Annotated in this window: 51 protein-coding genes and 1 pseudogene (2 of these 52 cut by a window edge); 20 read left to right on the forward strand and 32 right to left on the reverse strand. The window is 45.2% G+C overall.

The genetic code is table 11. The annotated features are described in order from the left end of the window. On the reverse strand, window positions 1-859 hold the start of the coding sequence (locus tag AB6D93_RS07310) for a fructose-specific PTS transporter subunit EIIC (RefSeq protein WP_102332222.1). It extends 1,007 nt beyond the left edge of the window; only the first 859 of its 1,866 coding nucleotides appear in the window; its start codon is at window positions 857-859; its stop codon lies off the left edge, out of view. 328 nt (window positions 860-1,187) lie between these two features. Between AB6D93_RS07310 and AB6D93_RS07315 the strand changes: the two genes are divergently transcribed. Then, window positions 1,188-1,490, forward strand: a complete 303-nt coding sequence (locus AB6D93_RS07315) for a PTS fructose transporter subunit IIB (protein ID WP_017069788.1) — start codon at window positions 1,188-1,190, stop codon at window positions 1,488-1,490. Between the two features lie 7 nt (window positions 1,491-1,497). Continuing rightward, window positions 1,498-2,271, forward strand: a complete 774-nt coding sequence (locus tag AB6D93_RS07320) for a PTS sugar transporter subunit IIA (protein WP_102332223.1) — start codon at window positions 1,498-1,500, stop codon at window positions 2,269-2,271. A gap of 196 nt (window positions 2,272-2,467) precedes the next feature. Here the strand turns inward: AB6D93_RS07320 and AB6D93_RS07325 are convergent, their stop codons facing one another. Together AB6D93_RS07325 and AB6D93_RS07330 are read right to left on the reverse strand one after the other, a co-directional pair. Next, window positions 2,468-4,246, reverse strand: coding sequence for a sodium:solute symporter family transporter (locus AB6D93_RS07325; RefSeq protein ID WP_017090435.1), 1,779 nt, complete (start codon window positions 4,244-4,246; stop codon window positions 2,468-2,470). Between the two features lie 565 nt (window positions 4,247-4,811). Then, window positions 4,812-5,651 (reverse strand): helix-turn-helix transcriptional regulator, encoded by an 840-nt coding sequence (locus AB6D93_RS07330; protein ID WP_102332224.1) that lies wholly within the window; start codon window positions 5,649-5,651, stop codon window positions 4,812-4,814. 378 nt (window positions 5,652-6,029) lie between these two features. On the opposite strand from AB6D93_RS07330, the gene AB6D93_RS07335 reads away from it, so the two are divergent. The 4 genes from AB6D93_RS07335 to AB6D93_RS07350 all read left to right on the forward strand — a co-directional run bounded on the left by AB6D93_RS07335 (window position 6,030) and on the right by AB6D93_RS07350 (window position 11,374). Beyond that, window positions 6,030-7,934: a fructose-specific PTS transporter subunit EIIC gene (locus tag AB6D93_RS07335; protein WP_102332225.1), complete on the forward strand. Its 1,905-nt coding sequence runs from the start codon at window positions 6,030-6,032 to the stop codon at window positions 7,932-7,934. Between the two features lie 89 nt (window positions 7,935-8,023). Further along, a complete protein-coding gene (gene manA / locus AB6D93_RS07340; RefSeq protein ID WP_102332342.1) occupies window positions 8,024-9,241 on the forward strand; it encodes a mannose-6-phosphate isomerase, class I in 1,218 nt (405 codons plus the stop codon). Between the two features lie 266 nt (window positions 9,242-9,507). Next, window positions 9,508-9,948 carry a PTS sugar transporter subunit IIA gene (locus AB6D93_RS07345; RefSeq protein ID WP_102332226.1) on the forward strand — a complete coding sequence of 147 codons (441 nt, stop codon included), beginning with the start codon at window positions 9,508-9,510 and terminating at the stop codon, window positions 9,946-9,948. A 13-nt stretch (window positions 9,949-9,961) separates the two neighbouring features. After that, a complete protein-coding gene (locus tag AB6D93_RS07350; RefSeq protein ID WP_102320881.1) occupies window positions 9,962-11,374 on the forward strand; it encodes a fructose-specific PTS transporter subunit EIIC in 1,413 nt (470 codons plus the stop codon). A 159-nt stretch (window positions 11,375-11,533) separates the two neighbouring features. Here the strand turns inward: AB6D93_RS07350 and AB6D93_RS07355 are convergent, their stop codons facing one another. From AB6D93_RS07355 to AB6D93_RS07390, 8 genes are all read right to left on the reverse strand, one after another. After that, a complete protein-coding gene (locus AB6D93_RS07355) occupies window positions 11,534-12,670 on the reverse strand; it encodes an ABC transporter ATP-binding protein (RefSeq protein ID WP_017064948.1) in 1,137 nt (378 codons plus the stop codon). Between the two features lie 56 nt (window positions 12,671-12,726). Beyond that, on the reverse strand, window positions 12,727-13,461 hold the full coding sequence (locus AB6D93_RS07360) for an HAD family hydrolase (protein WP_102332227.1): 735 nt from the start codon (window positions 13,459-13,461) through the stop codon (window positions 12,727-12,729). Continuing rightward, a complete protein-coding gene (locus tag AB6D93_RS07365) occupies window positions 13,451-14,920 on the reverse strand; it encodes a CehA/McbA family metallohydrolase (protein ID WP_102332228.1) in 1,470 nt (489 codons plus the stop codon). The genes AB6D93_RS07360 and AB6D93_RS07365 overlap by 11 nt, the downstream gene beginning before the upstream one ends. Before the next feature lie 105 nt (window positions 14,921-15,025). Then, a complete protein-coding gene (locus tag AB6D93_RS07370) occupies window positions 15,026-16,306 on the reverse strand; it encodes an extracellular solute-binding protein (RefSeq protein ID WP_065584077.1) in 1,281 nt (426 codons plus the stop codon). Between the two features lie 6 nt (window positions 16,307-16,312). After that, the gene (locus AB6D93_RS07375) at window positions 16,313-17,260 is read right to left on the reverse strand and encodes a carbohydrate ABC transporter permease (RefSeq protein WP_102332229.1); all 948 of its coding nucleotides are present in this window, start codon (window positions 17,258-17,260) and stop codon (window positions 16,313-16,315) included. A 23-nt stretch (window positions 17,261-17,283) separates the two neighbouring features. After that, entirely contained in the window at window positions 17,284-18,168 is an 885-nt protein-coding gene (locus AB6D93_RS07380) for a carbohydrate ABC transporter permease (protein ID WP_102332230.1), read from the reverse strand. A gap of 84 nt (window positions 18,169-18,252) precedes the next feature. Continuing rightward, the gene (locus tag AB6D93_RS07385; RefSeq protein WP_102332231.1) at window positions 18,253-19,155 is read right to left on the reverse strand and encodes a LysR substrate-binding domain-containing protein; all 903 of its coding nucleotides are present in this window, start codon (window positions 19,153-19,155) and stop codon (window positions 18,253-18,255) included. Window positions 19,156-19,326: 171 nt separating this feature from the next. Beyond that, window positions 19,327-20,952 (reverse strand): ABC transporter substrate-binding protein, encoded by a 1,626-nt coding sequence (locus tag AB6D93_RS07390; RefSeq protein WP_102332232.1) that lies wholly within the window; start codon window positions 20,950-20,952, stop codon window positions 19,327-19,329. A gap of 173 nt (window positions 20,953-21,125) precedes the next feature. Here AB6D93_RS07390 and mpaA point away from each other — a divergent pair, with 173 nt between their 5' ends. Further along, a complete protein-coding gene (gene mpaA / locus AB6D93_RS07395) occupies window positions 21,126-21,893 on the forward strand; it encodes a murein tripeptide amidase MpaA (protein WP_240799473.1) in 768 nt (255 codons plus the stop codon). Window positions 21,894-22,050: 157 nt separating this feature from the next. On the opposite strand, the gene AB6D93_RS07400 is transcribed toward mpaA, so the two are convergent. The 7 genes from AB6D93_RS07400 to AB6D93_RS07430 form a co-directional block, all read right to left on the reverse strand. Next, complete coding sequence (locus AB6D93_RS07400; RefSeq protein WP_102332233.1) at window positions 22,051-22,587, reverse strand: hypothetical protein; 537 nt, start codon at window positions 22,585-22,587, stop codon at window positions 22,051-22,053. 34 nt (window positions 22,588-22,621) lie between these two features. Continuing rightward, window positions 22,622-22,975 (reverse strand): DUF2513 domain-containing protein, encoded by a 354-nt coding sequence (locus AB6D93_RS07405; protein WP_157938691.1) that lies wholly within the window; start codon window positions 22,973-22,975, stop codon window positions 22,622-22,624. Window positions 22,976-23,166: 191 nt separating this feature from the next. Next, on the reverse strand, window positions 23,167-23,490 hold the full coding sequence (locus AB6D93_RS07410) for a hypothetical protein (RefSeq protein WP_240799474.1): 324 nt from the start codon (window positions 23,488-23,490) through the stop codon (window positions 23,167-23,169). 143 nt (window positions 23,491-23,633) lie between these two features. Next, the gene (locus AB6D93_RS07415) at window positions 23,634-24,602 is read right to left on the reverse strand and encodes a glycosyltransferase (RefSeq protein WP_017065029.1); all 969 of its coding nucleotides are present in this window, start codon (window positions 24,600-24,602) and stop codon (window positions 23,634-23,636) included. After that, entirely contained in the window at window positions 24,595-24,849 is a 255-nt protein-coding gene (locus tag AB6D93_RS07420) for a hypothetical protein (protein ID WP_017065030.1), read from the reverse strand. Before AB6D93_RS07420 ends, AB6D93_RS07415 begins: the two co-directional genes overlap by 8 nt. Before the next feature lie 699 nt (window positions 24,850-25,548). Beyond that, window positions 25,549-25,893, reverse strand: a complete 345-nt coding sequence (locus AB6D93_RS07425) for a multidrug efflux SMR transporter (RefSeq protein WP_065584843.1) — start codon at window positions 25,891-25,893, stop codon at window positions 25,549-25,551. 209 nt (window positions 25,894-26,102) lie between these two features. After that, on the reverse strand, window positions 26,103-28,271 hold the full coding sequence (locus AB6D93_RS07430; protein ID WP_102332236.1) for a metallophosphoesterase: 2,169 nt from the start codon (window positions 28,269-28,271) through the stop codon (window positions 26,103-26,105). Window positions 28,272-28,779: 508 nt separating this feature from the next. Here AB6D93_RS07430 and AB6D93_RS07435 point away from each other — a divergent pair. Beyond that, the gene (locus AB6D93_RS07435) at window positions 28,780-29,928 is read left to right on the forward strand and encodes an S-(hydroxymethyl)glutathione dehydrogenase/class III alcohol dehydrogenase (protein WP_017076927.1); all 1,149 of its coding nucleotides are present in this window, start codon (window positions 28,780-28,782) and stop codon (window positions 29,926-29,928) included. Between the two features lie 154 nt (window positions 29,929-30,082). Continuing rightward, window positions 30,083-30,922, forward strand: coding sequence for an S-formylglutathione hydrolase (fghA, locus tag AB6D93_RS07440; RefSeq protein WP_017061633.1), 840 nt, complete (start codon window positions 30,083-30,085; stop codon window positions 30,920-30,922). Window positions 30,923-30,999: 77 nt separating this feature from the next. Here the strand turns inward: fghA and AB6D93_RS07445 are convergent, their stop codons facing one another. Then, window positions 31,000-32,082: a pyridoxal phosphate-dependent aminotransferase gene (locus tag AB6D93_RS07445; protein WP_017061632.1), complete on the reverse strand. Its 1,083-nt coding sequence runs from the start codon at window positions 32,080-32,082 to the stop codon at window positions 31,000-31,002. A 306-nt stretch (window positions 32,083-32,388) separates the two neighbouring features. On the opposite strand from AB6D93_RS07445, the gene AB6D93_RS07450 reads away from it, so the two are divergent. Together AB6D93_RS07450 and AB6D93_RS07455 are read left to right on the forward strand one after the other, a co-directional pair. After that, window positions 32,389-32,790, forward strand: coding sequence for a hypothetical protein (locus AB6D93_RS07450; protein ID WP_017061631.1), 402 nt, complete (start codon window positions 32,389-32,391; stop codon window positions 32,788-32,790). Window positions 32,791-33,014: 224 nt separating this feature from the next. Beyond that, window positions 33,015-33,752 (forward strand): NUDIX domain-containing protein, encoded by a 738-nt coding sequence (locus tag AB6D93_RS07455; protein WP_102332237.1) that lies wholly within the window; start codon window positions 33,015-33,017, stop codon window positions 33,750-33,752. Between the two features lie 127 nt (window positions 33,753-33,879). Here the strand turns inward: AB6D93_RS07455 and AB6D93_RS07460 are convergent, their stop codons facing one another. After that, window positions 33,880-35,400 (reverse strand): aldehyde dehydrogenase family protein, encoded by a 1,521-nt coding sequence (locus tag AB6D93_RS07460; RefSeq protein ID WP_017061629.1) that lies wholly within the window; start codon window positions 35,398-35,400, stop codon window positions 33,880-33,882. Between the two features lie 327 nt (window positions 35,401-35,727). On the opposite strand from AB6D93_RS07460, the gene AB6D93_RS07465 reads away from it, so the two are divergent. Then, window positions 35,728-37,518: a sigma-54-dependent Fis family transcriptional regulator gene (locus tag AB6D93_RS07465; protein ID WP_102332238.1), complete on the forward strand. Its 1,791-nt coding sequence runs from the start codon at window positions 35,728-35,730 to the stop codon at window positions 37,516-37,518. A 15-nt stretch (window positions 37,519-37,533) separates the two neighbouring features. Here the strand turns inward: AB6D93_RS07465 and AB6D93_RS07470 are convergent, their stop codons facing one another. Next, window positions 37,534-38,385, reverse strand: a complete 852-nt coding sequence (locus AB6D93_RS07470) for a LysR family transcriptional regulator (protein WP_102332239.1) — start codon at window positions 38,383-38,385, stop codon at window positions 37,534-37,536. 98 nt (window positions 38,386-38,483) lie between these two features. Between AB6D93_RS07470 and AB6D93_RS07475 the strand changes: the two genes are divergently transcribed. Continuing rightward, window positions 38,484-39,131 carry a glutathione S-transferase family protein gene (locus AB6D93_RS07475; protein WP_102332240.1) on the forward strand — a complete coding sequence of 216 codons (648 nt, stop codon included), beginning with the start codon at window positions 38,484-38,486 and terminating at the stop codon, window positions 39,129-39,131. 143 nt (window positions 39,132-39,274) lie between these two features. Continuing rightward, a complete protein-coding gene (locus AB6D93_RS07480; protein ID WP_102332241.1) occupies window positions 39,275-40,717 on the forward strand; it encodes an N-acylglucosamine 2-epimerase in 1,443 nt (480 codons plus the stop codon). 142 nt (window positions 40,718-40,859) lie between these two features. Here AB6D93_RS07480 and AB6D93_RS07485 read toward each other — a convergent pair whose 3' ends face one another. From AB6D93_RS07485 to AB6D93_RS07495, 3 genes are all read right to left on the reverse strand, one after another. After that, complete coding sequence (locus AB6D93_RS07485; protein WP_017064970.1) at window positions 40,860-42,305, reverse strand: sucrose-6-phosphate hydrolase; 1,446 nt, start codon at window positions 42,303-42,305, stop codon at window positions 40,860-40,862. Further along, complete coding sequence (locus tag AB6D93_RS07490) at window positions 42,302-43,261, reverse strand: aminoimidazole riboside kinase (RefSeq protein WP_017061624.1); 960 nt, start codon at window positions 43,259-43,261, stop codon at window positions 42,302-42,304. Before AB6D93_RS07490 ends, AB6D93_RS07485 begins: the two co-directional genes overlap by 4 nt. A 195-nt stretch (window positions 43,262-43,456) precedes the next feature. Continuing rightward, window positions 43,457-44,896, reverse strand: a complete 1,440-nt coding sequence (locus tag AB6D93_RS07495) for a sucrose-specific PTS transporter subunit IIBC (protein ID WP_017064972.1) — start codon at window positions 44,894-44,896, stop codon at window positions 43,457-43,459. Between the two features lie 234 nt (window positions 44,897-45,130). Here AB6D93_RS07495 and AB6D93_RS07500 point away from each other — a divergent pair, with 234 nt between their 5' ends. Further along, on the forward strand, window positions 45,131-46,117 hold the full coding sequence (locus AB6D93_RS07500; protein WP_102332242.1) for a LacI family DNA-binding transcriptional regulator: 987 nt from the start codon (window positions 45,131-45,133) through the stop codon (window positions 46,115-46,117). A 134-nt stretch (window positions 46,118-46,251) separates the two neighbouring features. On the opposite strand, the gene AB6D93_RS07505 is transcribed toward AB6D93_RS07500, so the two are convergent. From AB6D93_RS07505 to AB6D93_RS07530, 6 genes and pseudogenes are all read right to left on the reverse strand, one after another. Then, complete coding sequence (locus tag AB6D93_RS07505; protein WP_102320859.1) at window positions 46,252-47,625, reverse strand: carbohydrate porin; 1,374 nt, start codon at window positions 47,623-47,625, stop codon at window positions 46,252-46,254. A gap of 551 nt (window positions 47,626-48,176) precedes the next feature. Further along, window positions 48,177-49,085, reverse strand: a complete 909-nt coding sequence (locus AB6D93_RS07510) for an alpha/beta hydrolase (RefSeq protein WP_102332243.1) — start codon at window positions 49,083-49,085, stop codon at window positions 48,177-48,179. A gap of 14 nt (window positions 49,086-49,099) precedes the next feature. Further along, entirely contained in the window at window positions 49,100-50,437 is a 1,338-nt protein-coding gene (locus AB6D93_RS07515; RefSeq protein ID WP_346763704.1) for a TonB-dependent receptor domain-containing protein, read from the reverse strand. Between the two features lie 20 nt (window positions 50,438-50,457). Further along, a pseudogene (locus AB6D93_RS07520) lies at window positions 50,458-50,988 on the reverse strand (LysR family transcriptional regulator); the annotation flags it as partial. A 168-nt stretch (window positions 50,989-51,156) separates the two neighbouring features. After that, entirely contained in the window at window positions 51,157-51,564 is a 408-nt protein-coding gene (locus tag AB6D93_RS07525; RefSeq protein WP_017061620.1) for a hypothetical protein, read from the reverse strand. Window positions 51,565-51,703: 139 nt separating this feature from the next. Beyond that, window positions 51,704-53,035: a ferric reductase-like transmembrane domain-containing protein gene (locus AB6D93_RS07530; RefSeq protein ID WP_017064979.1), complete on the reverse strand. Its 1,332-nt coding sequence runs from the start codon at window positions 53,033-53,035 to the stop codon at window positions 51,704-51,706. A gap of 233 nt (window positions 53,036-53,268) precedes the next feature. Between AB6D93_RS07530 and AB6D93_RS07535 the strand changes: the two genes are divergently transcribed. The 5 genes from AB6D93_RS07535 to AB6D93_RS07555 all read left to right on the forward strand — a co-directional run bounded on the left by AB6D93_RS07535 (window position 53,269) and on the right by AB6D93_RS07555 (window position 55,925). Continuing rightward, window positions 53,269-53,958, forward strand: a complete 690-nt coding sequence (locus AB6D93_RS07535) for a flavin reductase family protein (RefSeq protein ID WP_017061618.1) — start codon at window positions 53,269-53,271, stop codon at window positions 53,956-53,958. 120 nt (window positions 53,959-54,078) lie between these two features. Next, the gene (locus AB6D93_RS07540) at window positions 54,079-54,870 is read left to right on the forward strand and encodes a CLCA_X family protein (protein WP_050653202.1); all 792 of its coding nucleotides are present in this window, start codon (window positions 54,079-54,081) and stop codon (window positions 54,868-54,870) included. A 186-nt stretch (window positions 54,871-55,056) separates the two neighbouring features. After that, a complete protein-coding gene (locus AB6D93_RS07545; protein ID WP_017061616.1) occupies window positions 55,057-55,314 on the forward strand; it encodes a type II toxin-antitoxin system Phd/YefM family antitoxin in 258 nt (85 codons plus the stop codon). Next, entirely contained in the window at window positions 55,304-55,570 is a 267-nt protein-coding gene (locus AB6D93_RS07550; protein ID WP_017061615.1) for a Txe/YoeB family addiction module toxin, read from the forward strand. Before AB6D93_RS07545 ends, AB6D93_RS07550 begins: the two co-directional genes overlap by 11 nt. A gap of 31 nt (window positions 55,571-55,601) precedes the next feature. Then, entirely contained in the window at window positions 55,602-55,925 is a 324-nt protein-coding gene (locus AB6D93_RS07555) for a DUF4144 domain-containing protein (protein WP_017067464.1), read from the forward strand. Window positions 55,926-56,025: 100 nt separating this feature from the next. On the opposite strand, the gene AB6D93_RS07560 is transcribed toward AB6D93_RS07555, so the two are convergent. Beyond that, complete coding sequence (locus tag AB6D93_RS07560; protein WP_017069083.1) at window positions 56,026-57,414, reverse strand: MFS transporter; 1,389 nt, start codon at window positions 57,412-57,414, stop codon at window positions 56,026-56,028. Window positions 57,415-57,484: 70 nt separating this feature from the next. Next, window positions 57,485-57,671 carry the final stretch of a cellulase family glycosylhydrolase gene (locus AB6D93_RS07565; protein ID WP_017064984.1) on the reverse strand. The gene runs 884 nt beyond the window's last position, so 187 of the gene's 1,071 nt are visible here — the last part of the coding sequence; its start codon lies beyond the right edge, outside the window; it ends in the stop codon at window positions 57,485-57,487.

Genomic DNA, 57,671 nt, shown 5'->3' on the forward strand with positions numbered 1-57,671 from the left:
TGAGTAGATTAACCACAAAGCCCGCGAAGAAGCCGACCACAATCGCGCCGAGGAAACCGGTGTTGTATTGATTGACCGCGACCCAAGAACCGATCATTCCGGGCGCTAAACCCGGTTTGTCAGCCATTGAATACGCGATGTAACCACCGAGCACCGCAGTAAACAAAGTCAAACCCGCGATACCCATCTGTGCGATGTCAGCCAGAACGCCGCTCTCAGGCACTGCACCATGACCCGACATCATTACCGACAAAGACAAAAGCACACCACCCGCGACCACGAATGGAATCATGTGTGAGGTGCCGTATAACAAGTGTTCTTTAAGGCGATTAAGAGATTGTGCCCAAGGGCTGAGTGGCTCGACATACACTTCATGATGGCTAGAGGCGTAACTATCGAACGATTCTAAATTGGCTTCGAGAAATAGCTCTTGAGCTTCCTCGACCGACTCCACCGCCTTTAATTTTGTAACAAAGCCATCTTCGATAAGTCTGGTCGAAATCTGAGCTAGTACCTCGATATGGTGGTCGTCGTGGCTATCGGGAGAAGCGAGCATAAAGAACACATCCGACAGCTCGCCGCCGTCTGCGCCATAATCGATGCCAGAACGGCTGATACCTACCGCCACAGCAGGTTTAGCTACGGCAGTACTTTTCGCGTGTGGAATCGCAATACCATCGTCAAAACCTGTATTACCGATGGCTTCACGCTTCCAGATATCATCAAGGAATTCACGTTTATTGGAGAGCTTACCGGCACGGTCGAGCAGTTCAACAAGCTCTTCAAATACCGCCTGTTTTGAGTCTGCTTGTAAATCTAAGCAGATGATCTCGGGCTCGATAATGTTGGTGATATCCATATGCTGCTCTGCCTCGCCTGATTTCAGACTGAAGTAATTACGTAAGTGATAAGGTTAATAAGATGAAAAGATTAACGGTGTGAAGGCACTCAATATATAGGACGAAAGGTGCATTAACTGGATTATTGTAACTAAGAACTCAGAGTGTGACTTTCACCTTGGAATAAAAAACGCCAATCCATAAAATCCACAGAACCCATAACAATATCGTCCCTCCGCCATGCGAGCTTTCCATACTGGAGTTCCCATGCAAGATAGCTTTTCCAAGGTAACTTCTGAAAGGTAGCTTATGTAACGTAACAGGGACGAGATTAAGCCGAGAATAATAATGAGAATTGTAGCGGTAACTGCGTGCCCTACAGGCATTGCGCACACCTACATGGCAGCTGATGCTCTAAATAAAACAGCCCCTAAGTTCAACGTTTCAATCAAGGTTGAGACGCAAGGCGCTATGGGTATTGAAAACTTACTGACCGCCCAAGATATTACTCTCGCAGACAAAGTATTAATCGTATCTGATATCGATATTGAACAACCAAGCCGGTTCGACCCAGCTAAAACCTTATTCATTCCCATGGAAGAGGTGTTGTTGAGTGTCGATAAAGTCTTTATTAAGCATTGTCGAACTTAAACTTTTCATGAACGAATATCAGATTACCTTCTTCGTTAACGATCCTGCCGCAAACTCACATGTCGCGCAGCCGCTGACTCGCTTAGCGAAGAAGTTCAAAAGCAACATCCGCATTATCAACATCACTCAAAATCGAACCGCTGATCTCTCCAAATCCGTCGCGATGCTGCAAGTAGGTTTACTTCGTGGTGACTTGTGTCAGATAACCGCGGTTGGGATTGATGCGGAGCTGGTCTGTTTCGTTCTCAAAGATGTCATTGCAGAGCATTACGACATGGTTGGGTCACAAGTGAACCATGAATTCTCTAAAGATTTAATCCAGCGAATGCCACAAATATGCCCGCCTTGTGACATCAAATGGCACCACGCTAAGGCGCAAACCCAACTGACCAAATTTGAGTGCTTAAAAGGGCTCGCTCACCTTGTTTACCCAGAGGATCCAGATGAACTGATTCTGGCATTTATTAAGCGAGAAGAACGCTCTTCAACCTGCGTGTCACCGGGTATCGCCTTGCCGCATGTGATGTTTGAATCGACTCAAGATCTCTCAATTGCCGTTATTGTCAGTGACGACCCGATTGACTGGGCATCACGTATTGGCGAAGTGCATGTAGCCATTGCTCTTGTTTTACCAACCAAGCCACAACGAGAGCATATTGTGGCGGCGACCAACCTAACTCGAAACCTCCTTCACGATCAGGTCAATGAACGTCTGCAAAAGACCCGAAGCAGTGTCGATCTGCAAGCTCTGTTGATGTACATATCATCTCGTCTTATCTAATTTTTCTTCTAATTCACCCCATCTAATTCATCCCCATCTAATTCAACTGTTCTGGTCAAGTTCAGCGAATCCATTTATCTCCTGTTATGACACCTATCCAACCCTTCTATGCTCATTTGCTCACACAATAAAAAACGGCTGAGCATTAGAGCTCAGCCGTTTTATGTATAATTACTTGTTTAACTGGTTAGCTAACTTAAGCTGTTTTTTTCGCTTGTTTCGCATCCTCAACCGAGTCGTCTACAGCTTTCACTAACAGTAGACCAACGATAAACACGATACCGCCACACAGTACGAACATCATTCTTCCCCAGAATGGGTTTGGTAGAGCAAACATCGCCATCACAGCTACACCAGACACTGCGATCAATGAACCCAGCATGTGACGTTGTTTGTTATCCAGTTTCTTCTGCGCGGTTGATTCAGAGACCAAAGGCGTCGCAAGGTTAGTGAAGAAGGTATCAACATCTTTCTGACGAGACGCTTCCAGTGGTTTGTAGAACAAAGTCGAAAGAATAAAGAAGCCGCCTGTAAACGTTAAGTGAGCAATCAGGCCTACCGCTACTTTCAAATCAGACCATTCACGACCTGTTAGCGGCTCTAGGTTGAACCAATTTTGTAGCATTTCAGCGGTAATCACGAAGCCTACGATGTAAGACACAATCGCGCCAACCACTAACGTGCCCCAACCTGCCCAGTCCGGAGTCTTCTTAATGAAGAAGCCACAGAATGCTGGAATCGTCATTGGGAAACCGATTAATGCACCGACGTACATCATCGTGTCGAACAAGCTCAAGCCTTTCAGTGAATTGATAAACAGTGCGATAAGGATGATAGCGACACCGAAAACCGAAGACATCAACTTAGACACAACCATCAACTCTTTCTCTGTCGCGTTTGGACGAAGAATCGGTTGGTAGAAGTTGATTACAAAGATACCTGAGTTACGGTTTAAGCCTGAGTCCATAGAAGACATGGTTGCCGCAAACATCGCTGCGATTAGAAGCCCCACCATACCCGCAGGCATGTATTGCTCTACGAAGTAAAGGTAAGCGAAGTCGCCTGCTTTAGAGCCTGCGTCTGGGTAATGTGCTGCAAGGTCAACGCCTTGTCCTGCAACGAACCAAGGTGGCATGAACCAAATGATTGGACCGATGGTCATCAGAATACATGCCAACAGTGCCGCTTTCTTCGCGTTCTTTGAGTCTTTTGCCGCTAGGTAACGGTAAGAGTTCAACATGTTGTTGGTGATACTGAACTGTTTGAAGAAGATGAAGAATGCCCAAATTCCGAAGATGCTTACGTAGTTCAGATTGTTACCAGAAACGAATGATGCGCCTTCTGCTACAGGGAAATCGTTGATGATTTCAGTAACGCCACCACCTTGTACGATAGCCACTGCAGCACACGTTACGGTTACCGCCATGATAATAACCATCTGCATGAAGTCAGACGCGATAACCGCCCAAGAACCGCCCGTTACCGACATCACTAGTACAACAAGACCGGTTAGAACGATGGTGGTTGTCATATCGAAGCCAAATATGCCCGATGCGATAATCGCCAAACCGTTCAGCCATATACCTGCAGAAACAATACTGTTCGGCATGCCAGACCAAGTAAACACTTGCTCGTTGAAGCTACCAAAACGCATACGAATCGCATCAATTGGCGTTACTACACGCAGCTGACGGAATTTCGGAGCGAAGTACAGGTAGTTCATCAGGTAACCAAATGCGTTCGCTAGGAAGATAACCGCGACAGCCATACCATCGGCATACGCTTTACCCGCTGCGCCAGTGAAGGTCCAAGCACTGAACTGAGTCATAAACGCAGTTGCGCCAACCATCCACCAAAGCATGTTACCGCCCCCGCGGAAATAGTCACTGGTTGTACTGGTGAACGTTCTAAACATCCAACCTATTGCGATAAGGAAAAGGAAATAAATTCCTACGATCAGAGTATTGAGTTCCATGTATAAGTCTTCTTTATGATGAATATCTGAAGAGCATATTATCTATTGAATTTTTAATTTGTAGTATTATAAGTCAAGGTTGTGATGGGGCGTATAAACCTGAATATTTGATTTCGAGGCATGAATTACACGTTAGTAAATAAAGAACAATCTAACGAAAAGTAAACATTTAAAATCAACAACTTAAAAACATTTCAATCAGTAATCTGGACAACAATAACAAGATTTTATCGTCTCGATAAGTGGTTTTTAATTTACTTAGCATTCATTAAATGCATCGCATTAATACATCAACTCTCACACGTTTAATTCAATAAATAGGCAACGAAAAATAATAAGCAACTCGCAAAGCGAACCCGTAATGTTATTAATTGGGGTTATTTAGTGAAACGGGATAAATAGAAATCGTGCCTAAAGATAAGGTTGGGAAATAAGGTGTAGAAATAAACGGCAGAGGAGAACACAAAGCAAATTGATCACCACAACACAGAGCTCACTGTGGTGATCTAGTCATACAAATTTCGGTCGTATAAGCTCTGGTCAAAAATGGCAATTTGAAGGGATATTAGATTGAACCACGATATTCAGTCGGGGTTCTTCCGGTGCGATTCTTAAACACTCGACAGAAGTAGTTCACATCCTTAAAGCCACAACGCACTGCCACTTCATTGAGCTTGAAGTTGTACTTTTTGAGCATGAACTTAGCGCGATCGACCCGCACGCGGGTAATGTACTCTGCTAGCGTCATGTGGCCTTGCTGACGGAACATTCGCGACAAGTGATTGGATGAAATGCTAAAGCGTGAGGCAATGCTGTCTCGGGTGATTTGGCGGTGGAAGTTCTCTTGAATGTAGATACAAATCCCCTGATACACATCCTGTACTCGGCTATGAGATTTTTCTACGGGCGCTTCCAGCATGATTTTACTGTATTGCAGTAGAGCTTGCAGCAATAACTCATCCATCGGCTGCTTGTTGCTCTCCCTCGCTAGCGAGCTAAGCGCCTCCAAGATATTATCAATCGCAAACCCTGATCGAGTCTGAATACTGTGCTTTTGGATATCGTAAAAGCTCTCCTCGCCTTTGCGCTTACTCACCAAGCTTAAACCAAGCTGACGACGACCAAACAACATACTCAACACTGAGCAGTAAGTATCCCAATTGGGTTTATTCCAGCAGTTCGGTGGGATGAAAATCGCGTCTCCAGCTTTGGCAATAACGTTAGTTATTTTGCGATCATGACTCTCCATTTCATTAATATACTCTCCGTCTAGCACCAGCTCTAAGCGCGGAAAGTTCACCTGATAACTGCACGCTGAAGGTGTATGAAAATCTCCAGCAAACCAGATGTTATGAAACGGTTCTCGCTCATTTAACACCGACGAGATTAAGTCATGAAATATCATTATTCGAACTCTTATAAGCAGCAATAAGGCTACCGGAATAGATATACCTGTAACTGAAACATAGCGCTATTGAGCAAAATCACAATTTGAGATCTAAGTTACAAAAATCCAGTCGTAGAAATAAATCTCCAGTAACGAAACTGACCTAGCACGTTCCTGACTGGATAAACAAATACGCTACAGCCCTTATAAATAAAAGCCTCAAAACATCTTAAACTCTGTCAACACCGCCCTAAAAACGACCACTCAACCGATCAAAATCACACTCCACTTATAACGCAACAATCATCCAGTAAATGCATTTTTTCTTCACTACAGAAGGCAAGCCGTAGATTCCAGAATACCCCTAACAAAATAAAAACAGAGTAGGGGTTCATTATGATCACGACATTGATCAATCAAGATTTGATTAAGCTTTCGCTTAGCACTAATTCAAAAGAAGACGTATTTAAAGAGCTGATAGACGTGCTTTACGCACAAGGTAGAATCTCAGACAAAGCACAGTTTCTTGCCGACATTAAGGCTCGTGAAGAACAAGGTAATACCGGATTTGAAGAAGGCATCGCCTTACCACATGCGAAAAGTAGCGCGGTGATCAAACCTGCAGTAGTGATCGGTGTCCACAAAGAAGGGATCGAGTACGGCGCAGATGACGGTCTGCCATCAAAACTGTTCTTCATGATTGCGTCTCCAGATGGCGGCGATGATCACCACATCGAAGTACTGGCAGAGCTTTCTTCAAAACTGATTGAAGAAGGCTTTATCGAAAGCTTTATGAATGCTCAATCTGAAGAAGAAGCATTAGAACTACTGCTTACCAAACCTGAGCCATCAGAAACTGAAACCAACGTTGAGAAACAAGGCTTCATCATTGGTGTGACAGGCTGTCCTGCTGGCGTTGCACACACTTATTTGGCAGCTGAAGCGCTAGAGAAAGGCGCAGCGGCTCTTGGCTATGACATCAAGGTCGAAACCAACGGCTCGATAGGCGTTAAAAACAGCCCGACTCAAGAAGAGATCGAACGCGCAGATGCGATTGTGGTCGCTTGTGACAAACAGGTCGACATGGCTCGTTTTGCTGGCAAACGCGTTGTCTGCACTAACGTAAAAGCACCAATCAAAGACGCACAAGGCTTGATTCAGCAAGCGCTCAATGCACCTAGCTACCAAGCTGAACAAGCACCGACCAACCAATCTGTTGCAGAGAAAGCCTCGCAAGCACGTTCAGACCTTTATCGTTACTTGATGAATGGCGTATCACACATGATCCCATTCGTGGTGACTGGCGGCCTATTGATTGCCCTTGCTCTGGCGATTGGCGGCGAGCCAAGTGAATCTGGCATGGCGATTCCTGCTGGCAGCATGTGGAACCAAATTCTAGAAGTCGGTGTGGTTGCCTTCACACTGATGATTCCGATTTTGGCTGGTTATATTGCTTACGCGATTGCTGACCGCCCAGCCCTAACCCCTGGCTTAATTGGCGGTTGGATTGCCAACAACGGCTCTTTCTATGGCGCTGACGCAGGCACTGGCTTCATTGGCGCAATCATCGCGGGTTTATTAGTGGGTTACTTCGTTAAATGGATTACTTCGTTTAACTACCACAAATTCGTTCAACCACTTGTGCCTATCATGATCGCTCCGATCACTGGCTCTCTATTCATCGCGGGTCTGTTCATCTTTGTTATCGGTGCACCTATCGCTGGGCTGATGGATGCGCTTACTGCACTACTAACGAGCATGAGCACAGGCAACGTGGTTCTGCTTGGCATCGTCCTTGGTGGCATGGCCGGTTTCGATATGGGCGGCCCATTCAACAAGGTGGCGTTCCTATTCTCGGTCGGCATGATTGCCAGCGGTCAAACTCAATTCATGGGTGCTATGGCGTGCGCAATCCCTGTGGCTCCACTGGGTATGGCTATCGCAACCAGAATCGGCCGTAAGTTCGACTTATTTGAATCTTCTGAAATTGAAGCAGGCAAAGCAGCAGGCGCGATGGGCTTAGTGGGTATCTCTGAAGGTGCCATTCCTTTCGCGGCTCAAGATCCAATGTCAGTTATCCCTGCCAACGTGCTTGGCTCAATGACTGCTGCGGTAATGGCGTTCTCATTTGGCATCACCAACAGCGTTGCTCACGGTGGTCCAGTGGTCGCTCTACTTGGCGCAATGAACTACCCACTGCTAGCACTCGTGTGCATGGCATCTGGTGCGGGCGTAACTGCGGTTACTTGTATCGCGCTTAAAAATCTACGCAAAGCCAAGCTGACAGCAGCAGCGGCTTAAGCCATTTCAATTCCAATGGTTTGAGCCCCTCTACTGTCCTTTTAGGAACGAATAGAGCTCAAGCCATGTTTCCCTTCATGGTGATTTCGATGTCTGATTTTTCTTTAGCGAACGACTCGTTCGTACAACGCTTTTTCTACCCTATGACCAACGTAATTCAAAACTACGCATGGGGTAGCCCTTCTTCGTTTAGCCAACTGTTTGGTATTGATAACCAATCAGGTGAGCCACAAGCGGAGATCTGGATGGGCGCTCACCCTAATGGTTGTTCGATAGTCACTGACAATGGTCATCAAACCACGTTGTCGAACTTGATTTCTAAGAACCTAAACCTGTTTCTGAGCGAGAAAGTCGCGAGCCGTTTTGGTGAACTTCCGTATCTGTTTAAGGTGTTAGCGGCGGAGAAAGCGCTCTCTGTTCAAGTTCACCCGAACAAGCAGCAAGCCGAATCTGGCTATGCTCTAGAAGAGCAGCAAGGCATTCCGATGACAGCGGGCAACCGTAACTACAAGGATCCCAACCACAAGCCAGAACTGGTGTATGCCCTAACCGACTACACCGCGATGAATGGTTTTAGGTCGATCAGCGAGATCCTAGAGCACTTCCATTATCTCGACATTCCAGAGCTTCATTCGATGGTCAACGATCTCGCGGGCGATCAAACGCCTAATGGGTTAGCCAGCTTCTTCGCGAGCTTATTGTCTTTACAAGGAGAACAAAAAGGCATGGCGCTGACCATGTTGTTGATGAAGGCGAAACTTTCAGATGCCCCTGTGTTCCAGTTGATTTCAGAGTTGGAACAACAGTATCCGGGGGATGTCGGCCTGTTTGCTCCGCTGCTATTGAACGTTATCACGCTAAAGCCGGGGCAAGCCATGTATCTGGATGCCGAGACGCCCCACGCTTACATTAAAGGTACGGGCTTAGAAGTGATGGCGAATTCAGACAATGTACTCCGCGCAGGGTTGACGCCTAAGTACATGGATATCAATGAATTAGTCTCTTGTACTCAATTCAATGAAAAGCCTGCAGATAGGCTACTGCTCAGCCCTATTGAGCAAGGTGATGTGATGGAATACCAAATTCCAGTCGAGGATTTTAAGTTCTCTATCGTACAAAATTCGCAGCAACGACAGATCACAACCGAAGGCGCCGAGATCCTATTACCACTCGATGAACCCATGGTGCTAACTCATCAATGTGGTGAAACCTGCGTAATAGAGAAAGGCCAATCGGTGTTCATTCCAGCTTACGCAGAGAGCTACAAACTGGATTGCGTTGGACGCGTGGCGCGTGCTTACAGCTAGCTCTATCAAGTAAATCTAGCTCTCCCGAGTAGATACAAACACTGATAATGCCCTGCTTTGCGGGGCATTTTTCTTCCTACAGAAAGTTATTTCAACACCGAAGTACACCATTAAATATGACTCATCTCACACTGGATGAATGATGCAAATCACACTTAATTTTGCTTGGTACAAATGTACAGTGAAGGGCTTTTATTTGCTATTTCGCGAATCGGGTTAATCCATTAATTTTAATTCAAGAACTTCAATAGTGAATGAGTTAATAAATGATCACACAGCTAACTAACGTCAACTTAATTAATAACAACCTTCAAGCGAATAATAAAAAAGAACTGTTTGAAGAATTGGCAAGCATGTTATTTGAGAACAACCGAATCAGTAATAAAGAAGCCTTCTTGGCAGACATCGAAATTCGTGAATCTCAAAGCATTACCTCGATGGACGGCATCGCTTACCCACACTCAAAAAGCAAGGCGGTCACTGAGCCGGCAATCGCTGTCGGTGTAAAGTGCGAAGGCATCGAATATGGCGATGAAGACGGCATTAATCCAACCGTATTTTTTATGATTGCTTCACCAGACAACGGTGCTGACCATCATATTTATGTATTACAAGAACTATTTGGAAAATTCAGCGATGAATTTATTCAATATATCCATAACGCAAAAGACGAACAACAGATCCTTAATATTTTAATTAATTCATAAGGCATAGAAAATCATGAGCACCCTAACAACTCAAGCTACGAATACTAATAATAAAAACAGTAGTAGCGACTTTAAAAAACTCCTTAGTACCATGAAAGGCCACCTGCTTTTCGGAACCTCACACATGCTGCCTTTCATCGTAGCCGGTGGTGTTCTGTTGGCGTTAGCGGTAATGGCATCAGGCAAAGGTGCCGTACCAGCAGACGGCTTGCTGGCAGACATCTCTAATATCGGTATCAAAGGCCTTGTTCTTTTCCCAATCATTCTTGGCGGCTTTATTGGTTACTCCATTGCAGATAAACCAGCACTAGCACCTGCAATGATCTCTTCTGGCATCATGGCTGACATGGGCGGCGGTTTCCTTGGCTGTATCGTGGCAGGCTTTATCGCCGGTGGCGTGGTGTTCCAACTTAAGAAGATCCCACTTTCTGCAAACATGACGGCACTAGGTGCGTACTTCATCTACCCGCTTCTAGGTACGTTAATCTCTGCAGGTATCGTACTGTGGGGCATCGGTGAGCCAATTAAACTGTTCATGTCTTCAATGAACGAGTTCCTAGCTTCAATGGCTGGTGCATCTAAGATGGTTCTGGGCACAATCCTTGGCGGTATGACGGCGTTTGATATGGGCGGCCCTATCAACAAAGTCGCGACCCTATTTGCCCAAACTCAAGTAGACACACAACCTTGGCTAATGGGCGGCGTTGGCATCGCGATTTGTACTCCACCTCTAGGTATGGCTCTGGCGACTTTCCTATTCAAAAACAAGTTCTCTAAACAAGAGCAAGAAGCAGGTAAAGCGGCAGCAATCATGGGCTCTATCGGTATCTCTGAAGGTGCTATCCCATTCGCAGCGAATGACCCAATGCGCGTTCTTCCTTCAATCGTTGCCGGTGGTATCGTGGGCTGTGTATTCGGCTTCATGACAGACGTTCTACTGCACGCACCGTGGGGCGGCCTAATCACTGCGCCAGTATCAAGCAACATTCCAATGTACGTCGTCGGTATTGCGCTTGGCTCGCTAACCACAGCCGTTATCGTAGGCTTCTGGAAACCGGTAGCGGTAGAAACAGAAGAAGACATGGTTGAAGCGCCAGTACAAGCTCAAGCCGCTCCTGCAGCAGGCGAAGGCGAGTACGACATCGTAGCTGTAACATGTTGCCCTTCTGGTGTTGCACACACCTTCATGGCGGCGAAAGCACTAGAAAAAGCAGGTGCGGCAGCGGGTCTGAAAATCAAAGTAGAAACTCAAGGTCAAAACGGTATTCAGAACCGCATCACCGACCTAGATGTGGCGAACGCGAAGCTGGTTATCTTGGCTCACGATATTCAAGTGAAAGACGCTCACCGCTTTGCTAACGCGAACGTGATTGAGTGTTCAACCAAGGAAGCAATGAAGAAAGCCGCGACTATGGTGGCTATCTAAAACCTAAGATTATTTAAAACCAAAGGTTATCTAAATAATCAATAAATTAGTGAATGTTCACTATTGATAAAGTAACTACCCCTAGTAACTAAAATCCCCATTCGTCTAGTCAACGAATGGGGATTTCTTTTTACAAAACAACTCGTAGGATCAACAGAATCAGCTCTTAGGATCGAGCGTCTCTTCGGTTTCTAAATCGAACAGGTGACATTGGCTGGTGTTGAAATGCAGCACCGTTTCTTCACCACTGTTTGCCGTGCGATCCGCATCAAAAGGCACGCGAGCCACCAGCTTATCTGCACCGAGTTTAAAGTAGAGATACAGCTCATTACCCATCGACTCAACCACATCAAGCCTGTGCGTTTGAGTATTCACTTCCGCCAGCGGCGCATCGTGATTAGCCAGTTGAATGTGCTCTGGACGAACACCAAACCATACCCACTCACCCATCTTTTCACGAGCGATAATCTGCTTGTCTTGTGGCAGTGTCCAACGAGTCCCACTTTCAGAGACCACGTTCATCACGCCATCAATCTCATCCAATCTCACCTTGAGAAGATTCATCGCTGGCGAACCAATAAAGCCTGCGACAAACTTGTTTGCTGGGTACTGATAAAGGTTCATTGGCGTATCGACTTGCATAATCTCACCTTGATTCAACACACAGATGCGATCGCCAAGGGTCATGGCTTCCACCTGATCGTGTGTCACATAGATCATGGTGGCGTTCTGCCCTTCTTGCTTCAGGTTATTGTGCAGCTGTGCAATGCTGACACGAGTCGAAACACGCAGCTTTGCATCCAAGTTAGACAAGGGCTCGTCAAACAAAAACACATCTGGCTTACGCACCATCGCACGGCCAAGCGCCACACGCTGCCTTTGACCACCCGACATTTCACCCGGCTTATTATTTAGCAGATGTTCAATATCCAGAGTCTTGGCTGCATCTTCAATTCGCTCATTGATTTCATGCTTTGGCAGCTTCTGTTGCTTCAGGCCAAAAGCCATGTTTTCGTACACCGACATGTGCGGATAAAGCGCGTAGTTCTGAAACACCATCGAGATACCACGATCTTTAGGTGGCAATTCGTTTACACGCTTATCGCCAATGTAGACATCACCTTCTGAGATATCTTCAAGGCCTGCGATCATGCGAAGTGTCGTGGATTTTGCGCAGCCAGACGGCCCAACAAACACCATGAACTCACCTTCGCGAATATTCAGATCGACACCGTGCACAGCCTTAAAACCATTTGGGTAGGTTTTTTCTACCCCTCTCAGTGTGACTTCAGCCATAACCTGTCCTTAAATCAATTCGTTAAATACTATCTTTGCAATCTGTCGTGGACGTTTTAGCCACGTTCTTGCAGTTGATTGAGCTCAAAATGGGCAACCGATGCGATAACCAGATCCGCTACTGGTTCTAATTCGCTGTGTTGAGCCGTACCCGTCAGCACACCAACATTGCTTGCGCCTGCATTGCGGCCAAATTCCATATCTGAAACCGTGTCACCAAACATGATCACTTCATGTGGCTCAATACCGCATTGCTCACAGAAGGCATTGAGTAGTGCCGGCGCTGGTTTAGGTTCGATATCGCCATCAGAATAACCAACATAATCGAACATCTCGCTCAAACCCGATTGCTCCAGTGTGTAGATGGTCGAGTCTTTGGTGTCTGCGGTCGCGATACCTAAAATCATGCCTTGCTGCTTAAACAGGTCAAGCTTTTCAGCCACACCCGGCAGGGCTTCAATCCAGCTTGGGTTCTCTTCCACTTCATCATTGAAAGCGGCTTTGGTCACCTTAGTGAATTCAGTGAGCGAGACATTCGGTTGCAGCATGTTGAACCACGCTGTTGCGGTATCTTCCACTGGATTTGAGGCTAATAGTCCATAGTTATCAACCACATCACCTTCAACACCGATGGCCAAGAGTAACTCAACAGGTGTGACAGTTTGATTACCTTGGTGTTGGTCACTGTAAGATTTCACACGCTCACAAGCACCACGAGAAACGTTAAGCCACATCTTGTGGAACTCTAACAATGTGCCGTCTTTATCAAATAACATCGCCTTAAACTTCATCACGGCTCATTCGCTCCATTAGTTCTCCCCAAGTACGCACTAGGGGTTGGTTAAATTCTGGTTGTTTGCCGTCGAATACGGCGTTGATGCAGCCTTCAAACTCACGTTCGTCAGATACGGGTTGAGGGCTGTTGATTAATGCAGAAGAAAGTTCTCCACGACGGATATCCACTCGACACCAACGGTAGCCTTCATCAATATGGATACTTTGTAGCTCATCACTCAAAACGATTCGGTCAATAATCTCGCCATCGACCACGCACTCAGCGTAGTAAGGGTTTTCTGAATCAGTAACTGCAATACGGTAACTAAGTGCCTGTCCTTGAGAGTCATTACCCGGTAGCAAGTCGCCTAAGTTGATGTCAAACTTCAGGCCACAGCGGCGCTCTAGGTAAACTTGCCCATTACGCAAACCAGACAAGATGCCTTCGCCGCTCAAACCATGGCTGTAAACGAAAGTTGATGGGTCACCGTAGATAGAAGGTTCATCCGATTTTGGATTGCGTTCATGGGGTTCAAGGTGTGAATCACTGCCGCCAATCGCCGTAATGCGTTGGCCACAATTCCACATGTCATTGAGAACCAATAACGCCTCTTCGGTCGCTTTTGGCGAGGTCGACCACGTTGGGTCGCAGGACACTTCAAACGTAGACACTTGGCTGAGATCCACTTGATCGTAATGCCAATGCCACGGCTTCATCATCGGGTGATTAATGCCAAGGGAACTGTGTCCACTTTTAGCTAAACTCAATCCCGCTTCCATGGTCGCTTGGCTGCTGTGTTCAACGTCTCTCAGGTCTAAAGACTTAACTGGGCCATGTACATTAAAGTGTCCGAGATCGGTTGTGACTTCTAACGCGGGTAAGAACAAACACTGTGTTGAAACGGGCAGCTTAGGCTGGCAAATGTTGTGCTCAGTGAAGAAGAAAAAATCGAGCCCTTGAGATTCAACAATATCTTTAGCCGCAGCCAAGGTATTGTGACCATCAGAAAGCTGAGTGTGAGCGTGTAAGTCGCCACGATACCAGCGAGAATCAGAACTCAGCATGTGGCTGTAATCGAACTCGATATCATGTTCACTTGTCACCGTTGGGTTCAGTTCTAGCTCAATATCGTTATTCACTAACTCATCAGAGCAAAGAACATCCACTTGATACTGCATCGCGCGCTCAGTGCGAAACTCACCTTCAAGGTTATAAAGTTCTAAGAACCACTCGCCCGGCGGGGTCACACCATCAATCGCGCCTAAGCCAGAGTTTTCCGGTTGGATAGTGAGTGACTTGTGCGCCTTTTCAAACAACACCTTGCCACGAAATGCTTGGTTGGCATCGTATGCCGCAGCGTATAAGAATCCTTTTTTCACCGTCGTACCAGTAATGGTTACGCAGTGAGAACCTGCTGGTACATCAAAGGGGATACGTACTCTGCCAAACGGCAGTTCACCTTGAAATTGGGTCATTGTCTTCACCAAATTCGTCCTAATTGAAGGACTGGGTCAAAAAGAGGCCCACCCGAGTAGATGGGCCTTTATGCATGCAAAGATAGTGTTAATCCACTTTGCAGATTAAGAACGATTCGCTCGGTCTAGTGCACGTTGCGCTTTCTTAGCCGCTTGTTTTAGCGCTTTGTCAGCAGGCACGTTTTGGATTTGAATCTGGTCTGCAGCCACCTTCAGCGCATCCATAATCTTACCGTTGGTAGGGTCAAGGAAATCTTTGGTCGCCGTGTTTGCTTGCTTCAACGGAATCAGAGCTTGTGGGTTGTCTTTGGTGAACGCTTGGTATTCTGGAACTTCAGAAACACTGTTGCGCACAGGGATGTAGCCCGTAAACATCGACCATGCTGCCGTGTTTTTCGCGTTGGTGTAGAACTCAACAAACTCAAATGCACCTTTCGCTGCTGCGTCATCTGTGCCTTTTGGCATTACGTAAACCAGCGCACCCGCTTGTGGCGCAGAAGGGTTTGAACCCCAACCCGGCTGTGTAGTTGCTGAAAGCTTAGTGAAGTCCAAGTCACCTTGGTCACCTGATGAACCGGTATAGCCCAATGCGTTGTCTTTCATCACGTCATCAATGGTTTTGTACCAGTATTCCCAGCCTTGACCGCCGTAGTGAATACGCATGATTTGATCGTCGTGGATCCACTTACGGAAACTGTCCCACACCTCAACCCATTCAGCTGAATCGATTAGCACTGTTTTGCCATCATCACTGATGATCTTCGCACCGTTAGAGAAAGCCGCGTCAATCATGTTGTCTTGGCCCCACATCGGCTCCCAGCCGTAAAAGGTCACGTTGCCTTTGTCATCACGTTGAGTAACTTTCTCCGCGACTTTAGCCACGCCTTGCCATGTGTTTAGGTCTTGCTCGGTAAAGCCGTTATCTGCCAATACCTGCTTGTTGTAGTAAAACACTTGAGTCGTACCGTAAGCAGGTAAGCCGATGATGGTGCCGTCGTCTGCCGTCACTTGGTCTTTAAACGCGCCAATGAAATCAGAGAAGTTGAACTCTTCATCCATGAACGGCGTTAGGTCACGGCTCAGACCACGCCCGTGCATCGCTTCCGCACGACCTGAATCTAATAGCACAAGTTCAGGTGCCGTTTTCGACGCTAAACCAGCTTGCAGCTTCTGGTAGGTTTCCGTGTAGTTACCTTGCAATGCAGGCTTCACCACATACTCATCTTGGCTCGCGTTGAACTCTTCGATGAGCTTAGTCATCATTTGCTGTGGCTTAGTACCACCGGAATACCAAAAGTTAACTTCGGTTGCCGCAAGAACACTGCTAGAGAACATCGACGCGCTTGCTGCGCCAGCACACACTAGTGCGAGAGTTTTTAGTTTCATTTCCGTTTACTCTTTTACGCCGTTATCGGCGATACCTGAAAGAATCGTCTTTTGACAAATGACGAATAGAATTAACAAAGGCAATACTGCAATGGTGCTCGCCGCCATAATTTGCGACCAGTTCAACCCATAGTTACCTTCGGCAATAAAGTAGTGACGAATACCAGTAGCGATCAGATTTAAATCCTGAGTCGTAATCACCAGGCTTGGCCACATGTAGCTGTTGTAATTGGTAATAAAAGTGATGAGGAACAGTGTTGCGACTGCTGCTCGGCATTGCGGTAAGATGATTGCCCATAAGATCTTGAGCTCACCTGCACCATCAATTCGTGCCGCTTCAATCAGCGACGGATGCACCTTGATAAACACTTGGCGTAGATAAAACACACCGAAAACCGACGCCGCGTTCGACGCAACTAAGCCCATGTGTGAATCCAACAAACCCAGTTTTGCCAAAGTGATGTAAGACGGAATGTAAGTCACTGCACCCGGCAGCATGTAACAGCCCATCACGATGAAATAGAGCACGGTCTTCGAGCGAAACTTCAGCTGAGTCAGCGCGTATGCAAACATCGCGGAATTCACAATCACCAACAGAGTCGTGAACAAAGCCACGCTAAAGCTGTTGAAGATGTACAAGCCAAACGGCGCGCTGTGGAAGGTTTCGACAAAGGTCTCCCAGCGAAACTGCTCTGGAATCAAATCCAGAGGGTTAGCAAAGATCTCATCATTGGTTTTCAGCGAACCAGACAGCATCCATAAGAACGGGAACACCATGATGGTTCCGCAGGTTGCCAAAAACAGGTGCTTCGCAAGTGCGATAAACGAACGGCGATCCACTGAGGTTTTCTTTGACGCAACCTCTGACTTCGCCACTTTGGCTTGAGCTCTAACTTTGGTTTTCGCTGCACTCTGATTCAATACTTGATTGGCATCCAATACTTGCGTGGTCATAATTCTGTCCTTTCAAAAATCGACTAGTAGTACACCCAGCGCTTGCCGATGTAGGTATTAATAAGTGCCAACAATCCAGTAATCAGGAATATCACTAACGATGTCGCGGCCGCGGGCCCCATTTCGTAACGTTCGAACGCTTGTTGGTAGAACAAGTACAACAAGGTACGTGTCTCACCACCCGGCCCGCCCTGCGTTAAGATCTGGAACTGATCGAACGCTTGCATTGCCGTGATAATGTTGACCACTACCAAGAAGAATGTGGTTGGTGAAATCAGTGGCAGCGTTATCTTCAAAAAGCGCGTTAAGCTGCTGCAACCATCAATCAAAGAAGCCTCATACAGTGATTCTGGGATCTTGTTAAGTGCACTAATGTAGAACAGCATCGTCCAACCAATCGCCTGCCAAACTGTCACGATAATCACCGCAACCAAGGCTGTGTTTCCGTTCTCTAACCATGGAATCGCACTAAACCCTGCAGACTCCAATAAGTGGTTTGCCAAACCCGATTTGGTCTCGAATACCCAAGACCACACAATCGACACTGCCACCGTTGGCGTGATCCAAGGGGAGAAGATCACCGCGCGATAAAACTGGCTACCCTTGAAGTTTTTGTGCAGCAGCATGGCAAACACAAGGCCAAGAAGGATGGTGGGAATCACCACACCAACCGAAAACCAAAACGTATTGAGCATCGCTTGGATGAACTCGTAATCCTCAACCATGTACTCGTAATTTTCTAAACCGATGAACGAATAATCTGGCGAGATGTAATCCCAGTCGGTGAAGCTGATGTAAATCGAATAACCAAATGGTACGAGCCAAAAAGTAAACAGTGGCACCAACAACGGTGCAGTAAATAGCAGTACCTTTAAGCGGTTTTTCATTGGTTCTGAGAAAGCACTCATGGTGACCTCGTCCTTATTTGTATGCGGTTAAATTAAGGGGTTTGTGTGACAGGTTAGTAAGAGCGCCCTTCATTTTTTTTATGGCTACCCATTAGAAAATCTTTCTTCCAGTTCACCGTCTTCCATCTGGTGATAAAGCCAATCACAAAAGAAATTCACCTTGGCACTGCGTCGGTGTTTAGTAATCAAATAGTGGGCAGATTCAGCAGGCATTGAGGACTCTGTCGCCAGAACCAGATCGTTTTTCTCTAACAGCTCAGACACCGCAAGCGAACGCACCAACAACACGCCAATGCCATGTTTGACCGCTTCTAAGGCGTGCAAAGAATTACTCACCTCCAATAACACCTTCGGTAGGGTCATCTCGAATTGGTTGTGACTCAACCATTGCAGCCAGTTCTCTCGGTAGCCTTTTACTTGCACGGTCGGCAGAGCAGAAAAATCATGCTCAACCAAGGAGTCTTGATATTGGTTTTTAAAGTCTGGGCTACACACCAACTGCCAATGCTCTTGAAAGAGTCGCTCACTATGAGTGTCTTCGCTTTCGACCTTGCCATTGGTCAGTTCAATATCGACATTCTGACAAGGGTTGGTTGATGGCCAGTCCACCAGCTGAATATCGAGCCTGATAAAAGGGTATTTTTGATAAAAAGATGGCAAGCGAGGCAGCAGCCAGTTATGGCAAAAGGTGTGATTAACGCGCAGGCTCAACACGTCGGTTTCTTTTTCCCCGAAGAGGATTTGAGTCTGTAATTTCAGGTGTGCTAATGAACCCGCAACAATCGGTTGATAGTGCTGGGCAGCTGACGTCAGCTTTACGCCTTTGGAGCTTCGCTCAAACAATGTGGTATCGAGAAAGGTTTCTAAACTTTTAAGCTGCTGACTCACCGCAGCTTGGGTAACACAAAGCTCGCGCGCAGCAGCGCCAATAGAACCGAGGCGGGCAACAGCTTCGAACGCAACAAGGGCACGTAGAGGGGGTAACATGGCTTCACCTGATTGAAATAAAAGTGAAAAATACTTCAGGCAGGTTTCAGTTTTTTGCGCTTACGGTTACAGATTAATGACGAAGGGACGTTGATCAGAGATTTATGATCAACGTCCCTTTTCTTCTACTCTTATTTTTATGCGTTAGGCCTGAACTCGCATTAAGCCTATCTATTCTTTGATATAGAGGTCCTTAGAATAGATACGCCCTTCCACGTTGTTCTTCGCAAAGCCGCCAACACTTGGTCGCACTAGGCGAGCCTGCATGTAGTAATAAATTGGCGCGATAGGCATATCTTTAGCCAGTAACTGCTCGGCTTGATCATAGAAACCTTGGCGATCTTGCTCATTGGTTGCTGACAGTGCGCTGTCCATTGCAGCGTCGTACTTGTCATTGTTGTAACGAGCAAAGTTACCTGAAGATTCAGAACGCAATAAGCTCAAGAAGGTCGACGCTTCATTGTAATCGCCACACCAAGAAGCACGCATCACATCGAAGTCACCTTGGCGACGTGATACTAGGTAAGACTTCCACTCTTGGTTTTCAAGTTCAACTTGCGCGCCTAGGTTGCCTTTGAGCATTGAAGCGATGGCCACTGCAATCGACTTGTTCGATTCGCTGGTGTTGTAAAGCAGTTTGAAATCCAACGGGTTAGACGCATCGTAGCCCGCTTCTTTCAGCAGCTCTTTTGCTTTTTGATCACGTTCCTTTTGAGTCCAAGTACTGTATTCAGGTTGTGTCGCATCAAAACCAGCCGTGTACTCATGAGCAAAGGTATAAGCCGGTAAGTTGCCCACCTGAGTCACACCATTGGTGATAACGTCACGCATCATAGAATAAGAGACAGCTTTACGTACTCGCGCATCATCAAAAGGTGGTCGCGTAGTATTGAATGCGTAGTAGTAAGTACACAGCAAAGGCACTGCGGTAAACGCATCTTGGTATTTGGTTTTTAGCTGCTGCGCCATATGTGTCGGCACGTCCGAAGTAATATCGACCTCGCCCACAGCATAACGGTTAATCGAGGCATTCTGGTTCTCAAACGGAATGTAAGTCACTTCGGTTAAATGCGTATCTGAACTGTCCCAATATTTCGGGTTCTTCTTCAGCTCAATGCGCTCGTTCACCACCCACTCGTCTAGCACAAATGCTCCATTACCAACAAATTGCTTAGGGTCGCTCCACGGCTTGTCGCTACTTTCTAGGGTTGCTTTGTGCACTGGCATCATGGATGTGTGGCCTGTCATCGCCACAAAGTAAGGCACTTTACTATCGAGTTCGAACTTCACCGTGTGTTTATCGACTGCAGAGATACCTAACTCTTCAACGGGCTTTTTGCCTTCGGCTACGTCAGCAATGTTGTTGATTTGAGTAAGCTTGAGATACCAAACATTTGGCGATGCCGTTTTAGGATCGACCGCGCGTCTTATCGCATACACGAAATCATCGGCCGTCACCGGATCGCCATTCGACCATTTCGCGTCTTTACGTAGGTGGAATACAAACGTCTGGTTGTCTTCGGTTTCCCAAGACTGTGCAACACCTGGGGTGATATTGCCATCGCGATCTTGAATCACTAAACCTTCAAATAGGTCACGTAGAATGTGCATTTCTGGCAGGCCTTCTGCTTTCGCAGGGTCAAGCGTCGCCGCTTCTGCATCGTTAGCACGAACTAAATGTTGTTCTTTCGCCAGAGAAGTTCCCGCAGGCAATGTGTCAGCAACGGCAGTTACTGAGATAAAAGGGGTCAATAGAGATGAAATGAGTAAAGCCGTTGAATGTTTTTTAAAATCCATGTTTGTTTGCTCTCCTAGCCTATCTTTGAAGCAAGTAATAAAATTAACAATGCGACGGTTGACGAGTTTTGACGCTATGGTTTATTTAAAGGGGTTCATCTAATGGACTTAGTTAATGATTAATATAGCCAATAGTGAATACTTGATAGTACTTGATCAATCAGGAGATTAAGGTGAGTTTAATTCCAAGAACGGAAAGAGCTGCGTTTTCGATAAAGCCGCTGTCATATGGAAAATCGGTGTTGGGTGCGCCTTTGCTCTATTTCCCCGCACAAGTAGAAAGCGAATCTCGCGGGCTGATTTTAGCAGGCACACACGGCGATGAAACCGCTTCAATCGCAGGTTTGTCTTGCGCCCTAAGAAGCTTGCCAGCGGCCAACTTGAGACACGATGTGATCCTGTCGATGAACCCAGATGGCAATCAATTAGGCACTCGCGCCAACGCCAACCAAGTCGATCTGAACCGCGCCTTCCCAACTCAAAACTGGACAGAAAACGGCACCGTGTATCGCTGGAGCTCTCACACCCCAGTCAGAGATGTAAAAGTGAAAACCGGGCAAGCCGAACAACTTGAACCTGAAGTGCAATCGCTCATAAACCTCATCGAACAACGCCAACCTAAATTCGTCATTTCTTTCCACGAGCCGCTCGCCATGGTCGACGATCCCACTCAATCGGAACTCGCCATTTGGCTAGGCAAGCAATTCAACCTGCCGCTCGTCGAAGACGTCGATTACGAAACCCCAGGCTCATTCGGCACATGGTGTCAGGAAAGAAACCTACCGTGCATTACTGTAGAACTACCGCCCGTTTCTGCGGATTTAACTATAGAGAAGTATTTGGATGCGTTTGTGGCAGTGTTGGGGGGGGGGAAGTTAGCGCAACTCATTTTTGGACAAAACCTTGCCAGTGTTTTTTCTAAATTAGAAAACCATCAATAACTACAGGTATGGCAAATTTACTTGTGAAGTGCTAGTGCGGTGAGTAGCATCGCGCTAGCAAAAGTATTGGGTTAGGTGCGCACTAAGTGCCGTTATGGTAAATCACCATCAGAAAGATGTCCCATATTAGTACAAGGTGCTACACGCAAAACCGTCGTTAAACATCTGTTTTTATTTGTATATTTTGCTCTTTCAATTTTTGAACGAATGGAGCAAATTTTGTGTTAACTACTGCGCCCGAGTTAGCTGAACCAAACGAAGATACCGAATAAGTATCTATTTGGATGACTTTCATTTTTACATCTTTGCCTTGAGAGACCTTCACAAAATCGGAGAGTGGCATTACAAGTCTACGAGTTGACCAATCACCATACTTAGTTAATTTGCTGGCCTCTTTTACATTTTCGATGATTTGACCATCAACATTAAATGCAACTCCCATGACATTTGTAATGCCACTCACACCGACTTCAAGAAAGACCACATTGGGAAATTTTTGATTCCATTGAAAACCTAAAGTGTGCCATCCTTCAGATAAGCTAGAGGAGGCGCTAACAGGGGGCTGCTCAATACGAAGTGAACCATCAAATTGATCCTGATAGATAGACACAGAAGGTGTCATTTTGTCATTGAAACCTGCACATCCAGAAATCAAAGAAAATACAATTGCGAAAAAAGCTATCTTACTACTCATCTCTCACCTTTATTATAAATCATTGATATTATTATTAAATATAGCTCAATATCGATTCTAGTTTTTTCTTTGCTAATCCCTCAGCTAAATCTTTACTGACTTTAGCGATAGTAGAAAAACTAGCTTCTTTGAAATCACTTTTGATTGAATTCCAAACACTTTCGTCACGAAGGTTGTCGATGAACTCGTGACCATCCCAAGTTAGCTTATAAATACGAACGAATGGTGGTTCAATTCCTCCTAACTCTTTACTTATCGAACCCTCGACTAGCCCTTTCTCAACAAGTAGAGCCTCATGATATCGAACCACACCACCATCATACTTATCGAGTTTATAGTCATTCGGACTTTCTTCTATCGCGAGTAATAAGCTGCGAATTAATTCCATATCTCGCTTCAAAGTAACTCTCCAGTAATCAAATAAGCGCATATTGTAATGCATTGACACATCAACATAAAGTCGGTGTTCATTATTCCTATTATGTTCAATCGGCGTGACTCCGTAACGAAGAACGGCTCCCAATTGGGAGCCGTTCTTGTGTCTAAATCTGGGTTCGCACACCAGTACAATGTTCAATACTATTCTACTGACATATTCATGTTTTGTTTGTTTTTGGTTTCTGCAAAATTCACAACGACACCATTTTCTAACAAGATATCAATCGTGTGCGTTGTGATATCGGATGTTGTTTTCATTGTAAAAGCTTGGGATGAAGCACTACCTCCAGTATAAGAATACACCCACTTTTCACCAGTTTCGCTGATTACTGTTTTTATAGACGGTTCACCAAAAATTCTGATTAGATCATTCTTAGTTGTCACCTTTTTCTCTATTTGAGAAACCTGTTCTTCAGTAAACTTTGTTCCATAATCTGCATATTTCGGAGCATTCCGCTCAGTCATTTCGGGATTATCCGATCACCGAAATACGCAGCTATCTGGGTGTGGTTTGTGTGGTGTAATGCGCTCTACGTCGATTTTAGAGCCTCTAGCATTGATTTTTAATAGCTAAGTAGCGCATTTAACATAAGGGGCATTTCACGCACTTATTCCCACTGCTTTGTTGATGCCTGATCGAGCATTTTGAGATGACCTATTGCCATTGCTGAGGATGAGAAATATTTTATCGCTCTTTCTCTCATTTTTTTCTTATTTAGCTGATGGGTAAGTGACATCGCTTTGATAAATTCGTCTTCATTCTCACACAGAAACCCTGTTTCACCATGTACTATCAATTCACTCATTGCCCCCCTGTTGTATGCTATTACAGGTGTTCCTGATAGCATTGCTTCAATAATTGTTAGCCCAAAAGGTTCTTCCCAAGATATTGGAACAAGTAATGCTTTTGCGTTTCTTAACAAGTCTTTTTTAAAATCACCATTCACAAATCCAACTGGTGTAATTAATGGATGCCATTTAAACCATGTTTCTGGTGAGCCTAGTCGGTGTCCGCCAGCCACAATCAAATTTGATTTTGTTTTCTTTGCTACTTTTATTGCTGTCTGTATTCCTTTTTTACTTCTTTTTACTTTGGCTAAAAAAAGAAAGTATCCTTTTTTTTGTTCGTTATATTCAAATTCTGATTCTGGGATTCCATTATAGATGTAATTAAAATTAATTTTATTTTTATTATATTTAGACTGAGATGCGTGGCTTTTTGATACAAACACAGTATTACACTGAATTCCATCTCCTGCGTGGCAGATAGATATAAAGTTTTTATATCTATCTCGTAACTTAAATATTATTTCCGTGGATAATCCTCCATGATATTCTATGTCTGTAATATCTTTTGGGATTAATGTTGAAAGTTTTTGTAAATTACATTTCGCTTCATCTGTCAATGTAATGTGAGTATATTGTTTTGTTGAGTAACCTTCTGGAGACAATACATATATTTTAAATCCCATATTGGATTGTTCTTTTGCTAACCAATCAACCAATCGGTTTGCACCACCACTATTTTTATTTGGTGGTAATGGCTGGGAGTGTATGTGAAGAATACATCTAGTCATGCTTTTTATCCTCTAACGAAAATAGAAGTCTATCACGTTCATTTTTTAAATAAGAATCCAACATTAATAGGATCTTTTGTTTGTACTCGTCATTTTTTGACATCCTATCTAATACCATCGTCCCTAAAAGAATCTTTCGTCTTGTGTCATTCTTTCTGTTTTGAGCTTTAACTCGTTGTGCCTCTTTTTGTATCTGCTCTTTCAGTTGCTCTTGTTTTCGCTTTAGCTTTTCTAGTTTTGTTGTCATGGTCAAATCCTGTTGTTGATACTTGGGTATTTTACCATCACAATGCTGTGAAAACACATTTCTGATTATGAGGAAATGCGCACTTATACATCGTACCGATGTGTGCGAAATCACTTCGTGATTATCCGATCACTTAGAGTAAAAATAAGAAGAGAGAAAAAAGGTAGGATCTGGTGATCGGAATAAACCGAAACAGGCGATCGCAATCACCGAAATACGCACATAATCAACATTGGATGTATACACACAAGCTGACAACATCGAGGTTGCTAAGAGTAAAAATATCACTCTGAATTTTGCCATTTTTTTCATATCAGAGCTAAAAACGCTAAAAAATTAAGGCATAGATAATAACAAAGTTAGTGCATAAACTAGGTGTTCATTATTCCTATTATGGTAAATGTGCGCGTTTGCTATCAGAAACAGCCCTCAGACCACCTCAAACGCTCTTAGCGAAGATTTTAGACACTTGATCAAGGCGGTATGCTTCCATAACGCCTTGTAGGTTTGTGACGCTTTAAGATCGGTTTGTAGAGCAAAAGTCATCGAGTTGCTTTGAACTAAGAACTGCACTCTGATACCCAGTTTACGTTCTTTTTGAGTTTGGGTGTCAGATTAGTTCTATTAGGCCAAAAACCACTCGACTGTGAATGCAGACTTTTTGGCTAAACCAATTTAGGGGCAAAAGCGAGTTAGCCCCTAATGACTCACCGACGTCGAAAACAAGTTAATAATCACGACGCCCACCAAAATCAAAGCGATACCGATGATCGCAAAGATATCGAGTTTTTGCCCGTAGACCAGCCAAGACAGCGCTGCGACTAGCACTATTCCTGCCCCACACCAAACCGCATATGCCACACCTAAAGACATAGTTTGAACCGTGAGAGACAACAGATAGAAAGCAAAGCCATAACCGACTAGCACTGCGGCAGTCGCGGGCAAAGAAGTAAATTGCTGCGTTTTAGGCAATAGAGAAGTCGCGACAACTTCAAATACAATGGCAAGTGACAGCATCACAGGAGGCGAGAGAGATAAAAGCATGTTTAAGTCCACAACAATAAAATACGGCGCTCAGAATATTGTAGTTTTATTTCCGATTCATGCGATTTTCAGCAAGTAATTATTATGATGCACCTTAAAAATTCTTAGGTGTAATTCTCGATTAAACCTACGCTTAGACAAAAAAAGAGCCCACTAATTCGTGGCTAGCAGACCCTTCATCAATCTAATCATCTAATCGGCAAAAGCGCTTAATTTGCAGACGTTGAGCCTCTTAGGATATCGCGCTTCACTTCACCTTTAAGATCGGTCAGGGTTTGCTGGTCGATATCAATCAAGAAGTGGTCACTTGCTTGGCCTGTTGCGAATTTTTCAAGAATCACGAACAAGCTACCGAAACGAGAGCGGAATACCTCTCCCACTGTATATTGGCCAAGATCACCTAGCTCTGAATCCACTGTGCCATCAAACTCGGCAAGCTCGCGGCTTAGCAGTTCGTATTGGCGTAGTTGTGTTTCACCGATATCACGGAACGCCAGTTCGTCTGCATTACGTAGTCGGTAGAAATCGGTTGCTAGTAGCTCACCACTCCACTCTGCAAAGTCAGCTAAGCTTAACCCCTCAGTAGTTGCCAAAACCTCAGCTTCTACTTTGGCTGCCTGCCAATCTTTCTGGAACTGTTCCTCATCAACGACACCATTTGCAGTGCAGCCTTCAACTGGATAACCCAACTTGTCAGCTAATTGACAAACCGTGAACTGCGTTTCTAGTTGAGACATGATCATCATCTCTTCACCGTTCATGTGCATGATCATTTCACGCATTTCGATTGGCCAATCACTAGGAAGGAAACGCAAGCGCGTTAATTCACGGATATGCCAGTCGGTGAGTTCATAGTAACTCTTTGAATCAAGAATATTGATATCCCATATCTTAGCTTCTTCTTCCTCATTACTTGCGTTTGCTGTTAAGTACTCATGCTCTTCTTCGTAGTGACTAAATAGTTCGTTGTAACGTTCAACTTGATCGATAACCACAGTTTCAACTTCGATTTGGTTATCAGGGCGAATGTTCAGCAGCTTGTAAGCTGGGATGTAACCCGCTAACGATGGCGCTTGGATATTAAAGAGCGTGTGCTGAACACCATCGATATTGAAGCTTTTCTTACCAGTATCGTTAAAGTGCATATGACCGCCAACGTGGATATTCAATCCTGTTGCAGCAAGTGTACGACTAGTATTATCATCTGGTTCACGAGCCAGTTGATGGCTTCCTTCACCAAACAGATCTTCAATCTCTTCAGAGGCACCGTTGTAGAAATCTGTCATTGGGAAGTGCGAGAAGGAAACAAGCGTCTTATTCTGCTCTTTGGCTGCTTTTACTACATCAGAGATCCAATCGATCACATGTTCTTTGTGAGTCAGCATCATGTTGTAGCCAGCGCTGCTTGATCCATCAAACGTGTTTCCGTCTACAGAGCTATCAGACGAATTTTCTTTAGGGCGATAAACATTCGCGTCAATGGCCAACAGCCACAAGCCTTTGACTGGCTCGACTAAGTAACTGGTATCCGGCACTTCAGAACAACTTGAGTAGCCATTCTCTTTATAACTACCACCTGTTCCTTCATAACAGATCTCGTACATGCGCTTATCAAAAGCTGCTTCTTCTTTCGCTAATTCATAGCTGTAGTTGGTACGAGCTTGCGCACTGCTATAAGGGGTTTCAAAGTAGAGATAATCTTGCTGAGGGTAGAAGCCGTGAGTACCAAGGATACTCATGATCTCTTCATAGCCCCACTCACGCACTTCTTCAGTACAGATGGTTGCTAGGTTATCGCCGTCACCGGGAATGGTTGTCCACTCATCTTCATAGCCAACACACTCTTCCTTACCCCGACTATAAATACGTTGGTTCTTACCCCCTTCTCCCAAAAAGTCCGACTTACCCGCAGGTATAGTAAATGGCCTCACTGGATCGTGGTTGCCAGGCGCTGCAAAAAACTCAAGGCCGTACGTGTCACGATAGTGGTCAAAAATGCTCACTAATCCACGCATATGTACTGGCTGACCGTCGTCACTGAAGTCCCCCGGCAGTGCTACGTACTTCACTCCGCGCTCAACCACATCATCAAGCGCTGCGATCATCGCGAAATAGTTTTCGTTGAATAGACGGGTAGAGTTCATCTGAGACTCCATCGTTCTGATCGTTGCATTCTTACCACTGATTGCATTCGGCAACCCTGCGAACGAGCCATCCTGAAAATCACCGTAAACATCATGGAAATGGATATCAGGCATGAACGCCACTTGCACTGCGCTATCCATATTGCCGCTGTCATCACTTGGCGAACTTGAATTGCAACCGACCAAAGCTGTTGCTATCAAGCCTGACAGTACGGTCAATGTACTCTTTTTCATTTTCTCTTCCCAAAAAGTTAGAACTCAAAATTTGGCGAGGAGATTAGGTGAGAAAAATGACACTATTGTTTCTGATATCTTACAAAACGTCGCATACAGAGTGCTTATGCGACATTGCTTCAATCCTTAAAATTCAATTAGTTAGTAATGATCATGAGTATTGATGACTCTATCGTACGAATCAGTTATTAATATATAAGCCGCCATAAGACAACCCCTCAAACATCAATGACAACTATGCATTCCGACTATTTGAATAAGTAGCCCTCCATCAAAAACCGGCTCGATCCGAATAAAGTAATCACAGGGAAAACAGATCAGCTCTCCATACTTATTATTACAAATACGTAATAATCATTTTCTATTTAAGGGGATTATCAAAACATGCACTCACACCTATACTAGCTCCAACAAAACGAGAGAGCGGAAACAATTAAGCTCAACTACGCTTAACGGGTTGAATTTAATTGCACAGTTATCCGCTGTACTGACATATAGGAAACATCCAATGACAATCGAAATTAAACCTGGTCAAACGCATATCAAATCAAAAGCAATGGTTGCATGGGCAGCTGGCGAGCCACTAAAAATGGAAGAAGTTGATGTACAACTTCCTAAAGCTGGTGAGGTTCTAGTTCGCATCGTTGCTACTGGTGTTTGTCACACTGACGCATTCACATTATCAGGTGACGATCCAGAAGGTATCTTCCCTTCAATTCTTGGTCACGAAGGTGGCGGTATCGTTGAGATGATCGGCGAAGGCGTTACAAGTGTTGAGATTGGCGACCACGTTATCCCACTTTACACAGCTGAATGTGGCGAATGTAAGTTCTGTAAATCTGGTAAAACTAACCTATGCCAAGCCGTTCGTGAAACGCAAGGTAAAGGCCTAATGCCAGACGGTACAAGCCGCTTCTCTATCAATGGCGAAACAATTTTCCATTACATGGGTTGCTCTACTTTCTCTGAGTACACTGTACTTCCAGAAATCTCTCTAGCGAAAGTAAGCAAAGAAGCACCACTTGAAGAAGTTTGTCTTCTGGGTTGTGGTGTAACAACAGGCATGGGCGCGGTACTTAACACAGCTAAAGTTGAAAAAGGCGACAACGTTGCTGTATTCGGCCTAGGCGGTATCGGTCTTTCTGCAATCATTGGTGCTCGCATGGCTGGTGCTAACCGCATCATCGGTGTTGACATCAACGAGAGCAAATTCGAGCTAGCAAAACAGCTTGGCGCGACTGACTGCATCAACCCAACTAAGTTCGACAAGCCAATCCAAGATGTTATCGTTGAGATGACAGACGGCGGTGTTGAGTACTCTTTCGAGTGTATCGGTAACGTAAACGTGATGCGTCAAGCGCTTGAGTGCTGTCACAAAGGTTGGGGCGAATCAGTCATCATTGGTGTTGCAGGTGCTGGCCAAGAGATCGCAACTCGTCCATTCCAACTAGTGACTGGTCGTGTATGGCGTGGCTCTGCTTTCGGTGGTGTTAAAGGCCGCTCTGAGCTTCCAGAAATCGTAAACCGTTACATGGCGGGTGAGTTTGGCCTTCAAGAGTTCATCACTCATACAATGGGTCTGCAAGACGTAAACGAAGCATTCGACCTAATGCACAAAGGTGAATCTATCCGTACTGTTCTACACATGGATAAGTAACACATCTTGGCCTCGATTCTTTCGAGCATCGAGGCCACAGCTACAAATGAATAGCAACAAACTGTCTTCACCACCTCCTGCCCGGTGGGTGGTGAAACTTTATGTAATATAGACAAATTTACTCCCAAACCATCAACCTAACGGAGCACAATAGATGACAATCGAAAACATTAGCCAAGCAAAGGTTGCTGGTGGTTGGCACAAACAATACACCCACTTTTCTGCAACGCTTGACTGCAACATGCGTTTTGCGATTTTCTTGCCACCTAACGCAAGCAAAGAAAACCCAGTTCCTGTTTTGTATTGGTTGTCAGGCTTAACCTGTACCGATGAAAACTTCATGCAAAAAGCCGGCGCTTTCAAAGCCGCGGCTGAGCAAGGCATCGCGATTGTTGCACCAGACACTAGCCCACGTGGTGAAGGTGTTGCCGACGATGAAAATTACGATCTCGGCCAAGGTGCAGGCTTCTATGTGAATGCCACTCAAGCGCCATGGGACAGCCATTACCACATGTACGATTACGTGGTAACAGAGCTCCCTGCATTAATTGAGTCGTTCTTCCCTGTTACATCCGTAAAATCGATTTCTGGTCACAGCATGGGCGGACATGGTGCCCTAACGATTGGCATTAAAAACGAAGATAGCTACCGTTCTATCTCTGCATTCAGCCCAATCACCAACCCAATGCAATGCCCTTGGGGACAAAAAGCCTTCAACCAATACCTAGGCTTGGATATTGAAGAGTGGAAACACTACGATGCCTCTGAGCTTCTAAAAACCAAAGGCACTAAACTGCCAATGTTGGTCGACCAAGGTGAAGCCGATAACTTCCTGATTGAACAGCTTAAACCTGAGCAATTAGTCGAAGCCGCTAAGGTAACCAATGCCGATTTAGATCTACGTATGCAGCCTGGTTACGACCACAGCTACTACTTCATCTCTAGCTTTATTGATGAACACATTGAGTTCCACGCTGCTTACTTAAACAAGTAGCCAGATGAATTTAGCCCGCACTTTGTAAACGCAAGGTGCGGGCTTTTTTATGCCTACTGATTTTATAACGGTTGCTTTTATAACTGCTTAATACGCTGCTTTAACGCTTCTAAATCTATATCATTGCCAACAATTCGTAATCGAACATACTCTTCAGTCATCGCGTCGCACGTAATAGCAAAATCGACACCCGAACATGTCTTAATACCGATACTCTCAAATAGCTTTGAAAGGTGAGTTCCTCTCTTTTTCAACAACATAATGGGCGTCGATATTGACGTGCCAACCACCTCAATATTGTTCTCAGACAACAAGCCGATCATTTGCTGCTTAAAGTATTCAGTTTTGCTGCGGTTCATTTCTAAGAAGTGTTTTGCATTGGGTAAGGTCGCCGATGCGATTTTTATTGAGGGGTAAGTCGGCGTAAACACACTCACCGCAGCTTCGATTGCAGAAGTCAGGTTTTCACTGCTGGCTAAGTAACCGAGTCGAATCCCAGCGAGCCCTAAACCTTTAGAAAAGGTTCGTAAAACTATTAAGTTGTCCAAGACTAAGGTCTGATCGAGCATAGACTGCTCAGGGGTCAGGTATTCACCATATGCCTCGTCGACAATCAAAATAGCGCCAGAACGCTCACATACTCTCGCTATCTCGACCAGATAAGCTCTGTCGTAGATTCGACCCGTTGGGTTGTTGGGATTATCGATATACACCAAGGCAGGATTTTGACTGCTTATTTTTGATGCCAACACACCGAACAGATCCGACTCGTTTTGATAATCAAACATGTTGATGGACTGGTACTTCCCGCCCACCAAAGTGAACTCTGATACTGCTTCAACAAACTGAGGGCCAATGCCTATCATGGTGCGATTGTTGTGATCGATAAGTTTATTGAAGATAAGTTCTAGCGCCCCAAGAGAGCCCGTGGTGTACGTAATACGACAATCTTCAATCCCAATAAACTGGCGAGTCAGATAAGTCAGCTCCGAAAGCTCCCTGTGGCAATAGTACTTATCAATACCGTAGATAATATCTTTGATCACATGTTCAGGAATTTCTGGTGCGCCAAATGGATTGGAGCCAAGTGAACAATCGATACGAAATGAGTGATCGACATAAGAATGGTATTCGCCACTTAACCGTGGATTTAAATGCATAAGAAAACGCTCAAAAAATATTCATGCGCTATTCTTATCGTACTGAATTTTATCTATATAGGTCATTTCGCGACAGTTCTTCGCCTTGTTTCGAGAGACTGGTTAAAAACCAAGATTGGTTCAAATAACGAATTCTCTTAAGCCATAATCAAGAGTTAAGCACTCGTGTTTACATTTCGAGTTAACCGAACCGCTTTCTTTGCGTTAGATTAAGCTGAGATAAGATAGGGTAATAACAGAGCTTGCATCTTTACTCTCCCTAGTTACCATAGCCCCATTAACATCCCCCATATTTTGAAGGTTGCTATGAAAGCAATTAAGACTCTTTTCTTCCTGATGGTTTTATTGAGCGGTCTGTTTACCGCTTGGCTGTTTATTCCAATTCCAGCGACCATGGACAAGCAAACGCTCGACGTTCCATTAACGGAACCATTCAAGCTTGTTGCGTATCGCAGCAACCCGAATGATGCGAGCAAGCCGCTGACTTACCACTACTATGTGATTTCAGATGTGGTTGGTGTAGACGACATGGACCCATTCCTGATTACCACGGACCAGTTCGTGAAGCTTGGCGAATTCGACGAGAACACATTCAACCTTACGGTTAACGGCAAGATTGATAGCTACACCAACGATTTGTGGATCAAGAAATCTGATGGCAAGCTTCAACACTGGTACGTGAGTATTAACGCGAACTATATTCGTTAAAATCGAACTGCAATAAACCTCATTTTAAAACTGCGCTTTGGCTTCCAAGCGCAGTTTTTGTTTCTAGCAACACCCTCCACTTATCCCGACCCGTTCGACATAAACTGCATTGCCTACTTTTGATTCACTGCTGCCCTTGCTCTCAAGGTGTTATAAGCTCTTTAGATACGATAAGCTCAGACCATGCTCGACGCCCAATAAATCAAAATAATAAAGGATCACCCGTGGAATTTACGCTCGACAAATTTAACGGCATCATCATTGACCCAGCAACAGCCCCTCACGATGTTGACTCATTCAATGCCGAACTCAGCGAGATCACCGAATTTTCAAAGCAGAATAACAAAGGCATCATTTGGATTAGCTTACCTATTTCACTCTCGCACCTTATTCCGGTGGCGACTGAGCTTGGCTTTGTGTTTCACAACTGCTTAGAAGACGAGATTACGCTGATCCACAAATCCGAGATTGTAGAGTTTGTGCCTTTCATTCCGACCCACACCTTGGGTGCTGGCGCGTTAATCACTAACGAACACAACCAAGTGCTGATGATTAAAGAACACGGCATGACGGGCTACAAATTACCGGGCGGTCATATTGAGTTGGGTGAAGGCATTGAAGAATCCGTGGTTCGAGAAACCTTAGAAGAGACTGGCATCGAAGCCACGTTCGTTTCAGTGGTTGGCATGGCGACGAGACACCCGTATCAATTCGGAAAGTCTAACCTCTACTTTGTTTGTCACCTTATCGCTCAAACTCAAGAGATTGCGATTCAAGACACAGATGAAATTGCAGAAGCTAAATGGATTGATGTTGAAGAGTACATTAACAACCCCGACAGCTACCCGTTCAACCGCCAGTTAGTCGGCTCTTTGATAGGCAAACAAGGATTAGAACTCACTCAGTTAGAAGGCAACTATGGCCCAGTCCACAAGCCCGAGATCTTCTTTTCGAAAAACTAAAGCGATTCAAACATAAAAACGCCAAGCTCATAAGAACTTGGCGTTTTGCTTTTCATTTTACTTATATTGTTTAAGCCATCTCGTTGCTAGTGACTTCCTAATTAGACTGTTCTAGAACCTATCTATTTTAGAAAAAGCCTAACGGATTAGTATCGTAGCTAATTAATAGGTTCTTAGTGTTTTGGTAGTGATCGAGCATCATCTTATGTGTCTCACGGCCGATGCCGGATTTCTTATAACCACCAAACGCGGCATGTGCTGGATAAGCGTGGTAGCAGTTCACCCAAATACGTCCAGCTTCAATGTTGCGACCCATGCGATACGCTAGGTTTGCATCACGCGTCCATACACCTGCACCCAAGCCATATTCGGTATCGTTGGCAATCTCTAGCGCTTCAGCTTCGTCTTTAAACGTCGTCACCGCGATAACAGGGCCGAAGATCTCTTCTTGAAATACACGCATCTTGTTGTGCCCTTCCAGCATGGTTGGCTGGATGTAATAACCATTACCGAGATCATCAGATTGCTGCGCAACTTCGCCACCTGTCAGCACTTTAGCGCCTTCTTGGCGACCGATTTCTAGGTAGCTCAGAATCTTATCGAACTGCTCTTTTGAAGCTTGTGCGCCAACCTGAGTATCAGTATCTAGCGGGTTACCTTGTTTAATAGTTTGAGCACGCTCGACCACCTTGGCGATGAACTTGTCGTACACCGATTCATGGATCAGCACACGTGATGGACAGGTACACACTTCACCTTGGTTGAAGAACGCCAGCAACATGCCTTCGACACACTTATCAAGGTATTCGTCTTCATGGTTAAAGATGTCTGGGAAGTAGATGTTTGGAGACTTACCGCCAAGCTCAACCGTTGATGGAATCAAGCTTTCAGCGGCACATTTCAGGATGTGGTGGCCGACTTCTGTCGAACCGGTAAATGCCAATTTCGCCAAACGATCGCTGGTTGCTAACGCTTGACCCGCTTCACTACCAAAACCATTGACGATGTTGACTACGCCTGCAGGTAGAAGATCAGCGATCTTCTCCATCATCACTAAGATCGATGTCGGTGTTTGCTCCGCTGGCTTCATCACCACACAACAACCCGCAGCCAGTGCTGGCGCCAATTTCCAAGCCGCCATTAAAATCGGGAAGTTCCAAGGAATGATCTGCCCCACCACACCGATGGGTTCTGGGAAGTGGTAGCTCGCGGTGTTTGAATCTAGCTCAGCTGCGCTGCCTTCTTGCGCCCGAATACAGCCTGCAAAGTAACGGAAGTGGTCAACAACTAACGGGATGTCTGCCGCTAGAGTTTCACGCACAGGCTTGCCGTTTTCCCACGTCTCCGCCACCGCGATTTCTTCTAGGTGCGCTTCAATGCGATCGGAAATTTTAAGTAGGATATTGGAACGTTCTGTCACACTGGTCGCAGCCCAACTAGCACGAGCCGCATGCGCCGCATCGAGTGCCAAGCTAATGTCTGCCTCTGTTGAACGTGCCACTTGGCAATACACCTGACCATTCACTGGGGAAGTGTTATCAAAATACTCGCCGCTGACAGGCTTCACCCACTCGCCACCGATAAAGTTATCGTATTGAGCTTTAAAGTTCACCACTGCGTTGTCACTACCCGGCTGTGCGTAAATCATAGTTAGATCCTTCTTCGATTTGATATTCGTTATTGAGCTAGAGCTGTCTTATTTTTGTGGCGGCTCCCCTTGAGAAAAGAACTCATGGCGAGACGCCCATGTTTATGCTTTCTGTTTAAAACACTGATACTTCGTGTTTTCTTCACAACAGTAACAACGCAAATCACACGCCAGAACTTCAAAACTTGTTGTTAATAAATTGTAAAACTATGATTACCAAACGTTTACAACCCAAAGTGAGTTGGCATTGAACGGACGTATGGAAACCACTCCAGTGTTCAACTGTTCCAAATTGGTACACCCTCACTGTTACGACATGGAACAGTCATGCACCTTCAACAAGCAAACACCTCAGATTGGCTTTCGTCCTCTTGGCACCGCAGCACAGAAGCGGGTCTAAAACAGAGACGACTTCCTGAAGACATTCGCCTACCACAATCGATTCTTAAGCAGCGACGTCATCAATCGGCTGACTTGATCCACATCGTCGAACGCAATGCGCTGCCTTTGTTTAATCAGATGTTTGCTCGTACCGACAGTCGTTTGATTCTGACCGATATTGAAGGGGTGATTCTGGCGAGTTGGGGACAGGAGCGGTTTAAGGAGAAGCTGACATCAATTGCACTCAGCTCAGGAGCGTGTTGGCAGGAACAACTTAAGGGCACCAACGCGATTGGCACCGCGATTGTTGAAGCTAAACCCGTGACCATCATTGGTGAGCAGCACTTCATCCACCAGCATCGATTTATCAGCTGTTCAGCAAGCCCTGTGTTTGATCACCAAGGGAACATGGTTGGCGTATTGGACATTACCAGTGAGCAGCAACAGCACGACAGTTCGGTGCAGCTACTGGTTCAAAATATGGTTCAGCTTGTTGAAAACCAGCTACTGAGCCACATCCCACAAGGCACCACTCGCATCGACCTCGCATGTGAGAAATCGTTATTACACAGTGGTTGGCAAGGGATTGTAATAGCCAATGAAGCTGGGGAGGTGGTGGCACACAATCAGGTCGCCTCTCAACTATTGGATCAAACCTCGATCGTCGGTGAGAGTATCGATACCCTCTTCAACCGAACCTCATTAGACACGCCTTTTGTATTTGAGAAACAACACCTCAAACAACCAACCACCAAACGCACGCGCTCCATTTCAGCATCGTGTGATTTGCACCATGGCGAGCAACAAATCGAACACGCTTGGCAGCAAGCCAACAAGGTAATCGATAAAGGGATCAGTTTGTTGATCTTAGGAGAAACAGGAGTTGGCAAAGGCGAGTTTGTTAAAGCGCTGCACAAGCAAAGCCAGCGTAAGTCTTCGCCCTTGGTAGCGGTAAATTGTGGCGCGCTGCCTAAAGACCTTATCGAATCTGAACTGTTTGGTTACGCGCCGGGCGCCTTTACGGGAGCAAGCCACAAGGGCTTCCAAGGTAAGATCCGTCAAGCAGATAAAGGGATTCTATTTCTAGATGAGATCGCCGACATGCCTTTAGAAGCTCAGTGCCGACTACTGCATGTTCTGCAAGACAAATCCGTGGTGCCAGTTGGTTCCAATCAAAGCTATCAAGTCGATTGTCAGATCATCGCTGCAACTCACAAAAACCTCGAGCAGTTAGTCGCAACAGGTGAGTTTAGGCAAGACCTGTATTACAGACTCAATGGCTTAGCCTTCACCTTGCCAAGCCTACAACACCGACAAGACAAGCACGCTTTAATCGAGCACATTCATCGTAAATACGCCGAAGACGAACAGACAATCTGCCCCCACTTGATGAGCTTACTGTGCGCCTATTCTTGGCCGGGTAATATCCGCGAATTAGACAACTTACTTAAGGTTGCTGCTCTATTAGCAAGTGATGAACCCCAACTCACACTCAAGCATGTGCCCAGCCACCTTGCTCAACATCTCACGTCATTAGCACACGATAATCAGCATCAGCTAATGACTCCTAATGCCATCAAAGGTACAGCGAGTAACGATTTAAGAAGTACCGTTGAAGAAACCTTGCTGCAAACCTATCAAGCCAACCAAGGCAACATAAGTAAGACTTCGAGAATACTCGGTATCAGCCGCAATACCATTTATCGAAAATTGAAAAGCTTGGGAATCCTCCAATAGGAAGATGAACCTAAGCTACTCAGAACCCAACTCCACAAGTTGATTGAGCACTTCTTTATCCAATACCGGGTGATGCTTGGTCGCTAGGATCAGCACAATATCGACCGAAGGCAACGGTGGCATATCATCGAGGATTCTCAAATCTGAAGTCACGCTCAGCTTACCCATCGCGCCAATGGCTAATCCAGCTTTAACGATCGCTCGCTGCGCTGAAGCAGTATTGCTACACGCCAATAACTGATAAGGCGTGCCCTGCTTGGTTAAGCCATTCACTGCCGCGGCGTGGTACTTACAATCGGTCTGAAACAAGGCTAATGGCACTGGTTTAGACTCATCGAACACATAATCAGGGCTGCTTATCCATACTCCGATATCATGAGTGAGCCAGTAACCCTCTTCACTATCGGGCGCTCGGGTGACAATCGCCGCATCAAGCCTGCCGTCATCCAACCACTCTCTGAGGTTAATACTTGGTAGGCTAAATATTTGAATGGAACAGGTAGGTTCTGCTTGCTGTAACAGGCGAATCACTTTTGGAAGAATGGTGTCGTTGTAGTCTTCAGGGCAGCCGAGTCGCAGAGGTTGTTTGTCTTCATAACGCTTTACTTGCTTGAGGGCGGTGTTGTGGAGGGCGACCAACTGTTCGGCATGAGAACGCAGCGCTAAGCCAGCTTCAGTCAGTATTAAATTACGTCCTTCTTTCTGGAAAAGAGTGACGTTGAGTTCTTCTTCCAACTTACGCATCTGAGCACTGAATGCCGATTGGGTACGATTTATCTGTTTCGCTGCACGAGTGAAACTACTGGTTTCCACAAACGCGAGAAAGCCTCGCAAAGCATCAATATCCATATTGAAATCACCACCCATCGTTTTTATTAATGTATTGCATCAAAATTATCCGTTAGTGCTCCGCAATACAATCCCCTAAGCTCAAAAGCATACTCACCAAACGCAAGGAAGCAACGATGCAGCTTTATATTGGAAACCAGAACTACTCAACTTGGTCACTGCGCGCATGGCTAATATTCGACAACTACAACCTGAGTACAGAAGTCATCAAGCTCAAGCTATTCACCTCTGATTTTTACGACACTCTGGCGAAAGTGACGCCAACGGCCAAGGTTCCAACCCTAGTTGATGGTAATGTTGCGGTGTGGGATTCATTGGCGATTCTCGAATACGTTAACGATGCCTATTTGGACGGTGCAGCGTGGCCTAGCTCAGTGAAAGAACGCGCCCATGCCCGAGCAATTTCCGCCGAGATGCACTCTGGGTTCTTTGCCGTCAGAAATGAAATGCCGATGAACTGCCGCGCACAACGAAAGCTCACACTGAGTGAAGACGCACTGAAAGACATCGCTCGTATTGATGCAATATGGTCTGCACAAATGGAACAATACCCAGAGGGATGGTTATTTGGTGAATGGTCGATTGCCGATGCGATGTTTGCACCCGTCGCATTGCGCGTAGAAACCTATGGAATACAACTTTCCGAAAAGGCATCGCAGTATCAACAAGGTGTGCTTAACAGTCCATCAATACAAAAATGGCTGGCAGAGGCAAGCTTAGAAACCGATGTGGTTGAAGAAGATGAGGCGGGCAAGCCAGTATAAAATACAAGACACCCTTCCAAAGCTCACTAGTCTGTGAGCTTTTATCTAAACCTTATTAATTTGGTCGATTGTGATCGCCTAATCACAATGTGCAGATGTGATTGTTTATATTCAAAGAAATTCAAATAGTTAAGATAAACATCATGTTACGAGCAACGATCGCATTACTCAGTATTACTAGCTTCGCCGTATCTGCCAACGCCCATCTTCCTTCTGGAGAAGAGTGGCTCAACCATGCGACTGAAGGGCTTGCACCTTATTGGTTAATGCCTAGCGCTCAAGGAGAACCGGTAGGAAACTTCCCTACTTTCCGCTGTGATGACGGTACCTTGCTCGATGTTTCTGATGTGTGCCATGAACTAAACAAAGGCTGGATCACGCCACACTTTGGCAAAGAGTTTACGCGGATGAAGTCACGTCAAACTTATGCCTATGGCGTGCTCTACCACCTTAGTGGCGATAAGCAGGCTTTAGCGCTTGCCAAGCAAGGAGCCTACTACATCATTGATCAGCTAGAAGATAAGCAAAACGGCGGCTTTATCGGCTACACAAAAGAGGGAAAAGTAGGCCAAAATTGGCAGCAGCGTACTTCTCAAGATCAAGCGTATGCATTAGTTGGCCTTGCCATGTACTACTACCTGACTCAAGACAAAAAGGTAGAAGAAGCACTCATCGCACAACAAGCTTTTATCTTTGATAAATATCGACTTAGCGACAACAGCGGTCTTGCTTGGGTACTTGCGGATGGTGAAGATGGCAAAGCCACACAGCGTGAACTGGTCGCGCAACTTGATCAGATTAACGGTTACCTGTTGTTAGTCGCTCCCCTGCTAAAAGAGCCCACCAAGACAAGATGGCTTGATGATCTAAGTTGGCTGACACAAACCATGGTCGAGCACTACCACTCTGAAGATGAACAACGCTTCTACGGGGCCATTCACAGCAAAGCCGCCAAGATGCCGAATGCTAATCACAACGATTTTGGGCACACCATCAAAGCGTATTGGATGACTTACCTTACAGGCCAAACATTGAATAACTCTGAATGGAAAGAGTTTGGCATCAAAGGGATGAAACACACTCTCGTTCATGCGCAATATCAGAAAAATTTCGTGAGTGTATCCCAATATTATGGCGAAGAACTTCAGAAAGCGTGGAAAGGACAAGAGATAACTGGCTGGCAAAGCAGACCAAACACAAATTGGGCTTCATCATGGGAATGGGCGGAGCTTGATCAAGCAGCAATGACGGTTTCACTTGTCGATGATTCAATGAAAGACGTCCTGCAATACACCCTACCCACTTTTCATGATGTATGGGTCGACCATAAATACGGCGGTGTCGGGCTTGAGCCAAAACGCACCAAAGCTTTCCATTGGGGCAACGGTTATCACCAGTTTGAACATGCGCTGATTGGCTATCTATACGCACAGCAAGTTGACGCGAAGCCAGCAGTATTGCATTACGCAAGGCCGACCAACAGCGAGATGCCAATGGAACCGTATTACTATCAAGGCGATGTGGTGGAGCTATTGAATAAAGATGACGGAACGCAGAAGGTCAGTTTCAATAACATTCGACCTTAGCGTTGGTTGTTTGTTCTAAATGGACTTGAGATTCAGGGCTACGGGGAATGGACAAGGTCAAAGAGTTAGCACAATACTGATGTCGCAGACCAAACAAAAGCCGCTGTTGATCAGCGGCTTTCTTGATGGAGATAAGCGGAGGTTAGTTGTCCAACCCTTTAATTGGGTTCATCGAGTGATAAACGGTGTTCACGTCACCAGTCATCGACAATGAACTCAAGTCATCAATGAAGAAACGGCTGGTCATTGTGTGCTTACCGCCATTGATAAAGATTTCGATCACTGACTTATCAACATAAACCTCGATGATTTGCTTGGTGCTCAACCTCGGTGCTTTTCTCACTGAGCCAAACTCTTCCGCGTAGAGCTGAGACATCTTACTGCGATCAAGCATGAACTCCTTTTCTGTAGCACTGAATACGATGTTATCACCCGCAACGTTAGTAAGTGTAAACTCAAACTCGTCAGTATCCGTTTCGAGCTCAACCATGAAGCTGGTTGTATCCAATTCAAGAGCATTTTCAACCACCACAGCTTCACCCTGTAGCGCTTTCAATTCAGGTAAAGCAGACTGAACAAGATAGCCATCTTGGATTTGAAGTTCGCGTGGTAACGACAACATGCCCGCCCACTGATACTCATTAGATGGTGTATTAATCTCAGGCAGACCAATCCAAGCAATCAGAATACGGCGGCCTGTATCATCTAAATAAGTCTGTGGTGCATAGAAATCGAAGCCATAATCTGGTTGCGCAATATCTTGGTGGTTTTCCAGTTCTACCGAATCGAGATTTAGGCGGTCACCGACGATATAAGCCACCGAGTAGATATTTTTGAAATCGTATGGATTTTCGCTAGACACACCTTGTGGAGAAAACAGCATCACCGACTGATTCTCTATTTCAAAGAAATCTGGGCATTCCCACATATAGCCAAGGTTGTTGTAACGAGTTTGAATTGGACCTTTGTGCTGCCAATTCATCAGGTCTCGGCTGCAATATAGCGCCATAGAGCCAGTATTTTGAGGCGTTTGAGCACCCACAACCATCAGATAATCGCCGCCCTGTTTCCACACTTTTGGGTCTCGGAAATGTTCGGTGTAGTGATCGTTTTCGATAACCACGCCGTGCTTTTCTATTTTGCCGTCAGCAGACATCTTGGCAAAACATTGAGTTGGCACTCGCAACCAATTTCCATCGCGCTTGTTACCTGTAAAAAACAACAATGCATTGTCGTTTTCAACCAATGCACCACCAGAGTAAACACCGTGAGAGTCGTAATCTTGGTCTGGGTGCAAGCCAATGCCGTGGTCTTCGAAATGAACGAAGTCTTTGGTAGAAAGGTGGTACCAGTACTTCATACCATGGACGGGGCCAACTGGCGTCCATTGGTAAAATAGGTGGTGTTCACCATTAAAGAAACACAGACCATTCGGATCATTAAGCAGACCAAACTTAGGCGCAATATGGTAGCTTGGATAGCCAGAGTCTTGTTTGCGAAGCTCTACCATCGCATCAATACTCTCTAGAGAAATATCTTCTATACGGCGATATCTTTGCTCTACTGTCCAGTTCGAGTTCAAACTCATACACTCTCCTCTACGGCATTCGTATTTGAAGAGTCTTTTTGAATAAACTGAGTAAGAGCTTCTTGCGTTGGAAGTGCGGTCATTGCGCCTTTTTGCGTGGTCGCCAGTGCACCACACCCATTCGCCCACTGAATTGCAGAATCGACGACTTGTTGATTGTTCCACTCATCATCTTGAGAAAGCTTTGCAAGCAAACCGCCAACAAAAGCATCGCCTGCACCCGTGGTATCCACTGGCGTCACTGAGCGACCTGAAATCAACACACCTTGGTTTTCAAATACTCGCCAAACGCCTTTCGCGCCCTGCGTAACCAGAACAAGCGTGTTGTTAAGATCTGCAATGTTAGCCAAACCTTGTTCCATCGAAGTTGAATCGGTTAAGAAATCCAGTTCTTCTTCTGAGAATTTAACCACATCAGCCAATTCAACCGCTTTCATGACCACAGACTTAATTTCAGATGGGTTTTGCCACACTTCATCACGAAGGTTTGGATCGAAGCTGATGTAACCGCCCGCGGCTTTCATACGTCGGATCGCTTCGAAGGTACTGCTTCGGCTTGGTTCATTAGCCAAAGAGATCGAGCAGACGTGTAGCCACTCGTTTTTCTTAAATTCGGGAATGTCTTCAACAGACATAAACTGGTCGGCACTTGGCTTAACCATAAACGTAAAGCTACGCTCGCCTTGGTCATCAAGATCGACCACCACGGTTGACGTGCGTTGTTCAGGGTCCTTCACCAAACGCTCGGTATTCACACCTTCCTTTTGCAGAGTCACTTCCATAAAAGTGCCAAACGGATCGTTACCCACTCGGCCAAAAAATGCGCTTTTGCCTAAAAGGCGAGAAATCGCTACCGCGACATTAGCAGGCGCACCGCCCGGACATTTCAATAATGTCGCGTCAGTCTCCGGAATGAGGTCGACGACGGCGTCTCCAGTTACCCAAACTTGATTCATCTTTCTTACCTTAAAACTGAAAATCATGACAACCGAAAGCGATGGCAATCGAAAGCAGTAGCAACCAAAAGCAAGGTGACACTTCACGCTGTCATGTAAAAATATAAAAAGGCTAGCTAAGCCAAATCACCTAGCTAGCACCCCAAAGCTTAGGAAATGAAGTGAAAAGGGGGGCTTCACTTCTAGGGAGAAACGTTAAGCTGTTGCTTTAATGTTTTGCTTGCTGCGCTCGCGCAGACCTAAAACAACGGTCAGAGCAAAGGCAGTCACGAACGCGATAATCATACCTACCACGTAGTAGCCAATCTTTTCTGGTGATATTGAGATGATGCCAGGAATACCCGCCGCACCCAGTGCTTGTGCTTTCACATTGAACATCGTGATAAACGCGCTTGAAATCGCAGCGGCACAAACCGCAGCAATGAATGGATAGCGAAGCTTCAAGTTCACACCGAACATTGCAGGTTCAGTAATACCAAGCAAGCCAGTCACACCAGAAGGAATCGCGATACCTTTCATTTTCTTATCTTTACTCATGAAACCAACCGCCAGTGCCGCTGCACCTTGTGACACGTTAGACATCGCCGCGATAGGGAAGATGAACGTACCGCCAGTCGTTGCGATATCCGCAAGCAGCTGAGTTTCAATAGCAATAAAGCTATGGTGCATACCAGTAATAACAAACGGCGCATAAATCAAACCAAACACCGCACCGCCAATGAAGCCAGCACTGTTGTATAACCAATTTAGGCCGTCACCAAGCAGGAAGCCGATATCACGAGTAAATGGACCAACAATCGTGAATGTTAACAAACCAGTTATGAAAATCGCCAATAGCGGCGTTAGCAAGTTATCCAGAACCGAAGGAATAACTTTACGCAGCCCAAGCTCAACTTTCGCTAGAATAAACGCAGAAACAAGAACGGGTAGTACTGAACCTTGATAGCCTACTTTCTCGATTTCGAAACCTAAAATGTTCCAAACCGGAATGCTGCCCGACACTGATGCGCCACCGAAGCCCCAGCCGTTAAGCAAGTCTGGGTGAACCATCAACATACCTAAAGCCGCGCCAAGGTATGGGTTACCACCAAACTTCTTACTCGCTGAAAATGCTAATAAAATAGGTAAGTACACAAAAGGAGCATTAGCAAATGTATTGATCATGTTTGCTAAGTCGGTCAAACCCGGATTAGCGTCGATTAAAGATTTGCCATCAATGAATAAGCCTTGAGCCGTCAATAGGTTGTAGATACCCATCAACAAACCACCAGCAACAATCGCCGGAATGATTGGTACAAAAATATCAGACAGGCCTTTCACCGCGCGTTGCAGGATATTTTGGTTGTCAGCACCTGCAGACGCCACATCGTTGGTCGACATTTCCGTCATTTCAGTCAGCTTAGCCAACTCAGCATAAACTTGGTTTACGATGCCTGAGCCAAAGATGATCTGATATTGACCTGCCACTTTAAACTGGCCCTTAACCCCTTCTAGGTTATCAATCGCCTGTTCATCAATTTTATCTTGGTCTGCAACCGCAAGACGCAGACGAGTCGCGCAGTGTGCGAGTGCGGTGATATTACTTTTACCACCTAATAGAGAAAGCAGCTCTTTTGCTATTTTTGGATAATTCATTACATACCCCATTGGATTATCATTTGAGCTTTTGAATTTTCGGGAACGTTTGCAAAACAAATTTTTGCCTAGAAATAACAAATGATCAAAGATAACTGCTCAATAGTGTGAGAATGATCTTCAAATTATCTCCCTAGGATAAGAAGACAGGGTTAAAATCCCCTAATAACAGGTAAATTTGATGCTCTGTTTGCAAACAATCCCAAAACTAAAATTACAATTGGATAATGAATAATGGCTAGTCTTCATGATGTCGCTCGTCTCGCTGGAGTTTCCAAGTCGACGGTTTCAAGAGTAATCAATGATGAGTATGGCGTAAAAGACGCGACCAAGGTGAAGGTGCGTAAAGCGGTTGAAGAGTGTGGCTATCTCCCAAACCAAGTCGCTAAAGACTTAAAGTCCCAAAAAACCAACCTGGTTGGCGTGATTGTTCCTAGGGTTTCTTCCCATGCCACCTCTCAGGGTGTCGATGGTTTAACCGCCGTCTTAGAGCAAGCGGGCAAGCATGTATTATTAGCGAGCACACACCAAACACACCATAAAGAACTTGAATATATTCAGATATTTAACCAGAAGCGTGTTGAAGGCATCATCCTGTACGCGACCCACCTCGACAACCAATTAGTCAAAGCGATTCAAAGCTCTGCCGTACCCGTGGTATTGGTTGGTCAAGACGGGTCAATGTTTAACATCCCAAGCATTGTGCACGACGACACTCGCGTAGGGTTTGAAGCGGGTAATCGCCTCATAGCGAAAGCTTGTAAGCATATGGGATTCATCGGTGTGCAAGGTGATGATATTGCGGTTGATAAGATGAGATCGGAAGGCTTCGCTCAATCGCTTCAATTTAACGACCTCACACTGCAATTTCACGCCCGTGGCGACTTCACCATAGAATCAGGTTACCAACTGGCGAAGCAGTATCTCAAGGAGCACACCAAGCTCGACGGCCTATTCTGCGCCACTGACCGTATCGCAATCGGTGCGATCAGAGCCATTCAGGAAGCGGGGCTCGTTCCAGGAAAGGATATATTGGTGATCGGTGTAGGTGACGATGAGCTCGCTTCAGTATGCACACCAACGCTGTCTACGTTTAACTATGCGTTTGATAAAGCGGGAGAAAATGGAGCCAAGCTGCTACTCGACCGTATTGAGAAAAAAGGCTTTGAAATGAGCAAGATGGTGTTGACCTTCACCACTATTGACCGAGAGTCTTGCTAGCGATTTATTTCAGAGATCAGGTTATCCCAAGATAAAAAATGCCAACCTTCGAGTTGAAACGATAAGGTTGGCATTTGGTGATGCGACTATCACATCATGAGTAACACTCTCTATCTAAACGATATATCAAGCAATTAGAACCAAGTTTCCATCTGCAGTGCAAACAGAACCTCGCCGCCCTCTCCCATCGTTGCAGCATCTGCTTCAGTGCTGATCGAGTAACCATTTAGGTCTTCACTCCAATCCACATAGCTCACAGCGAAACGCAGTTCTGGTCGGTCAAAGAAACCAGTGCTAGTTGAAAGCTTGAGTGTTGGTGCAACTGTCGCTTTGTAGAAACCGCCGCTCGCTTGCTCTGTCGAGTTGTCTAAATCCATGTATTGCAATGAACCTTCGTAAACCATCTCAAAGTTCTCTGTGAACTCTTGAGCTAATCGAACGTTTAAAGAAGCCCATGTGAACTCGTCATTCTTCTTCAAACGGTCTTGGCTATGCTCTGCCATTAATGCAGGTGCTAAGCGCCAGTTGTCGCCAATGCGAGTGACACCGTAGCTAAACAGGCGAACGGCTTTCGCGTCATCCAGTAGATCACCATTTGAACCGATGCCTTTTAGCTCTGCACCTAGGCCACTACCCACTAACATACCCGTTTTAGAGAAGCCTTCGCTCAGACCAAAGAAGTTGTCTCCATGGTACGCAAACATTGCGTGTACACCGCTTTCAGCTGCGCCATTTAGGCGGCTATCGTTGTCTGCTGAGGTCATACCGCTCAACATCACTTGCCATTGGCCAATACGGTTATTCATGGTTGCAATGTAGTTTTCTACATCTGTTGACGAGCTATCAATCTCACCAAAATCTCGGCCATAAATAGAGAAATTCGCTTTCCAGTTGTCGCTCATCTGAACGTCATAAACGCCCGCACCAGTACCTGATAAGAAGACAATATCCGAATCGAAAAAGTGAATATCAAAGTTGTCGCGATCGAATCGTTTACCCGCCCAAAACGTTGCTTCAGAAAACGCTTCAGATTCAGAGAACATGCTCAGACGGTTCAGTTCTGAATACACTTGTCGCACATTCAACTGGCTTTCGCTGGCAGTCCACTCGTTATTTGTCTCAGTACTGTCGGCCAACATGATGCGAAACAAAGCACTAGAGCCATCGTCTGCAAATCGCTTATGAATCAAGTTCGCTTCAACGTAATGATCATCTTCAACACCAAGACGTCCAATTGGAGCTCCAATGGCACCCGCCGCTGTCATGTAAGGACCAGTACCTGTCGCGCCGTTTAGGTCGTCGTTGATCAATAACCCAGAGCGAGCATAGCCGTGAAACTCAAACGAAGAAGCCTTTTCATTGGCCTCGGTAGAGACCTGCTCTGTTTGTGCAACCCTTTGTTCTAATTCATTAATACGTTGCTCTAATGCTGCAACGTCTTCACTTGCTAATACCGATGTAGTCATTAGCCCCATTGTTACAGCAACCGCTAAAATGTGTCGTTTCATTCTGATGTTCTCACGTTAATTGTTTTGGATTATTTGCAAACGTTCCCAAAATAATTCGTAAGCACATTTCGGCTTATACTTTTGATGTATAAGCTCTATATCGAAGAAGAAATAGAAATCAGTCGTGTTGATTACTTCACTTTTGTATCTGAGTGGATGATAGATCGATAATTTCGGGAACGTTACCGAAAATGCATAATTCTGATAACTTTGTCACAAGTGAAATTGATTAATGGGCGAAAAATAGTGTATCGCGCACATTGAAGCCTTTATCAAGGTCGTCGATAAGCTAGAGTCAGTTATGAACAAAGCGTGATGAAACATACAATAACCACCACCTTTAACTGATAAATAACTCAATTATCGAAGGTGAACACGGTTTTGTTCGATCTAATAAATGACGATCGAATCATAAAAGGGAAGTTAGAAATGAATCCAGATACTTATGAAAGCTTCCAATAAAAAAGCCAAGTTGAACCTTAGTGATCAACTTGGCTTTAAATGGCTCAATGAATGCTTTCTAGCGCGTTGTAACGTCACAAAAGTAGAGATTATTTAATTGGATAATGTCGCTTTAAAAACGCAATCACATGCGGTACATACTTATCGGTATCAAAAATTGGAGCACTATGACCAACACCCTCCTCGATAAACAGCTGATTCTCAATGCCGTACTTGTCCAAAGCATGTTTGAGGATCTGGCTTTGCGCTAAAGGCACTCGCTTATCCAGTGTTCCATGGAACTGAATGTAAGGCGGAGCATCACTGTTTATATAACTGGTCGTTGAAGCTTGTGCCGCTAGCTCTGGTACTTCACTCGGGATATCACCTAAAAAGCGTGACACCGACGACTTTTTACTGGTTGGTCTGTTCCCTTTATTACCTAGTTCCAGCAGGTCCGTCGGGCCAAAAAAGCTTACAACTCCAGCCACTCGATACTTAGGTTCTGAGTAAAAGCTAATGTCACCGTGCGTATTACTTGCGCCGACCAATCCCGCTAAATGACCACCAGCTGAACGCCCCATCATAACCACGTTATCGGCGGCAAGATTGTACTTGTCAGCATGGTCATGAAGATAGTTAATAGCATCATTAATATCCGCGACTGGTTTTGGGAAAGTTGCTTCGCCACTTAAACGATAATCGACCGCAGCCAACGCATAACCTTCATCCAAAACAGAATTAAGCAACAACGGGTTTTTAGTCGGAATATCGTCTTTAGTGCCACGCTTCCACGCACCGCCATGTACCCAAACGAGCAACGGATATTTTCCATCAACCTTTGCTTCTGTTTTGGGAAGGTAGAGATCAAGCTTGATCTCTCGTGCTTCTACCGTCTTAAACAAGATGTCCTTTTCTACTGTGTATACCGCATTAGCATTAGCATTAGCATTAGCATTAGCATTAGCAGCCGATAATCCAACAAATGAAAGCATCAGTAATTTTGTTATCTTTTTCATTATGAACCTCTTATCTAGAATGACGCTTCTGCTGCTAACCAGTAACGACGACCATCTTCAACGTAGCCAAACTCTTCGTAATCGGTTTGTTCTTCAAATAGGTTGTAGATACCAGCCATCACCTTAAGGTTCTTTTGCACATACCAGTTGGCACCTAAGTCAACATAAGTAATTGATGGCGCTTCGTATTGTGTTCTTGAACTACTCGTTGTCGGTTCTGACTCTTTGCCACGATATGTCACTCGCATCCAAGATTGGACATCATCACGTACTTGCCAATCTGCATTTACGGTAACTAAATGCTCAGGAACTTGTGTTAGTGGCTTACCCTCATCTTCACCAGACTGCTTCTCAGTATGTGTATAGGTATACGTCGAACCGACAGAAATCGCCTCAGTAATGCCTTTGTTTATCGTGTATTCAGCACCGTAAGTAATCGCGTCTTCAATGTTCACGTAGGTAGAATCACAACCACGTCGGCCACAGTTAGTGCTCAGCTCTTTCTTGTCGATCTTGTCTTTAAAGTCACTGTAGAACACGGTGAAGTTCGAGCTTAAATCGGCATCGCCAACAAAGTACACGCCCATTTCACTGTTCACTGACGTCTCGGCTTTTAGATCAGGATTACCGTAAACCGAGCAGTCGCCACCACAACTTTCTTGCGCCCAACCCGCTTCCATCTCAGTTAAGCCTGGTGCTCGATAACCCGTTGAAACACCGCCTTTCACTGTCCAATATGAGTCGACACTCCACACACCATAAACGCGAGGGCTCAGATGAGACTCGAACACGTCATTTTGATCAAATCTGAGGCCAGTTGTTAGAGCAAAAGAATCGGTGATGTACCATTCATCTTCCGCAAACAGTGACCATTGGTTATTTTTGAAGACATGATCTTCTGCAGAATCTGTCAGCTCCTGACGTGTATAGTTGAAGCCGATAGTTAGGTAGTGCGCCTCAAGCACAGGCATAGACCATTGTGAGTTCAGAGTCAGGTTTTCCACTTCCATTTCTCCGCCTTCATTCTCAACCGTTTCATTGTTGATGTATGAAGTGCCCGAGCCCCAGTCGTAGTTGCCTGAGTGAGATAGGCCCAATGATTGACGATTGTTCACACGCTCAGAATCTGTGGTTTTCGATTTTCCATCCGTCGTCACTCGTTCTTGATCGTGATAGGTGTAATCAAACGAGAAAGTATCGTCATCCGTAGGCGTCAAGTGTAGTGCGCCACGGTAACTCTCTAATGTTTTGCCTCCGTATCCGTAAAGAATCTCATCTTCCTTACGCTCTTGATATAAACCAGAGAAAGAAGCACTCAACAAGCCATCAATAAGAGGGCCCGCTAGATGCACTTGGCTTTGATATGAATTGCCCGAGTCTGAGTTCTCTTGCAGTGTTGTTTCACCACTGTCATACGATAGATATTTTGCTCAGCAGAAGGCGGCTGATGCGAAGATAAGGCAAAGTGCACATCACCTGCGACCAAGGATTCGAAATGACGCTTGGGCGCAGAATCTAAACTCACGATCATGTTCGGCGCTTCTTTGCGGATCTTAGCGATCACCTTGGGCATTAAGGTATTAATTTGAGGCAGTAAGCCATAAAATTTCACAGTACTATCAACCTTGCTTGGGGCAAACGACTGCTTATGAACCAACTTTTCCAGGTTAGTAATAACGGTGTTGATATCGTTTTTAATCGACTCTGCTTTTGGGGTCAGCTCATAGCCATACTTCTTACGTACCAGCAGCTCATCATCAAAGAAGGTACGCATTTTTTGTAGCGTACGACTTACCGAAGACTGGCTCATGTTCAGAGACATTGCGGTATTAGAGACGTGTTTTTCTTCGAGTAAATGCTTAAGAACGAAAAGAAGATTCAGGTCAATCTGGGAGAGGTTCATGAGTGCGTCACCAAAATAATGAGGGCATCGTTGAGACAATACACCGCGCTCAAACCACGGCAATGCGTATCAATGATTGGGGTTCAAGATACCGAGTTAACGGCTCTGCGAGCATGATTTAAAGTTCAATAGAAAAACGACTAAATCAAAAAATAGAAATAGAGATCGCTACTTTCTCTTCCCCTGCTCCACCAACTTTTCATTCCATGCCGTATTGCCGTCACGCTTAGTCACGTCATACTCTGAACAGAACTGAGATATGGTCATATTGTTATCGCCAGTGGCAAGCTTGAGAGCCAACTGAACTTGTTGAAGCTTGCTTTGCAGTCGCAAGATTTGACCAGCATTTGGGCTTTTCTCTTTGGCGTATTTTAAAGCCGCATGCTTACGTTCTGCCGCGCCCGCTCGGCGATCTGCTTCTGATAACAGATACTTGAGTTGAGCAACACTCTTGCCTTTCTTGAAGGCAGGATCAAGCAACTCAACGCATTCATCAAACGATGGATCGATAACGTATGGGTCAACTTTATGAGCTTGTTGGCGCATCCATTCGAGTGCGAGTTTTTCATCTGACATAATTACATCTTTACCAAAGAAACAGCCCTATATGGTATCGCTCAATAGCAAACCGCTGCAATAACAAATTGAGTGACTTTACGCCTTTTTACACTGTGCCGATTGACTAATTTAACAATCACAGCTCCAATAGTTGGCTTTAACGCATCACAAACAGCTCTTCGTGGTAGTGCTTTTCAATATCAAATTGATAGGTGTCTAATTCTTTTTTCAGTGATGTAGAGAACAACTCCGGCCCGCAGAAATACATCTCGTACTCGTTGAGGTCGCCACATTGATTGACAATTCTTCCGGCGTTTAGCCGCGGTGAGTGCAAGGTATCTATCACGGTCAACTTCACACCAACCGCGTGTGCTAGGTGCCACAACTCATCGATTAATTGCTTATCAACACCGCGAGTACAATAAAACAGTTGAATACGAGGATGATCTCGTTCTGTTTTGAGCGCTTCAAGTGTTGCAAAAAACGACGCTATCCCGACACCACCAGCAATCCAAATTTGTGGCTTGCTTAGGTCAAAATAAAGTCGACCATAGGGTCCTTCAACCGTAACCGCATCGCCCGCTTTCACTCGTTCATATAGGCCATTAGTAAAATCACCCAGCTCTTTGATCAAAAAGCGCAGCTCTGGATCATCACTGCCAGAAACAATGGTAAACGGATGCGGGTCTTCATTACCGAAACGCAAGTACGCAAACTGCCCAGCTTTGTGACCTTGCCAAGATGCCTCCGGTTTTAACACCAGCTCCATCACTTCAGCTTGTGGAAAATAGCGAGTCGAGATAATCGTCGCTGAGTGACGATTTCGACGCCCAACCAAGCCCAACAAACTGTAAATCGCTGCGATAGACCCAGCCAAAGCAAATGCCACAGTTAGATAATAAATAGGTTCTCCCCAATACGCTCGTTTAAGCAGGATTACTGAGTGGAAAGCGATAAACAGGTACGCAACCGACATCAGACGGTGCGACAATTTAAACGGTTTGTACTTCACTGCCGCCCATAGTGACGCCACCAGTAAAATGAGCAACAAGTAGAAGCCCCACTCGCCAATACTCTGAGCAATACCGCGTAATTCATTGACCCATAACTCCCATCCAGTCAAAACAGCTTGCGGCCCTGAACCATCGTGTCGAACAGGCTTATCTAACACACCAGACACCACCAATGACTTAGGTATTTGGTACCACAACCAGTGTGTCACACCCAGTGCAACACCACCGATACCGAGCCATTTATGGACTCGATATGCTTTATCCATACCTTTCAGCCAATTCTCAACCATAGGCAAACGCATCGCCAAGATCATTGTGATGGACATTAACACCAGAGACAAAATACCTGAGTACTGAATCATGGCTGAGCGCCATTCAAAGACATCGCTTGAAGCGAATAATTGCGGTTCCATCGCAAACCAAAAGGCTGACATTGTGGCAATCATTGCCCAAATGATATTGCGGACTGTTTTCATTTTTTAACACTCATAAAGACGACATCATTACTTTAGCTCCTGTGATGTAAAGGGACGTCAACGTACGTAAATCTATGCAAAGGATCTCGTTCATTGTGCTGTAGCAGAGATAAAAGAGACAAACTGCCCACGGCCAATAAGCGCTCTTTGATCGATAAAAGCGGATTCTTCGTACATATAAGTCCGTTAGTGAGCATGCTCGAAGATAACAATAAATGAGAAGAAGAGAAGATATGAAGGACATGACCCTTTCTAAACAAGATATCCAAACAATGGACCCGCGCCACCGCATTCGTTTGGTTAACTCCCTATCTGGATTTAAAAGCGCCAACCTAATTGGTACTTGTGATAAACAGGGGCTTGAAAACCTTGCGATAGTGAGCTCTGTCATTCACCTAGGGTCTGATCCCGCGCTGCTTGGTTTTATTGTTCGCCCAGATAAAAGCCGACGTCATACGCTAGAAAACATCCTAGAAACTAAGTACTTCACCGTTAACAGCATTGGTGCTGACTTTGTTAAAAAGGCCCATCAAACCTCGGCTCGCTACCCTAAACCAGTCTCAGAATTCAACGCGGTCGGCTTAACGGCCTATTATGACGACACATTCCCCGCTCCCTTCGTCTTGGAGAGCAGTTTAAAGATAGGGTTAGCGTTCAAAGAACAGATAACAATCGAAAGCAATCAAACGCAAATGTTGATCGGTGAAGTTATAACGATTCACGCACCCAAACGCGCCGTGATGCCGGATGGCTACCTTGATTTAGAAGCGTTGGATTTGGTCACGGTATCAGGGCTTGATAGCTACCACGTAACTCAAAGACTGCACCGATTAAGCTATGCAAAACCACAACAGCCACTCTTTCCGCTCACTCGTGAAGGTAACCCAACTTCATGGGAAGCTTTCGAACTCAATCTAAACTAATTTTGTTCGGCAATTTGCTATCAAAAGTGCTAACGTCCTTTAATTCCAAGAGATGCATCTCACACAGGCGCATCTCACTGAGCACACTATTCATTCTTACGTCTGTTTCCAAGGACCCTTTTGAAGTTAACTCACTTTAAATACAAAACGCGCGAAGGCCCAGACTACCGACATGGCGATCAGGTGTCATTCATGGACATCAAACAAACCTTCGGTATGGGCAGCATTCGTGTGGGTGCTTGGGTGACGAAAGAAGAAAAAGAGTTGGCCGCAAATCTGATATTCGATTCGCTAGCCGACTTGGCTTACATCTTGGCTTTGCCACCAGAAGCGATTGGCCTTCGCGGCACATTAGGCTTAGCGTTCGGCAGTGGCGGCAGAAAAGGCGTACAAGCACACTATGCCCCGAACCAACGAGAATTAGCCCTCGCGAAGAATGCCGGAGCTGGCGCGCTCGCTCACGAGTTTTGGCATGCATTTGACCACTATATCGCTGAGAAAGCGTTTGAAATCGGCGATACCTCTGGCCCTCGCAAGCAGATCCTGTTCGCCAGCGACTGTTGGTTGCACGATAGAAAGGTGCGACCTCATCCATTAAACGAAAGTTTGATGTCTCTGTTTGATGCCACACTGCTTAGCGACAATAACTTGGACAAACACGATTATGTGGCTCGCAGTGTGATTGCCGACAAAGCGATGTCTGCCCGTTACTTCTCACTACCCACAGAGATGATGGCGCGCGCTTTTGAATCCGTGATTGAATCGTGTTCCGATATCAAGAACGCTTATCTAGTGGATGGCACAACCAAGCCTGATATGTACCCCGTGTATCCTGATATGGCGCACCGAGAACAGATATACCAAGCCCTGCAAGGTTACTTCGCACCATTAGGCCGATCTTTGAGTAAATAGCATTTTGAGTCAGTAACTCTCTGCATATTTACAATGAATGACATGTACCATAAGTTGATCATGTGTAAGCTCTGATATAACATGTACAACAAGCGGAACATGTAGAATAGTTAATTCATGAATGATTAACTATTCTGTGTATATAGAAAGATTAAACATATCCAAAAACAACAGGGTAAATAAGTGATGAATATTGTTTCTTTTACTGAGGCCAGAAATAGCCTTAAGTCTGTGCTCGATAGAGTGGTAGACGATTCTGATGTTACGGTAATAACCAGACGAGATTCAGAAGATGCAGTGGTCATGTCTCTTGATCATTTTAATTCAATGCAAGAAACCTTGTACCTAATGAGCTCGCCTAAAAACGCTGAAAGATTGGCTGAATCTATTGCTCAACTCGAAGCCGGAAATACAACCGTTCGAGAATTGAATAATGACGAATGATCGAAAGATTGTATTTACAGATAATGCTTGGGAAGATTACCTATACTGGCAAACCCAAGACAAGAAAACGCTCAAGAAACTAAATAAGTTGATTGAAGCCGCCAAAAGAACGCCCTTTGAAGGGATTGGAAAGCCGGAGCCACTAGTCGGCAACCTGTCTAGCTTTTGGTCAAGACGAATCGATGACAAGAATCGATTAGTGTATAAAGCAGATGACGATAACTTTTATATAATTGCTTGTCGTCACCACTATTAAAAGCAGTAAGCAGCACATAGAAAGGGCAGTAATGATCAGTTGGCCATCTTTGGTAAAACTCGACGGTGATGATGAGCTTATTTACGTCGCATCCGAGAACGATTTTCAGGCAGAATGCTCAGACATGATCCTGGGTGAAGATGATTACCTCATTGATTCAGAGGGTAACAGCTACGCACTTCAATCGATATCAAATCAACTGTCTCTAGCGAAACGGCCTGAGCAATATTCAGTAGAAAGCGTGACCAAGCTGATTCGAAACCACGAGTTTCAAAAAGCTGAAGTGTGCCTGATGAAGATCCACTTCCTAACGATTGAAGAAGCAATTCAGTCGCTGGCTTTTGAGCCACGTTAATAGCTCTCCTGAAAGCTAATAAACGAAACCTGTTAAAACAAAACAGCGCCAATTTAGGCGCTGTTTTCTAGGATGCAATGAGTGGTAATAACCTCAACAACTAAGACGTCGCTTTGTGCGTAATTCCTGACTTATCAACAACCCCTTCAGCAAACTCACCACGCTCAAGTTTTTCGCGTAAAATTGCATGCTGGTCTTCAGTAAAGGTATAACGAGACATAATAAATATACGTACCAAAGCCCCTAAAGCCGGCAGTAAAGCAATACAAAAGAACATGCCATTCAATGCTGTTTCTGTTTGGTCCGCATTTGGAACATAACCAATAGTTGTCAGGATCAGACCTGTTAAACCACCTGCTACCGCAACGGATAATTTACCTGTAAATGTTTGGCCAGAGAAAGTTATCGCTGCTGTACGCTTACCACTATGGTAGTAAGAGTATTCAACGGTATCTGCAATCATCGCTGAAATAAGCGGGTTAGTCATCATAAAGAGCCCCGTTACTACTGCCAGCCACATCATCACCACCGTTGTGTTGTCATAACCTGTTAGATAAAAACCAACACGTGCGATAATTTCCAACACACATAGCGCAATAAAGATATCTCTCTTCTTGAAACGTTTAGTTAGGATTGGCGTCGCTAAACACGCGATAGCACTGACTAAAGTGATAGTACCAATCAATGAAACTAAACCTGCATCGCCCATGTTGTAGGTGAAAAAGAAAATGTATAAACCATTAACTAGATTGAAGAACACATTCATAAAGAATGCAGCCAAGATGAAGAATAATGGCTTGTTTTTACGTACCGCTTGAAAAGTATCTTTCAGTGTTACTTTTTCACAGCTCGCCGTCGAAATACGCTCTTTGGTATTGTAGAAACCGTTCAGCATAAACAGCAGACCTGCCACCATCAATACGATAACAGCAGGTAAGTAACCTTGATCAGCACGACCATCAGCAAAAAATGCGCTTAATTTAGGAAAAATAACTAGCGTTGCGCCAATACCAGCATTAACACCTAACATGGCACACGTTGCTGCTTTGGCACGCTCTTGAGGCTCATCAGTCATCACCGACGACATTGACCAAAATGGCACGTCAGAGATGGTGTAAAGGGTACCCCACAGAATATAAGTGATACCCGCATACATCACTTTAGTCGACATGTCCGCATCGATATTATAGAAGGCAGCGATGGTCACCAATACAATCAAAAACGGAGTAAACAACATGTAGGGACGGAACTTACCGAAGCGAGATTCTAACGTATCCATATAGCCAGCAATCAACGGATCATTAACAGCATCCCACACTCGTGCAATAAGAAATATGGTACTCGCAGCAATCGGCGAAATACCGAGAATATCGGTGTAGAAGTACAAGATGAACGAGCCAACCAAGCCAAAACTAAAGCATTGGCCCACGCCATAACCGAAATAAGAAATCAGCTCTCTATTGTTCAATCTATTTTTTATAGTAGTCATTGTTCACGTCTCGATTGATTTAATTCTAGTTTAGAAGCCGACCTTTTTCTCTAGGCCGGCTAAATGACAGTTATTCCACCTCTGCGAGTGTTTGAATCAACTGTACTTCGCTTGCATCATATGGCTGTCCTTGCTCATCAAGCAGATCGTGGAACCACTGACTGGCATAGTTAACGTCATTGCGTTTAATTTCAGGCCAAGGAAGGTGCGTTTGTGTTTTACCTTTCACTAATCCCCATTGATAGCAGCCAATATTC

This window comes from Vibrio sp. 10N.247.310.23 (assembly GCF_041467155.1).
Lineage (GTDB): Bacteria > Pseudomonadota > Gammaproteobacteria > Enterobacterales > Vibrionaceae > Vibrio > Vibrio crassostreae_C.

Coding starts and splice junctions, on each gene's coding strand:
- AB6D93_RS07555 (WP_017067464.1), top strand. CDS start 55,602: ATGATCAGTTGGCCATCTTTGGTAAAACTCGACGGTGATGATGAGCTT.
- AB6D93_RS07525 (WP_017061620.1), bottom strand. CDS start 51,564: ATGTCAGATGAAAAACTCGCACTCGAATGGATGCGCCAACAAGCTCAT.
- AB6D93_RS07545 (WP_017061616.1), top strand. CDS start 55,057: ATGAATATTGTTTCTTTTACTGAGGCCAGAAATAGCCTTAAGTCTGTG.
- fghA (WP_017061633.1), top strand. CDS start 30,083: ATGACAATCGAAAACATTAGCCAAGCAAAGGTTGCTGGTGGTTGGCAC.
- manA (WP_102332342.1), top strand. CDS start 8,024: ATGTCTGATTTTTCTTTAGCGAACGACTCGTTCGTACAACGCTTTTTC.
- AB6D93_RS07505 (WP_102320859.1), bottom strand. CDS start 47,625: ATGAAACGACACATTTTAGCGGTTGCTGTAACAATGGGGCTAATGACT.
- AB6D93_RS07420 (WP_017065030.1), bottom strand. CDS start 24,849: ATGACAACAAAACTAGAAAAGCTAAAGCGAAAACAAGAGCAACTGAAA.
- AB6D93_RS07460 (WP_017061629.1), bottom strand. CDS start 35,400: ATGATTTACGCACAGCCGGGTAGTGACAACGCAGTGGTGAACTTTAAA.
- AB6D93_RS07560 (WP_017069083.1), bottom strand. CDS start 57,414: ATGACTACTATAAAAAATAGATTGAACAATAGAGAGCTGATTTCTTAT.
- AB6D93_RS07335 (WP_102332225.1), top strand. CDS start 6,030: ATGATCACGACATTGATCAATCAAGATTTGATTAAGCTTTCGCTTAGC.
- AB6D93_RS07370 (WP_065584077.1), bottom strand. CDS start 16,306: ATGAAACTAAAAACTCTCGCACTAGTGTGTGCTGGCGCAGCAAGCGCG.
- AB6D93_RS07375 (WP_102332229.1), bottom strand. CDS start 17,260: ATGACCACGCAAGTATTGGATGCCAATCAAGTATTGAATCAGAGTGCA.
- AB6D93_RS07535 (WP_017061618.1), top strand. CDS start 53,269: ATGAAGGACATGACCCTTTCTAAACAAGATATCCAAACAATGGACCCG.
- AB6D93_RS07365 (WP_102332228.1), bottom strand. CDS start 14,920: ATGACCCAATTTCAAGGTGAACTGCCGTTTGGCAGAGTACGTATCCCC.
- AB6D93_RS07405 (WP_157938691.1), bottom strand. CDS start 22,975: ATGGAATTAATTCGCAGCTTATTACTCGCGATAGAAGAAAGTCCGAAT.
- AB6D93_RS07445 (WP_017061632.1), bottom strand. CDS start 32,082: ATGCATTTAAATCCACGGTTAAGTGGCGAATACCATTCTTATGTCGAT.
- AB6D93_RS07320 (WP_102332223.1), top strand. CDS start 1,498: ATGAACGAATATCAGATTACCTTCTTCGTTAACGATCCTGCCGCAAAC.
- AB6D93_RS07355 (WP_017064948.1), bottom strand. CDS start 12,670: ATGGCTGAAGTCACACTGAGAGGGGTAGAAAAAACCTACCCAAATGGT.
- AB6D93_RS07415 (WP_017065029.1), bottom strand. CDS start 24,602: ATGACTAGATGTATTCTTCACATACACTCCCAGCCATTACCACCAAAT.
- AB6D93_RS07465 (WP_102332238.1), top strand. CDS start 35,728: ATGCACCTTCAACAAGCAAACACCTCAGATTGGCTTTCGTCCTCTTGG.
- AB6D93_RS07450 (WP_017061631.1), top strand. CDS start 32,389: ATGAAAGCAATTAAGACTCTTTTCTTCCTGATGGTTTTATTGAGCGGT.
- AB6D93_RS07435 (WP_017076927.1), top strand. CDS start 28,780: ATGACAATCGAAATTAAACCTGGTCAAACGCATATCAAATCAAAAGCA.
- AB6D93_RS07330 (WP_102332224.1), bottom strand. CDS start 5,651: ATGATATTTCATGACTTAATCTCGTCGGTGTTAAATGAGCGAGAACCG.
- AB6D93_RS07390 (WP_102332232.1), bottom strand. CDS start 20,952: ATGGATTTTAAAAAACATTCAACGGCTTTACTCATTTCATCTCTATTG.
- AB6D93_RS07475 (WP_102332240.1), top strand. CDS start 38,484: ATGCAGCTTTATATTGGAAACCAGAACTACTCAACTTGGTCACTGCGC.
- AB6D93_RS07380 (WP_102332230.1), bottom strand. CDS start 18,168: ATGAGTGCTTTCTCAGAACCAATGAAAAACCGCTTAAAGGTACTGCTA.
- AB6D93_RS07510 (WP_102332243.1), bottom strand. CDS start 49,085: ATGAAAAAGATAACAAAATTACTGATGCTTTCATTTGTTGGATTATCG.
- AB6D93_RS07325 (WP_017090435.1), bottom strand. CDS start 4,246: ATGGAACTCAATACTCTGATCGTAGGAATTTATTTCCTTTTCCTTATC.
- AB6D93_RS07550 (WP_017061615.1), top strand. CDS start 55,304: ATGACGAATGATCGAAAGATTGTATTTACAGATAATGCTTGGGAAGAT.
- AB6D93_RS07345 (WP_102332226.1), top strand. CDS start 9,508: ATGATCACACAGCTAACTAACGTCAACTTAATTAATAACAACCTTCAA.
- AB6D93_RS07385 (WP_102332231.1), bottom strand. CDS start 19,155: ATGTTACCCCCTCTACGTGCCCTTGTTGCGTTCGAAGCTGTTGCCCGC.
- AB6D93_RS07530 (WP_017064979.1), bottom strand. CDS start 53,035: ATGAAAACAGTCCGCAATATCATTTGGGCAATGATTGCCACAATGTCA.
- AB6D93_RS07360 (WP_102332227.1), bottom strand. CDS start 13,461: ATGAAGTTTAAGGCGATGTTATTTGATAAAGACGGCACATTGTTAGAG.
- AB6D93_RS07400 (WP_102332233.1), bottom strand. CDS start 22,587: ATGAGTAGTAAGATAGCTTTTTTCGCAATTGTATTTTCTTTGATTTCT.
- AB6D93_RS07495 (WP_017064972.1), bottom strand. CDS start 44,896: ATGAATTATCCAAAAATAGCAAAAGAGCTGCTTTCTCTATTAGGTGGT.
- AB6D93_RS07430 (WP_102332236.1), bottom strand. CDS start 28,271: ATGAAAAAGAGTACATTGACCGTACTGTCAGGCTTGATAGCAACAGCT.
- AB6D93_RS07315 (WP_017069788.1), top strand. CDS start 1,188: ATGAGAATTGTAGCGGTAACTGCGTGCCCTACAGGCATTGCGCACACC.
- AB6D93_RS07485 (WP_017064970.1), bottom strand. CDS start 42,305: ATGAGTTTGAACTCGAACTGGACAGTAGAGCAAAGATATCGCCGTATA.
- AB6D93_RS07410 (WP_240799474.1), bottom strand. CDS start 23,490: ATGACTGAGCGGAATGCTCCGAAATATGCAGATTATGGAACAAAGTTT.
- AB6D93_RS07480 (WP_102332241.1), top strand. CDS start 39,275: ATGTTACGAGCAACGATCGCATTACTCAGTATTACTAGCTTCGCCGTA.
- AB6D93_RS07500 (WP_102332242.1), top strand. CDS start 45,131: ATGGCTAGTCTTCATGATGTCGCTCGTCTCGCTGGAGTTTCCAAGTCG.
- AB6D93_RS07470 (WP_102332239.1), bottom strand. CDS start 38,385: ATGGGTGGTGATTTCAATATGGATATTGATGCTTTGCGAGGCTTTCTC.
- AB6D93_RS07350 (WP_102320881.1), top strand. CDS start 9,962: ATGAGCACCCTAACAACTCAAGCTACGAATACTAATAATAAAAACAGT.
- AB6D93_RS07425 (WP_065584843.1), bottom strand. CDS start 25,893: ATGCTTTTATCTCTCTCGCCTCCTGTGATGCTGTCACTTGCCATTGTA.
- AB6D93_RS07490 (WP_017061624.1), bottom strand. CDS start 43,261: ATGAATCAAGTTTGGGTAACTGGAGACGCCGTCGTCGACCTCATTCCG.